Below are 57671 nucleotides of genomic sequence, written 5' to 3'. Positions count from 1 at the left end.
CGCGACAACTTGCGCCACTGGCACTGGCTTGTTTAGGAATATTAGTGCTACAGATTATACTCGGTGGCTGGACCTCCTCGAATTATGCAGCACTTGCTTGTACCTCTCTGCCTATCTGCGAAGGGGATTGGACCAATAATCTTAATTTAGTTCAAGCCTTTAACCCATTTCAGGGGGATCATGAGACCTATGAGTTTGGCGTTCTCGATTATCCCTCTCGCATGACCATACATGTTACCCACAGACTCGGTGCTATCGTGACAGCGGTTATGCTGATTTGGTTAGCTTATAAGCTCTTTACTCAATCTCAGTCTAGCTGCTTAAAGAGATCAGCAGTTGTGTTGAGCTTGCTGCTGGTACTACAGATATCGCTGGGGATCAGTAATGTCGTACTACATCTACCACTAGGTATTGCGGTATCACACAATGCTGGTGCGGCAATGCTGTTGCTCACTATGGTATTCATTAATTACGCCCTGTGGCGAAAAGCTTAAGACTAATCAAACAGATAATATAAAAACTATAATTTAAAGGCTTTAAGCCTAAGCGAGGGAACAGCATGGCAAAATCACTTTCCATTCCAGCCTCCAGTACCAAGGAGCAAAATAAGCCACTACAGTGGCGTGCATATTATGAGATGACTAAGCCCAAAGTAGTCGCACTCATGCTGTTAACAGTTCTGGTTGGTATGTGTTTAGCCGTGCCGGGAAGCGTGCCCTTGCAACCCTTGATTGTGGGGCTAATTGGTATTGGTATGATGGCGGGGGCAGCTGCTGCATTCAATCACCTCATCGATCGTAGAATCGATGGCCTGATGGCTCGCACCTATAACCGCCCCTTACCGAAAGGCCGAGTCTCTATTATCAAAGCCCTAATTTTTTCAGTAAGTTTGGCCACATTAGGTTTCGTACTTCTCTATACGCTAGTCAATGAACTCACAGCCTGGCTCACCTTTGCCAGTTTATTAGGCTATGCAGTGGTTTACACGGCTTACCTAAAACGTGCAACGCCACAAAATATAGTCGTCGGTGGGCTTGCGGGAGCTATGCCTCCATTACTTGGCTGGACATCAATAACTGGTGAGTTTCATGGTCATGCCCTGCTGCTTGTTATTATCATTTTCACCTGGACACCACCTCACTTCTGGGCATTAGCGATTCATAGGAAAGCAGAATATGCCAAAGTTGATATTCCTATGCTGCCAGTAACGCATGGTACTGAATTCACTAAAACCTGTATCTTGCTCTATACCGTTTTACTCGCCATCGCTTGCTTGCTTCCTGTTATTGTCGGTATGTGTGGCCCTATCTACCTTATTGGCTCAACACTGCTTAGCTGTGGATTTATCTATAAATCGTGGGAGCTTAAATACCAAGATAAACCAGGACTGGCAATGCAGGTCTTTCGATTCTCAATTTACCATTTGATGTTGTTATTTATCATATTACTTGTTGATCACTACCTTTGGGTTTAGCCCTAGATAGATAATTCATCATACATAGGAATTTAAGATGACCAAGCCTATAACACTTGTGGTAACTATCTTAATGGGGCTAGTCATCTTAGGTTTAGGTGGCTTCACTGCCATTCAACTTAAGCAGGCTAAGCAAGACACCATAATAAGCAAGCAGGATCATACGCTATCACTGTCCACCAGCTTTATCTTTCCAAAAGCAAAGCCACTTGCCCCATTTTCACTAACGGATCAACATGGGAACCAGTTCACCAACGCTCAATTAGCCAACAAGTGGAGTCTGTTTTTTATCGGCTATACATCTTGCCCCGATGTGTGTCCGACCACTATGGGCAAGCTAACATCAGCCTACCCTGAACTGCAAAATCACTCAGAAGTGCAAGTTATCTTTCTCTCTGTTGACCCTCAAAGAGATACTCAAGATAAGCTTCTGAGCTATATGAATTTTTTTAACCCTCAATTTACTGCAGTTACAGGTGATCATGCACAGCTCTTTCCTCTCACTAGAGATCTTGGTTTTGTCTATGCCATGATTGGTGACGGTGAGGACTATCAAGTCGATCATAGTGCTGCAATGGCGCTGATATCCCCTTCAGGCCAGAAGGTAGCAATTATAAAGCCTAAATCATCATCACCCGGTAAGCTTCCACAAATCACAAACAACAACCTCATCGCTGACGTCAATAAAATTATTAGCTATTACCAGTAGTTAAACGCCCTCGTAAATGACTTAATTTATGAGGGCTGTTATAAACACTTACATCAATTACGCTAGCAAAACAAACAATCTGTAACATAGAAATCAATAAGCCTCTCCTCATCTATCACCCTCTCAGCAACAAACTAAATTTCCCATTAAAAACAGATGCATGCACTGGGATTTGACAAAAAGGAAGATTCTAACTAAATAGCTAGCCTTGTTTATACTGGCTGGATACTAGTCCTATTAATTAATCAAAAAAAAGTAACAGGAAAAGAGGAAATACTGCTATTTGCCGACTATCTTTTGATCTTGCAGGGATGAGGAAAGCTATCCAAAGGAAAATTAAATGTCGGAACAAACAATTAAATTGGATTCGGAACTAACCATTCGAAATATTCAACCTATATTCACGCAACTTTCAGAACTACTCACTCATGATGAGCAGTTACATATTGATGCGAGCCAACTCACTCGAGTCGACACCGCCGGGGCACAGCTCCTTTATCTATTTTCCCAAACATGCAAAGCCCGTTCTCTCAACGTTGACTGGCTAGACTGCCAGCCAGAACTTAGAACTGATTTAGAAAACCTGGGGATCACAATTTCTGAACTCGCAACCCCAGAGTTACAAGCCGATCTCAATGAGGAGGTAATCCTATGAAAAAAATACTTGCGGTCGATGACTCTGCTTCTATGCGCCAAATGGTCGGATTCACTTTGAAAACGGCGGGCTTCGATGTAACAGAAGCCTCCAACGGTGACGAGGCACTAAAGGTTGCTCAAAAGGGCGAGTATGACTTGGTTATCTCAGATGTGAACATGCCAATCATGGACGGATTAACCCTTATTCGTAACTTGCGCACCCTACCAAGCTACAAATTCACCCCTTTGCTAATGCTAACAACAGAGTCTGGCACAGAAAAAAAACAGGAGGGCCGCTCCGCGGGAGCTACAGGCTGGATAGTAAAGCCATTCAATCCAGACCAATTACTAGCAACCGTACGTAAGGTGCTTGGTTAAGACAATCTAAATCATCAGATGGATCTAACGGATATTTAATATGGAAATCGATCTCAGCCAATTTAGTCAGGTGTTCTTTGAGGAGAGTCTAGAGGGTTTAGACGCTATGGAATCTGAACTCCTGAACCTAGACGTCAAAACTCCCGACGATGAAGCAATCAACACCATTTTCCGTGCTGCTCATTCCATCAAGGGAGGCAGTGCAACGTTTGGTTTCACTCAAGTAGCAAACTACACCCACCTACTCGAAACACTACTCGATGAGATCCGTGACGGCCGCCGGCAGATGACCAGTGCTCATCAAGATATGTTGCTGCTCTCAGTCGATCTACTTCGCAATATGTTCGATGCCTTAATGCGAAAAGTAGACTTTGACGATCCGCAATTAGCTCATCTTGAAAAGCAATTTAATGCCGCGCTTGAAGCGGGCAATCAAGATTCAGAGCAGAGTGAAGCTGATGTAGCAGCCGAGACACCAGAAGAGGCTACGCCAAGTCAGCTATGTTGGACAATCGATTTTCAAGCAGGGTCAGATATTCTTCGTTGCGGTAATGATCCTTATCTAATGTTTAATGAGCTCAGACAAATAGGCGAGCTTGATGTCAAATTATGTGAGAATGAGTCGCCAGATTTTGAGGATATGGACCCCGAGGCTTGCTATCTCAATTGGCAACTCACATTAGTCACTGATCAAGCGTTACCCCGTCTTAAAGAGGTATTTGAATGGGTTGAAGATGAGTGCACCATCAATTACTCATCTGAAGAGGTTAGCCCTCAGCCTGTGAGTAGTGATGACAATGAGAGCTCAGCACCAAGCTCACTTGATGAAACTGAAAACCAAACAGCTCAAGCCACAACTGCAGACAATGATGCATTAGCCGCAGTTAGCACAAACTCAAATAACGAGCTCGCAAAACCTAAAGCCGTCCCGCAAACAAAATCGCCAGAAAGTAGCTCGATTCGCGTCAGCATAGACAAGATAGATCTACTGATAAACATGGTTGGTGAGTTGGTCATCACCCAAGCTATGTTAGGTCAGATAGGCCAGCAAGAGGAGATAAATGAAGAGTCCCTTATCTCACTAAAGCAAGGCTTAGAGCAACTCGCCACACACACCCGAGATCTTCAAGAAAGTGTTATGCAGATCCGTATGCTACCTATCAGCTTTGCCTTTAACCGTTTTCCAAGACTGGTCAGAGATATTGGTCAACAGCTCGATAAGAAAGTTAACCTTGTCCTAAAAGGAGAAGATACAGAGCTAGACAAAACAGTCATGGAAAAGATTGTTGACCCTATGGTGCACTTGGTGCGCAACTCGTTAGATCATGGCCTTGAAACTCCAGATATTCGTCTAGCTAAGGGGAAATCTGAAGAGGGCACTATCACACTTAACGCCTTCCATCAGGGGGGGAGTATCATCATAGAGATCATTGATGATGGTGCTGGATTAGATACAGATCGCATTCTCACTAAAGCAAAAGAGAAAGGACTGGTTACTGAAAATGAAGAACTCAGTGATGAAGCCATTCACCAGCTTATTTTCAAGCCAGGATTTTCAACTGCAGATGCCGTCTCAGACCTTTCCGGTCGCGGCGTAGGTATGGATGTGGTTAGACGAAATATCAATGAGCTAAACGGCACCATAGAGCTTAAATCTACCCAAGATAAAGGCAGTCGCTTCACTATTAGACTCCCGCTCACCTTAGCTATTTTAGATGGTCAACTCGTTAGAGTCGGTAATCATACTTATGTGGTGCCTTTGGTTTCAATCCACGAATCTCTGCAAGTCGAACCCGAGAGAATCAATCGTCTCAGCGATGGTCATGAGCTGATCAGGCTAAGAGATGAGTACCTGCCAGTGATTAAGGTCTTTAATGAATTTGGCCATAAAGCTGATGCCAGTGAGATCAAAGATGGCCTAGTGATGGTGGTCGATTCTAATAACGAGAAAGTAGGCCTGTTAGTCGATGAGCTTCTTTCTCAGCAGCAAGTGGTGATCAAGAGCCTTGAAGATAACTACAACAAGGTTCCCGGTGTGTCTGGCGCAACTATATTAGGAGATGGCACCGTTGCACTAATCATAGACATTACCGGTCTAGTGAGCCTTGCAGGCATCACCAATATGAAAGAACACGCCGCTTAATTAAACATAAATGCAGTAGATATCCGTGAGCACAACAGATTATGGAAGATGGAGCCTGACGAGATGACAGAGCAAATTCAAAATACACAGCCCCAGCATGAACAGGGAATTAAACAAGTAAATGATGAGGACGGACAGCAATATCTCACCTTCATCATGGCCAACGAAGAGTATGGCGTCGATATACTTTCAGTGCAGGAGATACGTGGTTGGGAGTCGACCACAGTGATCCCTAACTCGCCAAGCCATGTCAAAGGCGTAATAAATCTAAGAGGCACCATAGTTCCTATCATAGATCTACGCCAACGCTTCGGTATTGAAACCTTAGATTACGGTGCTACCACAGTAGTCATAGTCGTTAAAGTCGCTTTCGAAAACGAGCATAAAGTCATCGGCATAGTAGTTGATGCCGTCTCAGATGTATTTAGCGTCAATCATGATGACGTACGTGATGCACCAGACTTTGGCAAAGAAACAGACCTCACCTTTATTAAAGGCTTGACCAATGTGGGCGAGAAGATGGTCATCTTGCTCGATATCAACAAGTTACTCGGCAGTGAAGTGTTACCTGAAGCCGAACAACTTTCAAACTTAATCAATACGCTTGATGCTCCGCAGCAAGCCGTTAATGCATAAACGGGTAAAACGAGGACACACGAATGGAAGCACAACACTCCAACTCATCTAATGTAAACAGCTTACCAGTTGCCGGATTGGTGGTTAGCGTAATTGCATTGGGGTTAACATTTTCAGGACAATCGGGAAGCTGGATAGCAGCGACCCAAATTCTCGCTATCGTACTCTTCGCTGCAGGCGTTGTGAAATTCAATCAAATCAACAAACTGTTTAACCAAGCCCTTAGCGAAATCAGCAATGCCTTGGTTAAGAATGAAGCCCCTAGCTTCTCAAACCTATCTTTACCAGGCTGGGAGTTACTCACGAGCCGATTAGATGAGCTTTATCAAAAGCGTCAACAGGATGAAACCTCTCTAAAAGCATTAGATATCTGTAATGCCAATGTCATGATGGCTGATGCTGAGCACAATATCACTTACCTTAACGACTCAGTTAACGAGATGCTGACCAATAATGAGCAAGCATTGAAAACTGCTCTAGTCAGCTTCGACGTGAAGAAACTAGTTGGGCAGAACATTGATATATTCCATAAAAATCCATCACATCAGCGACGCATGCTGGAAGGGTTGACGAGTACATATGAGACGACTATAGAAGTTGCAGGACTTAACTTTAGCCTAATTGCTAACCCTATTTTTAACGAAGGTGTACGCACCGGCACTGTTGTTGAGTGGGAAGATATTACCGAGAAGCTTTCTAAGGCACAGGATGACAAACAACAAGCCGCAGAGACAGGTCGTATCAAGCAAGCACTTGATGTCTGTAAGGCTAATGTGATGATGGCGGATGCTGATTACAACATCATCTATTTCAATGAGTCACTCAATGAAATGCTCACAGAGAATGAACGCACCTTGCAGCAAAATCTGAGTAAATTCGATATGAGCACGCTAATGGGCAGCAATATCGATATCTTCCATAAAAATCCTGCACATCAAAGAGGCATGTTAGATAAGCTTACTAGCACCTATGCAACCAGCATTGAAGTATCAGGGTTAACCTTCGATCTTATCGCGACCCCTGTATTTGAAAATGGTCAGCGCACAGGTACTGTGGTCGAGTGGCAAGACGTTACAGCTAAGCTTGCTCGTGAGAAAGAGGAGCAGCTGCAAGCCGCCGAAACGGGCCGTATCAAGCAGGCTTTAGATGTGTGTAAGGCTAATGTGATGATGGCTGACGCTGATTACAACATCATTTATCTCAATGAGTCACTCGATGAGATGCTTAGCGAGAATGAGAAAACGCTGCAACAAAGTTTATCAAAATTTGATATGAAGACCTTAATGGGTAGCAATATCGATATATTCCATAAAAACCCAGCGCATCAAAGGGGCATGTTAGATAAACTCACTAGCACCTATGAAACTAACATTGAGGTCTCAGGGTTAACCTTTGACCTTATCGCAACACCTGTATTTGATAACGGCCAGCGCACAGGTACTGTGGTCGAATGGCAAGATGTCACCGCTAAACTTGCTCGTGAGAAAGAGGAGAAGCAGCAAGCCGCTGACACAGGTCGCATCAAGCAAGCTTTAGATGTGTGTATGGCTAATGTGATGATGGCTGACGCTGATTACAACATCATCTACCTCAATGACTCGCTCAATACCATGCTAAGCGAGAACGAGAAGACATTGCAGCAGAGCCTCAGTCGCTTCGATGTGAAGAGTCTGATTGGCACTAATATCGATATTTTCCATAAAAAACCGTCTCATCAACGTAATATGCTCGACCAATTAACCACCACTTATGAAACCAGTATTGAAGTATCAGGCTTGACCTTCAATCTCATTGCCACCCCAGTATTTGATAGTGGTGAGCGCACAGGTACTGTAGTTGAATGGCAAGATGTCACTGCAAAACTGGCCAAAGAGCGCGAAGAGCTCCGCCTCTCCTCTGAGAACTCCCGCATCAAGCAGGCACTGGATAATGTCTCAGCCAATACCATGGTGGCAGATAACGATCTCAATATTATCTACATGAATAGCGCGGTTAATGACATGTTCAGAACCGCCCAATCTGACATAGTGAAAGATCTACCAAACTTCGATGCTAATAATCTTATCGGGGTGAATATTGATGACTTCCATAAAAATCCGGCCCACCAGCGTGGACTGCTTAAATCTCTGTCATCGACATACTCTAGTCAGTTATCCGTCGGTGGTCGCACCTTTAAGGTTGTAGCCAACCCAATTAATGATGATAACGGCGAGCGTATAGGTACAGTTGTTGAGTGGACAGATCGCACAGCTGAGGTCGCTATCGAACATGAGATTGATACCATCATCTCTGCTGCAGCGGCTGGTGATTTGAGTAATCGTATTGAAGTACAAAATAAAGAGGGCTTCTTCCTCAACCTATCTAACGGCCTTAACCGCTTAGTGGGCATTGCTGATAACGTAATCTCAGATGTGGTCAACATGTTCGATGGCTTAGCTAAGGGCGACCTTACTCGTCAAATTAATGGTGAATATGAGGGACAATTTGGCAAACTACAAACAGATGCCAATGCAACCGTTACTAAGCTAACCGACGTACTCGGCGGCATTAATGAATCAGCCAACACTGTGACCTCTGGAGCTGAAGAGATTGCTCAAGGTAATGCTGATCTCAGTCAACGCACCGAAGAGCAAGCAGCATCGCTAGAAGAGACGGCATCTAGCATGGAAGAGATGACAGCCACTGTGACTCAAAGCGCTCAAAATGCCACACTCGCCAACGAGCTTGCTCAAGAAGCGAATACCAAGGCTGAACATGGTGGCAAGGTGGTTGAACAAGCAGTTACCGCCATGGAAGCGATCAATGACTCCAGTAAGCGAATTTCTGACATCATAGGTGTGATTGATGAAATTGCTTTCCAAACAAACCTGTTAGCACTCAATGCCGCAGTAGAAGCAGCAAGAGCAGGCGAACAAGGTCGAGGCTTTGCGGTCGTAGCGGGTGAAGTACGTAATCTTGCTCAGCGAAGTGCGGGCGCAGCGAAGGAGATTAAGGAGCTGATTCGCGACAGTGTTGGCAAGGTAACCGACGGTACCGAGCTGGTAAATCAGTCAGGTTCAACCTTAGAAGATATCGTACAAGCCGTTACTAAAGTGGCCGATATGATTAGTCAGATTAGCGTAGCCTCCGATCAACAGTCCTCAGGTATTCAAGAGGTTAATAAGGCCATCTCACAGATGGATGAGATGACTCAACAAAATGCAGCTCTGGTAGAGGAGGTCTCAGCCGCAGGTGAGGCGATGGCAGATCAAGCGAGAAATATGAAGACCCAGTTAGGTTTCTTCCAAGCTAATGAGCAACAGAGCTCAGGCATGGAATCTGCACCTCTTGCATTAGTTTCCGGCGACAGTCATGGCAACCTAAGCATCAGCAAAGAGGAGTGGAATGAGTTTTAACAGCGAGCCGATAATCAGCATCTGATTTTTGAATAATGAAACAAGACCGTGAGGGGCCAATATATTGAAAATAATCAATACTTGGCCCATGTACCAACTCACAGATGAGGATTATACCGTCATACTTTGTGTGGAATATCAATCAAGCTTAAGGAGTAGAGATTGGAGATCATAGATGAAAAGGAGTTTTCTATGACACAAGCAGACTTTGATTTTATTCAAAGTCTTGCTTATGAGGAGACCGGAATTGTTCTTCCCGCAAGAAAAAAACATATGGTCTATTCCAGGTTAAGCAGACGTCTGCGACAACTGGGTTTAAAAAGTTTTTCTCAATATTGCCAAAGAGTTAAGAGTGAACCTAGCGAGTTAATGAATTTTGTTAATGCATTAACCACTAATCTAACTGCTTTTTTTAGAGAAGAGCATCACTTTGATTACCTTGAGAAGCAAGTTACACCTCTTTGGAGAAGAAGACGAGATAAGCGCTTACGTGTATGGTCCTCTGCTTGTTCAACTGGCGAAGAGCCTTACAGTATTGCTATGACTTTAGCTGACCACTTTGCGGGGGCCGAGTGGGACTTAAAAATATTAGCGACAGATCTTGATACTAATGTTCTCAATAAAGCATCAAAGGGCTGCTACTCAGAGGAGAGTATTACCGGCCTACCACAGCGTTACAGGGACAAATATATCAAAACGACTGAATCAGGTATTCAGATGAAGCAGAGCATCCAAAAGATGATCCACTTCAAACAGTTAAATTTGCTACAACACTGGCCAATGACTGGACAATTCGATCTTATCTTTTGCCGTAATGTCTTAATCTATTTTGATAATGAAACCAAAGCAAAAATTATCGCCAGATTCCGACAATTACTAGCCCCTGATGGCCTACTATTTATTGGCCACAGTGAAACTCTGACCAATATATCCGATGAGTTCGAGCTTATAGGACAAACTATGTATCAACCTCTACGGGGTAATCACAATAAGTTACACACAGAGAGGAACAAGGCAGCCCTCTGTTAACCAGTTAATACGCTTAAGCTTTTAAAAATATGATTAAGCTAGATAGACAAACAAGGACGAAACTATGATTAGCGTATTAGTGATCGATGATTCACCTTTGGTAAGGCAACTGCTTAGCCACCTATTAAATGACGCCGACGATATAAAAGTCGTCGCCACAGCCGAAGATCCCTATGAAGCACGAGATTTAATCAAGAAACTTAATCCAGATGTTTTAACCTTAGATATCGAAATGCCAAAAATGGACGGTATCGCATTTTTAAGAAACATCATGAAACTCAGGCCTATGCCAGTCGTTATGGTATCCACACTGACTGAAAAAGGCGCAGCTGTAACTTTGGAGGCTCTCTCGATTGGTGCTGTCGATTTTATATCTAAACCAAAATCAGATCTAACCAATCAACTTATGGGTTATAAACAAGAGCTTATTGATAAGGTTAGGCTGGCATACAAGAGCAAGGTTCGACCAAGATCAACAGCAGCACCGATAGCAGCTAAACCCCCTTTAACCGGTGAGATGTTCAGTAACAGGTTGATCGCTATCGGTGCCTCTACCGGAGGCACAGAAGCCATCCAAAGTGTGCTCACCCAACTACCTGCTAATACGCCTCCAATTGTGATCGCGCAACATATTCCAGCGGCCTTTAGCGCCTCTTTCGCGAAACGATTAAATAGCAATTGTGCGATGGAAGTCATCGAGGCTCAGGGAGGTGAGCGACTTAAAGCTGGTACAGCCTATCTAGCCCCAGGAAGTGCGCATATGATTATCGAGCGCAAAGGAAGTAATCTCTTTACCAAGCTGTTAGATACCGAACCTGTCAATCGGCATAAGCCCTCTGTCGATGTACTTTTCAATAGTGTGGTCGAATGCGCCGCTAAATCAACCATAGGTGTGATTCTCACTGGCATGGGTAAAGATGGTGCTAAAGGCTTACTCAATATGAAGAACAAAGGTTCGTATACCTTAGCGCAAGATGAGGCAAGCTCAGTTGTTTGGGGAATGCCAGGTGCTGCTGTTGAGCTTAATGCCCACCATGAACAGATGCACTTAGATAAGATCCCCCAAAAGCTGCTCTTTCTGTTAAAAACAGAGAATAGTAAAGCCAGCTAACTTCTTATTGCTTAGAACCTAGAACCTAGAACCTCAATTCTAGGTTCTATTCTTTTATCCAACTGCCATCATTTTTAGGTCGTACCCACGCCTGCGAAAACCAGTAGTAGCCAGACTGCGTCTTACTAGGCGCAGTACAGTTATAACGAGAACGCCCCGCAGGCAGATCTAATTCTGCTCTCACAGAAAACTCATTCTCACTCAACCAAAGGGGCTTCTTTGCCCCCTGCCCTTGAATAAAACACATCATCTGATGCGGGTAGATATCACTCATATCCAATGTAACTTTAAGCTCTGGGCGCCAGTTACCATCTTTTAATTCAGGGTTCTTTGGCGTCATTGATAACACAGGCATATTTAAACTATGCATCTTCACTTTTAAGCTAGAAAGCTCGGCATAAACACCCGCGACAGGAAAACGGGGCAAGGCTGTTAAAGGGGAGTGCAGACCAGCGGCTCCAGATTGCTGACCTAGGCCAACAAAACCATGTTGCTGCAACATCAGCTCGATATCTTGGTTGTATTCACCGTAAGGGTAAGCCAACATCTTGTGATTTTGTCCTGTGGCCTCGGCAATCGCTGCCTCGGTATTTAGGATATTAGCTTCAATTCGAGTCAACCACTGGGCTTTTGTCTCACCATCCAATCTGCGAATTAAATGTTCATGGTCCCAACTGTGGTTGGCAATTTCAGCTCCCTCTTTAGAGAGGTTGATTAACTCACTCCAGCTCATCATCTCGCTATACTTAGCTTTAATAGGCTCAACAGAAACAAATAGTGTGTAGGGAAAACCATATTCCTTTAAGATCGGGTGCGCTGTTCTTGCAATACTCTTATAGCCATCGTCAAAAGTGATCACTATCGTATTCTCTGCAATCGGGCGCTTGTCTCTTATTGCTTCAACAAGCTGAGACAGAGGTGTAACTACAAAATCATTATCGGCGATATACTGCATCTGCTCTTTAAACTGAGCTGGAGTCACACTTGTGATAGCAGGTGTATCTTCAGAAACATGGTGATACTGTAAAATCACTGCGGCTTGGGCATGTAAAGGCCAGACAATAAAAGTAAATAATATAAGCGCGATAAGCGATACATTCTTAAGCATAAATTTAACCTCTGAGATGATATGACCCCTGTCGAATTAATCCGAAACAAACAGAAAAATAGACAGTTACTTGCACTTGCTTTACCTATGATATTGTCAAATATCACCGTGCCTTTACTTGGTCTGGTAGACACTGCAGTAGTTGGGCATTTAAGCAATGCCTACTACCTAGGTGGGGTAGCGGTAGGGTCAACGCTTATCACCCTAATTCTATGGATGCTTGGGTTTCTTCGTATGGCGACCACAGGGCTTGTAGCCCAATCCTATGGCGCTGGAGATACCCAAGCACAGTATAAATTGCTATTACAAGCAGGTAGTTTAGCGGTTATTTTAGGGTTAAGCGCAGTCATTCTGCAACTGCCAATACTCAATCTCGCCCTCTCGCTTACCGATGCGAGCCATGAAGTACAGCAATATACTCGTGAATATTTTCAAATTAGGATCTGGTCAACCCCCTTTGCATTACTTAACTTAGCGCTATTAGGTTGGCTTCTGGGTAGACAACAGCCCAAAGCAGCAATGTGGCAATTAATCGTAGCCAATTTAGCCAATATCGCCTTAGATCTGCTGTTTGTACTCGGATTAGGCTGGGGTGTTAAGGGCGCTGCATTAGCCTCTGTATTTGCCGATATATCCGGATTTATCGTCGCACTGACCATGGTTTATATCCAAGTGAAAAAGGTGGGGGACTTTAACTTTCAAAAATTGCGTCAAAGCCTGAGCTTAAATAGCTATCGCAAATTATTGAGTTTAAATGCAGACATATTCATCCGAAGCTTATGCTTACAACTCTGTTTCGTATTTATGACCTTTCATGGTGCGAGTCTTGGTGATAATACTGTTGCGGCAAACGCCGTGCTGCTCAACCTACTGCTACTCATCAGCTACGCGCTAGATGGTATCGCCTATTATGCAGAAGCTGAGGTAGGTAGAGCATACGGGCAGAAGAATAAAGCCTTGATGCGGGATACGGTAATGCTAGCCTGGCTCTGGTCTGCCATATCGGCAATCTTATTCACTCTGATTTTTGCTTTCGCAGGTAACAGTATTATTGAGATGCTAACTAATATTGAAGAGGTAAGAGCCGTTGCTGGGAGCTACCTGTTTTGGATTGTTTTACTTCCGCTCCTTTCTTTCGGTTCTTACCTTTTTGATGGTGTCTATATTGGTGCAGCCAAAGGAAAAGTTATGCGTAATAGTATGATAATTTCCACCTTTGGCATATTTTTCCCAGTATGGTTTGTTTTTCAAAGCAGTGGCAATCATGCACTTTGGGCTGCGATGAGCGCTTTTATGCTGGCAAGAAGCTTGACCTTGACTCTACATTACCGATACAAGCTAAGAGATGAGGCATTTTAAGCATAAAAAAAAGCGAGTAGGCTAATAACCAACTCGCTTTTTCTTAATCTAACATCCGATCATCTAAGGTGTTTAGCCCCGGAATCTAGAAGCACCAATTACTGGTATGAATGCTCACCCGCTTGGTGCTCGGTAATATCTTTCACACCTGTTAATTCACCTGGGAACATCTCAAGTAATTGCTTTTCAATACCGTCTTTTAGCGTTACATCAACCATAGAACAACCGTTACAACCACCACCAAACTGTAGCACTGCAATGCCAGCGGCATCGATCTCTACGAGCATGATGTTACCACCGTGGCTTGCTAGCTGTGGGTTGATCTCTGATTGAATCACATACTCAATTCGTTCTGCCAGAGGCGCATCTTTTGATACTTTTCTCATTTTGGCATTTGGCGCTTTAAGCGTCAGCTGTGAACCAAGTTGATCTGTAACATAATCAATCGTTGCATCCTCTAAAAAGGGAACGCTTTTCTCATCGACCATGGCACTAAAACCATTAAATGGCAATTCAGTATCATCGGCTTCTACTGCATCTGGTGGACAGTAAGAAACACCACACTCAGCCGTAGCTGTGCCAGGGCTAATTACAAATACACGGATATGAGTTCCTTCAGGCTGGTCTGCTAACAAGGTTACAAAATGCGCCTGAGCTGCATCGGAAATGGTGATCATTAAGACTTGCTCCGTCTGGAAAACTTGACTAGTTTAGTGAGATATTGGCTTATGATACTCCTACTAGGGGTAGCTTTGTAGTCCCTTTGTAAATTGCTTTGAAATTTTTAGATTCACCATATCAATTATAGAGCCGAAAAAGATCCATTCACCCAGCCGATTTGTCTATCTAAAAACAATGGCTATAATGGGTTACAGCTGCTAATTTAACCTTATATTACAAGAATAAAGAACACTATTTATGTTGCGTATTTGCTTGCTTGTTACTGCTATTGTCAGTTCGAACCTCCTCTTTATGTCCCAGGTGGCAGCAAAAACACAAACAGTGAGCTGGATCTCAAATTCAAACCTAGACATTGAGATCACCTCCCCAGAAGCATTTTTAGGTTACCCCTTAGGTCAGTGGCACTTGAGACATGATCAAGTAAATTACTATCTCAAACACCTTGATTCACAGAGCAGCAAAGTTAGCCTTGAAATGAGTGGCCAAAGCCATGAATCAAGACAACAGCTTACAGCTATCATCACCTCACCTAGCAACCAAGCTAACCTTGCTACACTCCTGTCACAGCGACAAAAGGTTAAATCAGGAAAAGATCAAACTGGGCCACTAATCATTTGGTTGGCTTATTCAATTCATGGTGATGAGGCCAGTGGAGCCCATGCAGCCTTGGCATTAAGCTACTACCTAAGTAGCAGTAAAGAGCCTTGGGTTGAGACTCTACTTAATGAAGCTGTGGTACTGATCACGCCGAGCCAGAACCCTGATGGCCTAGATAGATTCTCTACTTGGACCAATAATTACCGCGGCCACACAGAGGTTAATGATAGTAATCACCTAGAACACAGGCAAAACTGGCCCAATGGCAGAACCAATCATTATTTTGCCGATCTCAATCGAGACTGGCTCTTCTTAAGGCACCCAGAATCCCGAGGCAGAGTGGCACTCTTTCACCGTTGGCAACCTCATTATGTGGGTGACTTTCACGAAATGGGGCGGGACCAAAGTTACTTCTTTCAGCCTGGGGTACCATCTCGAACCAACCCTGCAACCCCACAAGCCAATCAAGAGCTAACCGAAAAATTAGCTCAGTTTCACCGCCAAGCTTTAGATGAAACTAAACAGAGTTACTTCAGTCGTGAATTGTTTGATGACTTTTATTATGGCAAAGGCTCAACTTACCCTGATATCAATGGCTCTGTGGGTGTTCTTTTTGAGCAAGCAAGCACTAGAGGCCAAGTGCAGATGACCAAAAACGGGGAGATAAGGTTCAGCGATTCTATTATTAATCAGTTTAATACCTCAATCTCAAGCCTAAAAGGGAGCCTAGCGCTTAAAAAAGAGCTTATTGAATATCAGACTGACTTTTATCAGCAGAGAGACAAGAGCCTTAAGCGTGGCCGTCAAACAGGTTACCTGCTTGGTGCTTCAGGAAACTTAGGCCGTATGCAAGATCTCAGTAAACTGCTTAAGCAGCATCAGATAACGTTTTATTATCTGACTAAAGATGTACGCCAGAGCGATACGGATTTTCACGCCAACAGCAGTCTATTTATCCCGTTAAATCAACCGCAAAAAAGCCTATTGATGGCAATGTTTGATAACAGCACTGAGTTTACCGACCCCACTTTTTATGATGTATCTAGCTGGAACTTAGAGCATGCTTATAACCTGAACATGATCAGAAACAGTAAACTCGATATCGATGTGTTATCTCTTCAAGCCCCTAAAAATCCTAAGTTTACTCCAAACAAAGATGCCGTAGCCATTGTCATCGACTGGCAACAAGATATGGCTGCACCTGTATTACAGGCATTACTCCAATCTGGTATTAGGGTCAAATTTTCCGATAAATCCTTTGCAAGTATGATTCAAGATGAAACGATATATTTTCCCGCAGGAAGCTTACAGATCCCACTAAAGCAAGCAGGACACTCCCCTAGCGATGTCATGGATAGAGTCTCTGAGCTTGCCAAACAATATCCACTCAGTATGCACTCCGTCTTCACGAGCGCATCCGTTAAGGGCATCGACCTCGGCAGCCCTAGTTTTCATACTATAAAACCGATAAAACCATTACTCATTACAGGTAGAGGCACTGATGCTTCAGAAGTCGGTGAGCTATGGTACTACTTAGACCGTAAACTAAAGATACCAACCACGCTTATCGATACTGGCCACCTCGCTCGGGTCAAGCTTGCTCAATATACTCATGTAATAATGGCTGATGGCAGCTACTCCCCTCTAGATGAGAAGTTTGCGAGAAAGTTAGGGCAATTTACTAGTGATGGCGGCACCATTATTGCTCAAAAAGGGGCGTTAATTTGGCTAAATAAGAATAATGTCCTTAAGAGTGACATCAAGGGATCACGCTTTTATAAACAACTTTTCGATACCACAGGCTTAAGTTATGGGGATAAAGATAAACTCGCGGCACGACAATCAATTGGTGGTGCAATTGTTGAGCTTACACTTGATGAAACTAGCCCAGTTAACTTCGGCTTAGCTGGAAACAGGCTAGCTATATTAAAAAATAAAGCCCTTGGCTTAACCACTAGCTCAACCCCATTCACCGTGGCGGCAAAATATGCCGATGAACCTTTGCTCAGTGGTTACCTCGCGAAAGAATACCAACGCAGCTTCTCCAATAGCCCAGCAATCGCCTTGGAGCGTAGAGGTAAAGGTGCCATTGTCGCACTGACTGATAACCTGATGTTCCGTAACATATGGATAGGTTCAGAAAAGGTATACGCTAATGCACTCTACTTCGTACCTGCAATGGACTAACTGATGAACTCCGAGGTGCTAGAACCTAGCACCTCGGCGCTCTACAATCTAATCCAATAAACCTGGCGCCTCGGCTCTGGCTAAACACCAGACTTGAACATGAACATGTTTCGCTTCAAACAGAGATGCGATCTCAGTTGCTGTCGTGCCAGTTGTAACAACATCATCGATGAGTGCAATACGCTGATAAGCTAACTCCCCCTCTAGCGTAAAGGCATTACTTAGATTACTTCTGCGCTGCTTTCCCGTTAGCTCGGCTTGAGGCTTAGTATCTACACACCTCTCTAAACCTAAACTTGATACAGGAATATTAAGCTGCTTACCTATCGCAACGGCAATTAGCCAAGCTTGGTTAAAACCACGCTTTCTAAGCCGTTTGCTATGGAGGGGGACAGGCACTAACACTTGTGGTAATACTAATATCCCTGCAGATTCCAACTCCCAAACTCGCTCAATAAGCGCCCTTGAAAGCACCTCTAAACCAGCCAACTGCCCCTGATATTTGATTGCCCCAACCCATCGTCCTAAACCTTGATGGTAACTACAAGGAGCAATGACCAACAGAGGGCTTTTAGTTACACATGAGCCACAATACCTTGCTTGAACCTGCATCCCCCTACCACAACCTAAACAAACAGCTTGTTGATAAATAGTCGATGATAAACAGGCTGGGCATATACCTGAATCTGGTAACAGCATGCTTTGATGGCACATCAAACAGCGATTAGGTAAACTTGTCCCCACTAAACTGATAACACTAGTTACTGCCCCCTTGGCCCACAAGGTTAGCGTTTTTTTAAGTTGCGTTAACAGTGTTGCCTTCATCTATTGTCCATTAGAGGTTTTACCTTGAGTCAGTTACAACTAGCTATTGAGTCTATCGGGCCTTTAGGTGCTCAAGAGATTGTCATGCTTCATGGTTGGGGAATGAATAGTGCAGTTTTTACCCCGCTGCACACAGCTCTATCTGAGTATAGGGTCCACTACGTAGACCTGCCCGGATTCGGTAACAGCCCTGCAGCCGATGGCAATATTGATAGCTGGCTTGAGTTACTACTTTCTCAGCTACCCGATGGCGCAATTTGGGTCGGATGGTCACTGGGCGGGTTATTGGCAACCAAAGCTGCCCTTCAACAGCCTCTGAAGCTAAAAGGACTTGTCACTATCGCTTCATCTCCCTGCTTTATGGCTAGAGAAGCGGAGAAATGGCCAGGGATCCCACCACAGGTACTGGCTCAATTTGGCCAATCTCTAGATAAAGATTTAGCCCAAACCATAGAGCGATTTCTTGCTATTCAGGCTATGGGGAGTGTTACGGCCAAAGAGGATATTAAGCGCTTAAGAAACTTAGTGCTTGCTAAGCCACTTCCAGATTCTAATGCCTTAATACAAGGACTAAAGATGCTCGAAGAGGTGGATCTTAGAGATGAGATAGTCAACATTGAGCAGCCATGGCTGAGAATTTGGGGGCGCTTAGATGGGCTCGTCCCCCGCCGCGTCCCGCCTTTAATGCCTAAGCGAGAGCAACTCTATCAAGACACCTTGCTAGCAAAGGCTTCCCATGCGCCATTTTTCTCTCACCAAGAGGAGTTTTTAGCTGCTTTTGTGACCTGGATAGAAGAAATCACTAGTTAACCATTTCATTAACTAACATAGCTTTATCTTTGAGCTGTTTTTGTTTATTATTTAACCATAACAGTTAAGGATCTGCCTATGTTAGTGGTGACCAACTATCCGCAAGTACCTATAGCGACGACTAACGCCGCTACTGATGCTGCGCGTGTAGAAAGTCAGCAACGACCTCCTGTTATTCCCCCTCAAGAGTCCACTAAAGGACATGAAGAGCGAGCTTTTAACCCGCAACATGAGCGCACAGCTGAACAGGCTGAGAATCAAGCTAAACTCAATGAACGCCTGCAAGGTAAACAGCAAGGTCATGGTCAACAGCAACAGGAAGATAGACAGCAAAAGGAATCAGAAAAGCCACAGCAACTTGTCGTTGCTAGAGACCCCCTAAGAGGCCAGCCAGCACTCAATAGACGCGATATTCGCGTTGTGATGCAAGCCATTAATAGCAAACAGCCAGTAGAGTCTGACAACGTATTAAACAATCAGCCAGCTGAGTTTTACCACGCGGTTTCATTGCATATTAATAGTTACTACCAACATCAATCTCAACCTCAAGCTCAGCCGGCCATCTCAGCCTACATCTAAAGCCGCAAAGGTGTTACGGCCTCAACAGGTAAGTTAATAGCATCCTCTTGAGCAAGTTGCTGCTCAATATCTTTATCCCTGTTTATAGCAAGCATCTCCTCTGAAGATAGCGAGCGAAAACTTCCTTTTTGATATGCCATACTTCCCCAAAGTGCCCAAGCTAATGCAGCTTGTTTCATCTCATCATCTTGAGGTTTAGCGGTTAGTGTCTCAGAGGTGAAATCATATTTAAAACCTGCAGCCTCACGCTCAGGTTGCAGAACAACAACATCATCCCCGCGCATATAAGCCATGTTCTTGTCATACTGCATTAAGGCACGTCCAGGCCAATCATCACTCACTTGAGTTAAATCTTGCCCTAACATTGGATAGTAATCAGATACACCAATCATAGACAATAAAGTTGGCGCCATATCGATTTGACTCACAACACGCTCATCTGTTTTTGGCTCAACTCCGCCACCTAAGATAATGCCAGGGATCCTAAATCGAGAGATAGGTACTAGGCTGGCGCCCCCAACACGGCTGTCATGGTCGGCAACAATAAGAAATAGGGTATCATCCCAGTAGCTAGAGTTTTTAGCCAATTTAAAGAACTCTCCAACGGCGTAATCTGCATACTTGACTGCATTATTTACGGTCTGCTTTGGCTGCTCATAAAGCTCAACTTTATCATCGGGAAATTCATAAGGGTCGTGATTACTGGAGCTAAACACTAAGCTAAAAAACGGTTTCGCCTCTTGATTAAACTGCTCAAACTCCTGATGAGCACGGCGCAACAAGTCTTCATCAGACACACCCCATGAAGCTGTAAAGGATGGGTCCTTATAATCATTTTCATCAACAATATTACTGAAGCCATTACCAAGGAAAAAGCTTTTCATATTGTCGAAGTGGCTCTCACCGCCATAGACAAACTGAGTCTCATAACCATGACTCTTTAATAGCTCAGCAATCGTAAAGAACCCATGCTGACTCTTACCCAGTTTTACCACAGAGCGTGCGGGAGTCGGTGTAAATCCAGTGGTTATCGCTTCGATACCTCTAACCGAACGTGTGCCCGTTGCGTACAGATTTTCAAACGACCAGCCCTCTTTAGATAACTCATCAATATTTGGGGTTAGCGGTAAACCGCCCAAGCCACCTACAAATCGCGCCCCTAAACTTTCTTGTAAAATTATCACTAAGTTTTTAGGCTTACCTTGGTAACTTGCCGCATTAAACGAAACACTTGGCGCTTGTTCAGATAAGAAGGCTTCAGGGCTACGGCCACTCTCTTTACGTATGGTATCAATGATTAACTGCTCATCCATGCGGCCATAAATTTTAGCCGCATTAGCCTCGCCTCCCATCTGCTTAATCGCAAAAAACAGTGAGTATGATGAGTTAACAACGAGAGAGTTAACTAATGGATCATCGGTAAAAGCCACTAAAGCGGGGTTAAGAGGACGATGCCCTAAACTCGATCTAGCGCCGCCTAAAGTAACAACTATCACCAACACTGCAATAGCAGGTCGCCAGTACCATCTAGGGTAGATTAAATCCCGTAGCAAGTAGCCACTGAGCTTCCAGCCACCAAAGAGTGTCGCGGCGCTGACCACTAAACCCAGTATCACCTCAAGTTTTCGGCCTCCCCACAGCATAGATAGCACTTCTTTAGGATAGATAAGATATTCGATATAGAGACGATTTGGACGGATGCCATATTCTTCGATGAAAGAGGGGGATGAGACCTCTAAAAATACAATTAACCACAGACCTAAGGTCAGCCAGACACGTAGCAGTTTATTCCAACTTCTGCCAATAGGATGATCACCAGAAAACAACGCAGTGCCTAATGCGGCGACGCCCCACAACCAACAAAGAGACGCTATGTCGACTCTTAGTCCTTGTAGCAACAAGTGAGACCAACCATCAACGGCTACAACACGATCAGCTTGCCATATACCTAAACCGATTCGGCTGACAGTGACTAGAGTTAACGCAATTAAACAGAAAAATAAAATGGATCTAAAGGGACCCAAAAAATAGAAACGAGAAGCCATATGGCACCTAAATTTTACAAGAAATTTAAATCCATAATGTTATCCAGAGGCAGCTTGCTTAGATGTATGGAGTGGTCCATGCGCTATGACGCTCATTTCAGCAAATTACATCGCTGATTAAAAAGAGTCTCCTTTAGCTTTCACTCTCTATGGAGCTTTAGCTACAAGATAGGACAAGGAGCAAACAAACAAGTTCACCTTTAATTCACAAAACTTAAACGCAAATGCAATAAGTGTAACTCCCCCAACGATAGGGTATAACTCACAGGGTAAAAAAAATGTCGAAAGAGATAGCTCTTCCGACATTTAATCCAAGGCTAAAAGCCAATATCTACACTATTATTTTTTCAATTTTGCGAATGCATCAGCAAAGGCATTACCCATAGCCGCATTTGCAGTCTGCTTGGGTTGAGACTTATGTTGTGGTTTCCTCTGCTGATTTGGCTTACCAGCTGAGTGTGAATTCGGCTTAGTTCTTGGTGCGGGTTTATCACCAGCTTTTTCATCGAGGCGCATAGAGAGACCAATACGCTTACGCTCAACATCGACCTCCATCACCTTCACTTTAACCACATCACCCGCCTTGACGACGGTATGCGGATCGCTAACAAACTTATCAGTTAATGAGGAGATATGGACTAAGCCATCTTGATGTACACCAACATCGACAAATGCACCGAAGTTAGTCACATTGGTGACGACACCCTCGAGAATCATATCGGCTTTAAGGTCACTAACCTTTTCGACTCCCTCTTTAAACTTAGCGGTCTTAAACTCACCACGTGGGTCACGACCAGGCTTATCGAGTTCGCTCAAGATATCAGTCACGGTAGGCAAACCAAATTTATCAGTGATAAATTCAGCCGCCGTTAAACTCGCGAGTAAATCACTGTTACCCAGTAATGCCTCAACCGTCTCACCTTTGGCTTTAGCAATCGACTCAACCAATGTATACGCTTCAGGGTGAACAGAGGATGCATCGAGAGGATTATCGCCATTAAGAATACGCAGGAAACCAGCGGCTTGCTCGTAAGCTTTTGGCCCAAGGCGAGCAACCTTTAATAGCTGTTTACGTTGAGTAAACTGACCATTTTCGTCACGATAATTAACGATATTACGTGCCAGCGTCTTATTCAGTCCAGCCACTTGAGCTAACAAGGGAGCCGATGCCATGTTTAGATCGACACCCACACCATTCACACAGTCCTCAATGACCCCTTCGAGGGATAAGGTCAATTGACTCTGACTCACATCATGTTGATATTGCCCTACACCAATTGACTTAGGCTCAATCTTGACGAGTTCTGCAAGCGGGTCCTGTAGACGGCGTGCAATAGATACTGCGCCACGAATGGAAACATCAAGATCTGGGAATTCACTAGCAGCAAGCTCTGAAGCTGAATACACTGATGCTCCTGCCTCACTCACCATGATCTTAGTTAAGCTAGGCAGTTCAGCTTTGACGCTCGCAATTAACTCCCCAGCTAATTTATCAGTCTCTCTTGAAGCTGTCCCATTACCAACAGCCACTAGCTCAACCTTGTGCATTTTGGCAAGATTAGCCAGAGTACGAACCGACTTATCCCACTGATTTTGTGGAGCATGTGGGAATATAGTCGTGTGAGCCACCAGCTTGCCAGTGTTATTGACAATCGCAACCTTAACACCGCTTCTTAAACCTGGATCTAAGCCTAGCGTGGCTTTAGCACCTGCTGGAGGCGCCATAAGCAGATCCCCAAGATTACGTGCAAAGACATTAATTGCTTCAGACTCTGCATGCTCACGCATCTTGGCAACAAACTCAGTCTCCATCTGCAATGCGATCTTGATTCGCCAAGTTGCTGTTACCACAGTTTTAAGCCACTGATCGACTTCACTGCTGCTAAACTTAAACTTCAGGTGATCAGCGATGATGACTTCACAGTAGCTACCTAGCTTAGATTCATTATCAGGATCAGCATTCATACTCAGCGTTAACATGCCCTCATTGCGGCCTCTAAGCATGGCAAGCGCACGATGTGAGGGAACGTTAGCGAGCTTTTCAGTGTGCTCAAAGTAGTCTCGAAACTTTGCGCCCTCTTTCTCTTTCCCTTTAGCCACGCGACTTTCTAATACTGAGCTCTGACTTAAATGCTGTCTGATCTTTTGCAATAACGCAGCATCTTCAGCAAAGCGCTCCATCAAGATAAAGCGCGCGCCGTCGAGCACAAGTTTTGTATCGGTGTAAACTGAATCAGCCTTAACATACTTGCCAGCTTCCAATTCAATATCGGCATCACGATGAGCCAGTAGATAATCAGCTAATGGCTCAAGGCCTGCCTCTATAGCAATCTGTCCCTTAGTCCGACGCTTTGGCTTATAGGGAAGATATAGATCTTCTAAAAGTGTTTTGCTATCAGCATCAAATAAGGCGCGCTCTAGCTCAGGCGTTAACTTACCTTGAGTCTTAATGCTAGAGACAATCACATCTCGCCTATCATTCAAATCACGCAAATAGCTCAGTCTGCTGTTTAATGTACGCAGCTGAGAGTCATCTAAACCGCCTGTCGCCTCTTTACGGTAGCGAGCAACAAAGGGGACGGTTGCACCATCATCGAGTAATGAGATAGTTGAACTTACTTGCTGCTCACGAACATTGAGTTCTTGAGCAATAATCTGGGCAATATTGTGCGTCATTTGCATAAAAGTAGTGTCGCGCCGAAATGAAAGAATCTTGTGAGGGTCAAGATAACACAGGCAAAGGTGTGCTTGCATGTGAAAGCTGCACAGTTTAATCAAGCCGTCGGAGTGTTCCGACGACATTTAAGCGATCTATCACTTACTTGAGGCTGTTAAACTGTCAGCGCTCCCGAAGGTTGAATATTAAACAGCCTAGAACTGCACTATTTTCCACAGAGAATGTGCCAGCGATCTGTCGCTTCGGGATCACCATTTCTAAACCCTATGTAGCAATTTAACTTTTTAGTGATTTCGCTCTGAAATTGTGGCTCGGTAGAGGTAGGCACCTCTATCAAATGCAGCCCGCCTCTCTGGGCACATTCAACTAAGCTATCCATAAGCTGCCCTGTCGTTTCACAAAGGTGTCCATGCCCGCCATAGGCTTTAATCAATAACCGTGGTTCAAAACCTGTGTCATTACAGGCATAGATAGGCGCATCTCCAGCTTTACCTAAATGGAAGATATTGTTGCGCATATAGATAATCGTCACGTTGGCAGCTTGCTTTTGAAGGTTAATTAACTCATTAGCTTGAAAGTTAAACCCACCATCCCCCGTCAATACTAAAATCGGCTGCTCACTTTTCACCTCAGCGAGTTGATCGGCAATCGCTCTAGCATAGGGTAAGCACGTCCCCATGGCCGCATACCACGGGTTTGCTAGGTAACTTCGATTGATATCACTCGCAAAGGTATCTAGCTCAAAGCTCGCAAATAGCGCACTACCTACCTCAGGAACAAAAATATAGGGCTGAGCTAACTGGTGTTGAGCACAGTTAATGCTTGAGGCTAAATTATGATACCCGAGCATCACACTCGTCATATCTAGATTGCTTTCATTATGGGAAGTCTCTGATAATTTGTTTTTAGGCTTAGCCGCTAACGTAAGTAAGCTATCGACAACCACAGAGATATCCAGCTCGCATTTAGCCGTTCCTTTGAGCATCGTTTTATTAGGATGACTATCGACAAGGTGTGTCTGGCTACTAAAGGCATTATTGGTATCACTTGGCGATATGGCTGTACCTAGCTCTAATACATAATCAGCAACCGACTCGATGTAAGTTTTCCCATCAAGTTCACTGAAAGCGCCGTTATAGCTGCCTAAACAGAGGGGGTCACTCTCATCTAACATCCCCTTACCGAACCAGCTGGTCGCATAAGGGAGCTGTTGCTTGCGGCACATATTAAGAATCTTTTCTAGCAGAGGCTGATTAAGCCTTAGCTTCTCCCCAATAAAGACCAGCGGCGCCGTGGAAGCGGCAAGTTTAGATTTAATATCGCTAGCAATTAACTCTGCCCCGCTCAGGTTCAACTGCTGGCCTTGAGTAAGCTGAGCCAAGCTCGTTGGCAGGCTAAGAGATTGGGTAGGCTGACTTATCAGATCTCTAGGGATCTCAATGAATACTGGTTGTCGATTAAGGTATGCATATGTCAGTAGGTCTAAACATTGCTCTGCAGCAACATTAGGTTGACCACTATGACGCTGGCCTTGTAATCGCTCAGCTCTTACTCCAAGGGCACGAAACGAGTTTAACGCGGCATCGAGATCGGTATTCCACGCAGTATGGGGATGAACACTGTGATGCAGTGCATGACTATTAATCTCATTCTCTCCAGGCGCGCCAGAGATAAATACCACTGGAAGCCCTTCTGTTCTCGCTAATGCCGCGGCGCTAACACAGGGTAAGCTCCCCACTGTATAGGTTGTCATGCATACACCGAGTGGATTGAGTTCAGCTTGAGCACAGGCACTAAAACCCGCATGCATCTCATTACTCGATGGCAATACTTCAAGATGACCCTCTAATGAATTTATAAGGTTAGCAACGAAGTCACCACCCACGCCATAGGTTCTTTTTACCCCAAAGAAAGCTAACAACTCACCAAGGCTGTCTCCCAGTAGCGGCAGACGACTATAGTACTCATTACCAAAATTATCTTTAATCGATTTAGCCACAACCCAACCCTTTTCTTAACATTATTGAACGCAGCCTAGAGGGGATCAGCTTTTGGCATCTTGATCGAGATCATTTTCAATAAAATGGCAGTAAGGCCGCAAATGGAAAGCTAGATTTACGCTAGTGAACATTGGCGTGATAGTTCCAGCCCTAGAGTCATACAGGCTGGAGAAAAGAGTTTACAGTCAGCTCAGTTGCTTATATTTTTCGAGCTAATAGGGTGTGCTCTGGCATCCCTCTATGATTACTTAACACTTCAAAACCATGCCGACTTAATAAGTCGGGAATATTCTGCTTATGCCAAGCAGGTACAAATGGCTCATAAACATGATTAGCCAACCATTTAAAATAGATCCCTGCAAATTGATACTGGTTAAACATCTCTATCCAGCGACCTTTAAACTGAATCAATGAGGGCTCACAGATTGCGAGTAGACCATCATCAGCTAACACACGGTGGCACTCTTTCAGGGCCATATCGATATATTTTGGGGGGATCTCATGAAACACAAAGCTGGCTGTAATGCCATCGAAGCGTTTATCGCTAAATTGCATCTGCTCAGATAAACCCTGCACAAATTTAATGTCAGGATATGCGTGCGCCGCATGTTTGAGTAAATAGGGTGAAGGGTCTAGCCCCCATACATCATCAACACCAACAGCTTTGACTGCAGCGGCCATCTGCCCACCAGCACAGCCAATATCCAAAACACTATCGCACTCGGTAAACCAAGAGGCGATTCCCTTTCTCACCGACTTCATTTTACCAAGCATAGTGGCATCGAACGCACTGATGTAGCCACGTGTAATGGTATTGGAAAAATTACCATTTGGTATGCCATGAAACTCTTGTTGCAGGTATTTAGGCAGCTCATTTTTCCCTAAAAGAGAAGATGGGAACCGCTCAGGAACCTCAGCTCTGCCATTGCCTTTCTTAAAAATTGAACGCCTTAGCCTGCCTACATTAGTCCAAGTTTTAAAATTGATCTCATCAGCCCAAGTTGCAGGCAACTCAATACTTTCCCAATCAATGACTTGAGGGTCTCTCACTTGTTCATCTAAGCTTACTTTGCTCAATTCACTCATCATTAAACGCTTTATATTGAATCTTATTCACATACCACTCCTTGGCACCCGAAGGGGTTTTTACCACAACTTCATCATCAACTTGTTTGCCGATAAGCGCGCGAGCCATGGGCGAGTCGATAGTGATATAGCCTAACTTGGTATCCAGCTCATCTTTACCTACGATACGATATTGAACAACTTCACCGGCTTCATTTTCAAGCTCAATCCAAGCGCCAAAGAAAACCTTACCCTCTTGCTGAGGCGAATAGTCGACAATCTGCAACTCTTCCACACGCTTGACGAGATAACGCACTCGGCCATCAATCTGACGTAATAAGCGCTTGTTATAGGTGTAATCCGCATTTTCAGAGCGATCCCCTTGTGCTGCAGCTTCCTGCACCTTCTTAGTGATCTGGGGACGATACTCCTTCCAAAGATATTTCAGTTCTTTATCTAGGGCCTGCCAGCCCTTACGAGTGATTAACATGGCTTTCATTGTCGATGGAGATCCAAAAAAAGTGTGTAAAAGGGTGAGTGATAATACTGAGTCTAATTCTATTTAACTTTTAACTCATCTACTTTACTAGTTTCAAATGGATATAAGCCTGTAATTTTCCATTTTACTTTGCTCGTATCAATTTGGTTACAATTTCAAAAAGCACTCTAAAATCACATTATTTGCATACAATACAAACACTTATTTACCCCTACTGCTATATTAACTATATAAGAGGGATAATCTCACCTACAATCCTCTAGTCATAGGACGTTTAAAGCGGCTATATTAGCCTAAATAAAGAATATCAATATCAGCCAGTTGGCTACCGAATAGTATCGGGTTCCGAGAAAAAGGATAATAAATATGGGACAGGAAACCTCTAAAATTCTCGTCGTCGATGATGATATGAGACTCAGATCCTTACTCGAACGCTATCTTATGGAGCAAGGCTATCAGGTTCGTAGTGCCGCTAACGCAGAGCAGATGGATAGACTACTTGAGCGTGAAAACTTCCACCTTATCGTATTAGATCTGATGCTTCCTGGCGAAGACGGACTCTCTATTTGCCGTCGACTACGCCAAACTGGTAGTACTATCCCTATTGTGATGCTTACCGCTAAAGGTGATGAGGTCGACCGCATCATAGGACTTGAGCTCGGCGCCGATGATTACCTGCCTAAGCCATTCAACCCTCGTGAGCTATTAGCGCGCATCAAAGCTGTGATGCGTAGACAGAGCCCAGATGTACCAGGCGCACCAACTCAGCAAGAAGAAGAGATCACCTTTGGCGAGTTTGCCCTTAATCTTGCGACTCGCGAGATGTATCATAATGATGAAGCAATCTCCTTGACCAGTGGTGAATTTGCCGTACTTAAAGTGCTTGTCAGCCACCCGCGGGAGCCCCTCTCTCGAGACAAACTGATGAACTTAGCTCGTGGACGTGATTACTCAGCACTAGAGCGTTCTATCGATGTGCAAGTATCCCGTTTAAGACGCCTCATTGAGAAAGACCCTGCTAACCCGAGATATATTCAGACGGTATGGGGACTCGGTTACGTATTTGTGCCTGATGGCGCATCGCGTCGATAACAGCTGATATCGGAACTCGCTTTACATGCCAAACTTAAGGGGTAGACCAGTTACATGAAGTGGCTGAAAAAGTTATTACCCCGCAGTGCGTTTAGCCAAACAGTGATGCTGATTGGCAGCTTACTGCTGATCAATCAGCTCGTTTCCTACCTCTCTGTCGCAGCCTATTTCATCCAGCCAACCTACCAACAGATTAACCAGTTAATTGCACGTCAAGTGAAGCTACTTTTTGTTGATGGTGTCGATGTCGGTCGTGAGCACCTGACTATGGTAGATGCGCTGAATGCCAAAGTTCGCGATGATGGCATGCATGTTTACAATCAAAAACAAGCTCGAGAAGCCGGCATAGAGCAAGCGACCTATTACACCTTACTCTCATCGCAGATGTCAGAACACTTAGGTGGCAAAGCGGAAGTCAGAATCGCACAGGGCGAAGATTTCGAGATCTGGATTAGACCTCCTCAAGCCCCATCGATTTGGATAAAAGTCCCACTCACAGGCTTCAATGAATATGACTTATCTCCCCTCACTCTTTATTTAATGGTGATCGGCGCCTTGAGTGTGGCTGGCGGTTGGTGGTTCGCACGGCAGCAAAATAGGCCGTTACGGCGACTGCAGAAGGCGGCAATCTCAGTCTCTATGGGCGACTACCCAGAGCCTCTTCCCTCTAGCGGTTCAACAGAGATCGTTGAGGTGACGAATGCCTTTAACCAGATGTCACATGGCATGAAGCAGTTAGAGCAAGACAGAGCACTACTTATGGCAGGGATCTCCCACGATCTGCGTACTCCCTTAACTCGTATCCGCTTAGCGTCAGAGATGATGGTGGCTGAAGATGAATACCTTAAAGAGGGTATCGTCCATGATATCGAAGATATGGATGCCATCATCAATCAGTTTATCGCCTACATACGTCAAGATCAGGAGAGTATTCGCGAGCAGGAGCAGATCAATTACCTGATTGAAGATGTCGCGCAAGCTGAATCAAATCGTGATGGAGAGATAGAGGTCGTCCTTAACGAGTGCCCCCTAATTCCAATACAAAGCATTGCCATTAAGCGGATCTTGAGTAACTTGGTCGAAAACGCCTTTCGTTATGGCAATGGCTGGGTCAGGCTTAGCTCTCACTTTGATGGGCAGCGAGTAGGCTTCAGCGTTGAAGATAATGGCCCTGGAATACCTGAATCTGAGATACCAAATCTATTCCAGCCATTCACCCAGGGCGACTCAGCTCGAGGCAGTGTCGGCTCAGGCTTAGGACTCGCCATCATTAAGCGAATTGTTGACCGACATCAGGGTGAAGTCATACTGACCAACCGGGTTGCTGGCGGCTTGCAGGCACAGGTTTGGTTGCCACTTGAGTAGTAGCTAGCTCACCCTAATCAAAGGTTACTCAATTTAAAAGCTGTCATATTAGCGTCACACTAACGTCATAACACATTAATCTAAACGCCATATCCTTGCGGTAAATAATGTGTCTGTGTGATATCTATGAAAATATCAACTCTCTCTCTTTCTGCGTCGGCTACCCTATTGCTGCTTGCGGGAATACTTGCTGCGGTAGTGATCTGGAGCAATAATCAACGCCAAGAGATCGAATCTCAAACCGCTGAACTGCAGACACTACAGCAAACATTCCTTGTTGAGATAAGGCGAGAGCTAGATAGCTATCTCACGAGCGGAGATGCCAGTAAGCTAGAGATAGCTAAAGGTAAGCTCGAACAGATTGAAGCTCAGCTTACCCAAGCTGAAGAGTTTGACTCAGCCGAGCTTCAACAACTATTAAATACCTTTATTTACCGACTAGACACAGATTACCGTGCGGCAGGGAAACTGGCAGGTAACCCTAGGCAACTACTTGCTCATGCAGAATCCGAGATGCTCGACAATAACCGTCGGCTGGCTGACTATGCCGAACAAGGTCAAGCAGAGAACGGCTCACTGGCCAACACTTACCTAAGGCTTACACGTCAACTACCCCCTATGGTGTATCAACTTTCTCAGTTAACCCAAGGTTATCTCATAGGTAAAGATCAGCGGCTACAAGCATTTCTCGAGTCAACACTAATCGAGCTAGCTGATTGGCATAACCAACTCGACGCGCTGCCACTTATCGGGATATACCAAGTCGTAGAGGAGGATGAGTTTGCCCTTGGCGGTGCAGAAGAGGAGGTACTCGAACTGGGCGAAAACTATCGCTCTGAGCTACTGAGTCTCAGCCAAAGATACAGCAGAGAAATTACCAACACCCATGCATTGTTAAAAGAAAACCAATCCATTCAGGATGACCTGCAGCAATCTATCGCTGAAGTTGAATTAGCCCTACTCACATTAAATACCACCCAAGCAGATAAGAATCAGTTGCTCAAGCAAGAGTTACAACTTGCACTCTATACCGTTGTATCTGTACTCGCCCTATTTGCAGTCATCTACCTATTGTTACAGCAACAAAGAGTGGTATCTCCTCTAAAGCGCTTAAATCATGCTTTTCAGAAGCTCAGTGAATCCAATAATCGTGAGCAACTTGAAATTCAAAGGCGCTGTGAAACTGGCCAGATAGCAGGTCATTTCAACCAGCTGCTACTTAGATTTGAAGAGGAAGATGAAGCGCAGCGCCAGCAGATCACTCAAGTATCTAATTCTCTCTCTATGCTCGTTAGCAGAATATCTGAGATAACCCAAAGCACAGAGGAAACTCAAACTGTAGCCAGTAAAGCCCAGTCACAAACATCTGAAATTAGAAATTTAGCCCATGAAGTTAGCAGCACATCCGCGCTTGTCGAGAAAAGTGCTGAGCAAACCATGTTGCAGATGCAATCTAGCCAAGTAGAAGCGGAAGCGGTACTCACTGCCACTGAGGAAACTCGACAAGCCGTCATCCAATCACATCACTCTCTTTCTAGCCTGACAACCTCAGTTGCAGATGTATCAAAGATCATTGATGTCATCGGTAATATTGCAGAGCAGACTAACCTACTAGCACTCAATGCCGCGATTGAGGCTGCCAGAGCGGGAGAACAGGGACGAGGCTTTGCTGTTGTCGCAGATGAGGTGAGAAGCTTATCTCACCGCACACAAGCATCTCTTAAAGAGATCATGGAGATCCTGACTCAATTAACCCAAGCTAATTCGGCCCTAGAAGTGAGTATGACAGGGATAGAGCAAGCAACAGAAACCCAAAAGCAACGGGCCCATAGCCTTTCTCAGGTTGCGCTGTCTGTGCAAGCTCAAGCCAGTGATATGGCTGTAACGGCTAAGCAAGGGTCTGTCAATGCGCTACAGCAAGTGAACCACCTCGATGAATTTGTCCAAGCTATGGTACAGCTAAAAGACCAAGCTCAATCGACTTCAATGCAGAGCGAGGTTATCGGCGAAGAGGTTCAGCAAAGCGTTAGAGACATAGAGGCAAGTTTAGGGATCTCAACAGTACAAGGTAAGTTGCCACAAGCCGCGTAGTTTTTCCCCTGTGAAAAATGTTAATATCTCGAGCATAAACATACCTCAGATTAACATTTTCAGGGCCGAAATGAATATAAAGCGAAACCTAGTCACGCTAGTCGTTGCAGCAGCGTGTCTACCTGTTGCGACTCAAGCTCTTGCTAACACCCAGCAAGGCCCTTTTGCACTCTCTGTTTTAGCAGGATTAGAGTCTTACCCTGATTCAGAGTCTAGTGCCATGTCGCGAGGTGGAGGCCTCTCCTTTATCTGGGATGATCTGCGTTACAACAATACTTACCAGTTAGACAAAAACTACTTTAGAGCACGCGGTACTTACTATTATGAGCGCGACTCTGAAATGTATGATGAAGATAGGTATCGAGATTCTGCCGATCTCAAAATCAACTATCAGCGCCCTTTTGCCAGTTTTGGTGATACTCAAGAGTACCTAATCAGCTTCCATGGTCGCTATGAAGGCCACTATAACAGCCAACAGCTTGAAGAGTTTGAGCAACTAGCTGTAGCAGGGCTAAGTTTAAACAGTCGCTTTACAGACACCAATCATTACGATCTCGGCCTCACTTTAGGCTTAGCATATAGCGAAGAGGAGAAGGATGATGATTGGCCTAGAGAAGAGATGGGGCACGGTGAAGATGTGCTAAATCGTGCAGGCCTCGGTTACTTTGTTGAGTGGAGTAACGCCTATACCTTCGCACATAGCGGTGTACAGTTAACGGCTAAAGTCAGTCGCTTCGATGGACTATGGGCCTATGATGAGGGGCAGTTCTATACGGTAGACCGTCTTACCTTCGGCGTCGTTACCCCTCTGGCAGATGAAAACAATCTACTGCACTTTATGACACAATATATCAGCCGAGATTATGAGCTGGATCTTATTGGATTTGACGATACCCTCTATCGAGTAGCGGTTGAGTACATACACTATTTTTAAGTCACTTTATCTAGCAGCGATATTGAGCTGAGGTGATGTAATTTTAACTTGTAAAACTTACACTTCCCCTCTCAGAGAGTTCTAAATTCTGATCACAAAGCAGGGCTGTAATTCAGCCCTGTTTAATAGTCATACCGTAGAATATATTCAGTAGGTTAGAGCACTAACCTGCCCCTTTTTCAAATCATCTAGGAGGGACAATCAATGCTGATATTTAACTTCATTCTTATGGTGACCTTTTCACTGCTTCTCGTTGCCGTCGTAGGTCTGTTCCGGCCCTAATATAGGCACTACAGCGATTGTTATTGCTTGCGACACCATAGAAAATCTAGCTGATCATTGACGCTTTAACATATACATCAAAACGATTTTTCTTGGTTGCAATGACCATGCTTGGTTTTACGCCGTCTAAGTCTTCAGTGTCGTTAACTGAGGGCGCTTTACGCCTAGCCGCATAAGCTTTAACTCGTCATTGACGCTTTAACGTAAACATCAAAACGGTTTTTCTTGGTTGCAATGACCATAGAAGGTTTTACGCCGTCAAGATCTTCAGCATAATCAGGGCGCTTTACCACCACACGCTTAGTGGCCAAAGCCATGGCTGGCGCAAGCAGTCCGTCGGCATCAAGATCGGCACCGACTAACGTCTGAAATACCCGCATCTCTTTCTTTACCAATGCTGATTTAGATTTGTGTGGATACATAGGATCGAGATAGACCACATCGGCCTCTTCACCAAGCTCAGCAACAGCGTCTAAACTCGAGCCGTGGACGAGCTGCATACGCTCGCGCATCCAATCGCCTATCTCTTCACTTTCATAGGCACGGCGCAAGCCATCTTCAAGTAGTGCAGCAACCACAGGGTGACGCTCCACCATTGTGACTTTACAACCAAGGCTTGCTAGCACAAAAGCATCACGACCAAGACCAGCAGTACCATCGACCACTGTGGGGTTCACACCTTGCTTAAGACCCACCGCCTTGGCTATTGACTGGCCACGTCCACCACCAAATTTACGTCGATGAGCGACAGCACCGGAAATAAAATCCACACTGATGCCTTTTAACTTAGGTTCATCACGTTTATTCAAAGTCAGGGTATTGTTTTCAAAAACCAGCTCAAATACCGCCTCTTTATCAAAGGTCAGCTCCCAGCGCTCACAGATAGCTTCTAATGTTGGATATTGAGAGTTGAAAAAAATGGCTGTCACGGCTTTGAGTTCTATTGAGGACTAATGGGCTTATTATGCCCTATGGGGTCATAGCCTGACCACTAGCTTACTTCATTTGTCCTCAATCGTAGTCATCATGGCGAGCTAAAGCGAGTAACTGGGATGATACCCAATGCTGAAAATCCCTGATTTTTTCTAAAAAGTCCCCTAAAAAAGCTAAAACAAGCTCAATTAGAGCGCAGCTCACATCGCTATTTAGCGCCTTAATGCACCATCAGGCCGCAACAAAAACAATTAGCCTCAAACCAATTGAGATAACAAAGATGATGAGCATAAAACCCAATAGTGCACGTAGATTTAGCTACCTTGCACTATCAGCTGCTATAGCGCTAACCACCTTAGGTTGTAGCGATGGCAAAGATGGAACTGACGGACAACCTGGTGAGCCGGGAGAGATTGTCACAACTAAAGCAGAAGTATTAACCCTCAATATCACTCATAGTAAGATTGCTAACGCGCAGTTATCAATAGACTTTACCGCCTACAATGAAGCTCAACTTCCCGTGGTAAAGATTGCAGCTATCAAACTCGATACGGCGCAGTTATTACCTGAGTTTGAGGGTGAACGCTCCCAATGGCAGGCACTCTCTAGCGAATATTGCACTCCAGAGAAGGGCTGTGACGGTGTTCTGGTCGACAATATGGATGGTAGCTACCGCTATACCATGAGTGGGCCACTCATCGGTGAAGGGGTTGAATTTGACAGTGAGCTAACACAACGTGTCACCTTACGAGTCGAAAAGTCTGATCAAGTACCACAAACTTACAGCCATAATGATTATAATATTGATGGCTCAGAGGTCACTAATAATCGCGCCATCATAGATCAAACCACTTGTTTGAAATGTCATGATAGCATCGACAGCATTAAGCATGGCGGAGACCAACTTGAAAACTGTGCTAGCTGCCATACCAGCAATAAGATGTCTGATCCCAATAAAGTATGGCCTGTTCTTGCACACACAGTGCATATTGGTGTCACCTCTGAGCCGATAGGTAACTGTGCTAGCTGTCATGAAAAACTAGAATCAGATTCACTTAAACAGGCACTCAATTGGAACCAGATACCAACGAGAGAAACCTGTTCAAGTTGTCATGATATGACGACCAATGAAGTTTATGATCACTCAGGCCAAGAGAACAATGGCCAGTGCTTGACTTGTCATGCTCCTGAACAGACCTACGATGATCACCTTAGCAAATATGAGAAAGCCGTCGATGAGCAGCAACGCGGCATTGTCACTGTCGATGTACGCGATGCGAAACTGGTTGAGCAAACTATTGATGGTCAAACCGAGCAGTTTGCTGAGATAAGCTTTGCCCTACTCAATAAACAAGGGGAGCGTATTGCCATTGCCAATAACAACCCTGCCGATGCTGAGTGGATCAAGAACCTGCAAATGTATGTTAACTGGGGCACCTCGGTAGACTTTACTAGCAGCCGTGGTTACACCATCTATGTGAAGAGTAACAAGAAAGATATCACTCAAGATGGGAGTGATGGTATTACCCCTATCGGCGAACGAGCTCGCACGCCGCTACATAGCTCACAAGATAATGTGTTCACCTATTTGATGGGCCCTATCGTCACTCAAGACTCGCTTTCTGGCGATCTTATCGATGATGCAGGTTTTATCTCTAACCGTCTGATCTACTGTTTCGATCCTGCTCAAAATCTCGTGAGTTGTGATGAAGCTGGCCATGCTAAAAATGCATCGAGAAATGATCGTTGGTTCTTTAACAAAACAGGTTTAACACAAGATCCAGCTCAAGCTCGCCCTGTGATTGTTAGTAACGAGAAGTGTGGCTCTTGCCACGGCTTTGATGAGTTTAGTCAAAATACTGAGCTGGCTTGCCGTAGTTGTCATAGCCGTAAAACAGAGATTAATAAAAAACATGCCGATACCACCTGTTTCTCAGGGCATGACCACGATGAGCTAGGTAACCATATTCAGCCTCATGCTGAGCGCGCTATGCTACCTACAGGTAAATCTGGCTTTATCAGCTCAACAGCCGATATTGTCGACCCATGTCTAGCCTGTCATAACCCCAACACGCCACCGACTCAGGCTATCAGAGAGATGCACACTAAACCTAGCGACTGGGACTATGTTGAGCAACTGACTGTTACCCACCCAGATCACAAGGTATGGATGCACTCACTGCACACTAACCAACGTGCGACGCAAGACACTGTTAATGGTGTTCGTAATATCGATTACCCTGCCGACAAAGCTAACTGTTACCGCTGTCATGAGGGGGATACCTTTGGTGTTGAGCGCCTGACTTCACAGGGGCGCCCACTGGCATTAGATCTAGATTACGACCCTGACTCAACTGCACATCCTGCAACAGATATCAGTGTTGATGCTTATACCTCTCCAGTTTCTGCGACCTGTTATGCCTGTCATGCTAAACAGGAAAATGCTGAAGGAGAGTTAGTGATCAACAAAGCCGTTCGTGCTCATATGGAGCAAAATGGTGGCCGATTTGGTGTCACTGAAAACGAACTGCAAGTGGAATCATGCGCCGTTTGTCACTCAGTCGAAAACCTAAAGCAGGTTCATAACCTGTAACAGCTTTCCCTGCAATGAGAGCATTGCCGCCTAGGCTTAGCTTGCTAGGCGGTAAATCATCTAATCTGTGAACAAGAATGAATGCTAGATCATACTTTGCGGTGATAAGGTTTGCGGCGTTAAAAAATCCCACAATATAATATTGAAAAATTAACTTATTCAGTTCATTTCACGATAAAGCGAGACTCCCTTGCAACTCACGCAGCAATTGAAACTAGATACCGCTAAAAAGTTATTAATCTCAGCAAACAATACTGAGCTTGATAGTCCTGAGGTTGAGCTTAGCTACGCTGAAACTGCCGTATTGGAATGTCTCATTCTCCATCGTGATAACTTAGTGAGCAAAGAGCAACTGATGCAAGTAGGCTGGCCAGATCGTATTGTTGCTCAGTCATCGCTACAACAATGTATCAGCTTATTAAGACGAAAACTCGCCTCAAGCCCTGAGATAGAACTCAAAACCGTGCCACGTCATGGCTACGTGCTACACCTCCCCATTATTGCCCCCCCCCGTAAACATCGAAAGCCCTTGATGGCAGGCGTAGCGGCACTCATCTTTCTTGCACACCTTATTGGTATTACTTGGTGGTCGCCTTGGGTCGAAGCGATTTCAGATCCCGCTGCCCCCTACCAGCAACAGCAGCAGACGATAGCCCTTGATAATCTACATGGTCATGTTGAGGTGTTCACGCCTGAAACAGAAACGAGCCAACCAACACAGTCGCGATTAACCCAGCGTTTTAATCAGCAGATAATCAACGAAGATAAGTGGCAACCACCATTCAATACCTTTCATAGTTTTGCTGCTGTGACCTCAAGCGCTGATAGTTTTGCCATCTGCCCCAACTACAGTAATGGTCAGTGTCCAGGTAAGCAGCTGATCAATATCACAGGCGACCCAAGCCAAGGTGCAGAACTGGCCTTATCGGACTTTCTTAGCACTAAAATCCGTATGGAGCAGAAGACCTATAATAAGTTGTTACTGCCTGAACTCGAAGAGCACAGAGGCGATCTGCAGGAAGATGTTTACCATGGCGATCTCTACTTTGGCGCTAAAGGTAGCTTATTGGTTCGTAGCGACTTTCGAATATCTCTTGTTAATCTTGGTGATGATCAGGGACTCATCTATTTTGCTGCCTGCATCACCGATGAGAACTGCCACACCAGCCCAATGCGATATGTGATTCGCGGTGATTTTACTCAGAGCACTCATGATTGGCAGGGTAAGAAAGTAGAGCAGTTTGATGTCATCATCACTAAAACAGAATTAGCCTCCCCCAATTCACTCTCTGAGACGGCAAAAAAGCTCTATCTGAAGCTCAGAAAGCAGCACTTAACTCAAACAGAGTTACGCTTCTACCGCTTATATCAAGATGATGGTACAGCGGTTTGGTTGGTGCCTATGGGAGAGCATAAAATGGTTTGGATGCAGAAGCTGACACTTTTTCTGTAAACCAGCTCCTCATCTTGAGATATAATCAGCGTATTGGCCAACGCCACCCATTTTCTCCAGATTAGGAATATCGATGCTAAGCTACCGTCACGGCTACCATGCCGGAAATTATGCCGACGTATTAAAGCACTCAGTTCTGCTGCAAGTGCTAAAACTCATGCATAAAAAGCCCACCCCTTTTGTCTACATCGATACCCATGCTGGCGCTGGCGGTTATGCGCTAAGCGATGAATTCGCTCAAAAAACCGGTGAATATTTAGACGGTGTCGCTAAGCTATGGGACAAAGATGATCTGCCTGAGCCATTAGCTGAATATATTTCCGATGTGACTCACTTTAACCAAGGCAAATCTGAGCTCTCTTTCTACCCAGGCTCACCTGCTTTTGTCGATATGAACAGTTACGAAAAAGAGCGCATGGTGTTACATGAGCTACATGGCGCCGATCACGCCCAACTTGAAGAGCAGTTTTCTGGTGACCGATATATTCGTATCGTTAAAGACGATGGCTTAAAAGGGCTAATCGCAGCGGTGCCGCCTCGCGAGCGACGCGGGGTTATCTTGGTGGATCCAAGTTATGAGATGAAAACCGATTATCAGGATGTGCCTAATGCCATCATCAAGGCCCATAAAAAATTCGCCACTGGCGTTTATATGCTGTGGTACCCAGTAGTTAACCGCGCTCAAACCGAAGGCATGTTAAAAATCCTTGCTCAAAGTGGCATTAAAAATCAGCTACGTATCGAACAAGCCATCAAGGCTGACAGTGATGAGTTTGGTATGACAGCGGCTGGATTATGGATCATCAACCCGCCTTGGCAGCTCGACACTAAAGCCGATGAGATCTTAGCCTACCTATCACCTTTGCTAAACCAAGGTGGCGGTAAAGTGACTTTGAAGGTTGAAGTTCCAGAGTAATAGTGACAATTAAAGCGAGCACAAGTCAAAGCCGCTTCGTTGCGGCTTTTTTATTACTTAGTTGATGACTGAGTTTATGACTGAGGTTATGGCTGAGTTTAGCGCTTAGCTCATCTCACTGGCTGCCTTCCACCAGCTAACTTGAGTCTCTTCATGTAGCTCCTTAACGGTCTCAGGCACTATCTCTGTGTCGAACAAGCCTAAGGCCATGGCGACCCAAATTGCATACTCACCACTGCTATAGCCCCACTCTATGTTAGCACCACAGTCAGCACAGAATTTTCGCTGCACATTATCTGATGATTGATATACAGCCAGACTGGCTTCGCCGGATAGGTAGTTCACTTGGCTCCGCTTAAATCTCGCATAGGTCGCAAAAGCAGCCCCATGTTGCTTCTGGCACATATTACAGTGGCAGTTTGAGACCGCGACTGGCTCAGACTCAATTTGAAATCTAATCTTGCCACATAGGCAACTTCCCTGATGCATCTCTCTTTCCTTTTGACCTGCTGATATTAAATTGTCAAAACCTTAAAAAGGTTCACAAGGCGTACCTTGATGAAAAATCATCTGCCACTCGTCTAACTCTTCATTGTACTTCCACAATGAACTTCTCAATGAGTAACGCGTATTGAACTCGTCGTGCTTCTTCATCGTGGCTCGGTACAATAGCTGAGCAAGGTCTTTCGATATCAATCTCAATTCAAAACTAGTCGCACAAAAATTAGGGCATTTCTCTTTGGGTAGCCTCTCCAATACTTCGCGCTTACCAAAGCTCGTCCCCGATGCACCAAACTCATGAAAGTCTTCATGAATAAGTAGATCTAACTCATCAGAAGACGACCGAACATCGGACTTTAGCAGGTAGAGTTCTAATTCAACGAGTTTTTGCTTCAAATTAGTTAGCATGCAATCCCCCTTCTCTCTGCATTGACTAGCAGTTTAATTCGGTGACAATTACCAAGTTAAAGCATCAAAAATCAATAAGTTTCCTGCTTAAACATGGACTCTATTTCAATAAAGATCCACTCCATAACGGGTCCATAGGCTTTATCTCTACGGTTAACGACCCCTATTTCAACTAATAATGGATCGGGAATATACTCTGTAGACAGCTCAACAATATCGCCACTATACCAATTAGACTTAGCGACATGCTCAGGCACTAAGGCCCAACCGACACCGCGGATCACTAGCGCAGTCATATAGAAATAGCTATCAATATACCAATGGTTTGCCGACAGTGCTTTCTCTTGACTGCCCCCCAGTTTATCTCGAATAACCAGCTGCCGGTGTTGCCTCAAGTCAGCAATTTTGGGTGAAGGACAAGCTGCAAGAGAGTGATTATAGGCAACAATAAGTGACTGTTTAAACTGACCAATAGACATAAATTCTAGAGAACTTGGTAACTGACCAACATGAAATAGTATACCCATATCGGCTTTCCCCTCATCGACCCAGGCACTGATATCATCACGTGAGCCATTGATGATTGTCAGCTTCAGCAAGGGAAACTCCAGTGCAACACGCTCAAATAGCAATTCAAACGCATTAACTGGCACCGCCTCCTCCATAGCGACTGTGAGTGCTATCTCTTGACCGGTATTAAGCGTCATCGCTCTTGACTGTAATCGCTGACATTGCTCGAGCACTGCTTGAGCACTGCTTGAGCTTCAATATACATATCCTCGCCCAGCTTAGTTAACACAGGCAGCTTTGCACTACGGTCGAATAACTCAAAGCCGAGATCGATCTCTAAGTTAGCGATGGCGGTACTCACCCTTGATTGCGCCCTGCCCAGCTTTCTTGCAGCAGCAGAAAATGAGCCATGCTTTACCGAGAGCACAAAAGCCTCGAGTTGATACAGTGTCCAGTTCATCTAATCTCACCTAATCACTAAGTTCGTCTATCTACTCTAACATGTACCTATACGATTTTCGGATACTAACTGACTTAATCAATCCAAATTTAGCAGGTAAACTCGCCCCTCCTAGAAATTGCAGCCCGTGCCCCTTAGTTATTGGAATTGCTATTATGCAAGCAGAAGACCTTAAATTAGCCTCAACACAGTCAAGCTCCAATATAAACCGTACATTCTGGCGGTATGCGATCCCTTCGATTGCTGCCATGCTGGTCAACGGTCTATATCAAATTGTTGATGGAATTTTTATTGGTCAGTACATTGGCCACGAAGGTTTAGCAGGCATTAACATGGCCTGGCCAATCATCTATATTTTTGCAGGTATCGGCCTAATGATCGGCATGGGGTCGGGAAGCCTGCTATCAATAAATCGTGGTAAAGATGAGTTAACGCCAGCTGACAAGCAGTTACAGGGTAGCTGTAACTTAGCCATTATCAGCCGAACGTTAGCGACAGCTTTGATGCTGATAGTGGGCTTTGGCTTATTTGGCTCTTGGTTTTTATCCAATTACGGTACCGACCTTCTGCTTATGCAAGGAGGCATCGATAACTCACTCGCTCATGCGGATCAATATATCACCCCTTTTATCTGGAGCGTCAGCTTCACCATTTTAGCGGCTGCGATCCCCATTTTAATTCGTAATGATGAAAGCCCAAACATTGCAACTGGCTTGATGGTGATGGGAGCTTGTCTAAATATCTTACTCGATTATATCTTTATCGTGCGTTTAGATATGGGACTGCACGGCGCAGCGATTGCTACAGTCGCAGCACAGGTGAGCGTGGCTACATGCGGCTTGATCTACTTTATCTCCTCAATGACACAATTTAAGATCGGCAAGTTAACCATAAAAGCGGCCAACTTTAGATTTGATACTCAGCTTGCAAAACAGATCATGCTTTTAGGCGCTTCAAGCTTTGTTATGTACCTCTATACCAGCTTTGTATTCGCGCTACATAACCGTCTTTTCATGGAGTATGGCAACTCGATCACTGTTGGCGCTTTTGCAATAGTTGGCTACTTGATGGTGCTGTACTACTTTATCGCCGAAGGACTCGGTGAAGGTATGCAGCCACCTGTCAGCTACTTTTTTGGTGCTAACCAACCCCAAAATATTAAGAAGATGGTCATTCTTGCAACTAAGGTCACCATTAGTGCAGGTATCGCATGGGTCGCTATCTTGAACCTGTTTCCAAACACCATCATAGAGTTATTTAATAGTGACGACTCCCTGTTACTCCAGGAAACGATCACAGGAATTCAACTGCATCTATTTGCTATGTTTCTTGATGGCTTTATTGTCTTGGCAATCATGTATTTTATGGCTGTTAATCAAGGTGGTAGGTCCCTTGGTATATCGATAGGTAATATGATGATCCAGTTACCTTTCCTTTATATTCTTCCTAAGTTTCTTGGACTCAGCGGCGTCTGGCTTGCGATGCCAATATCTAATGTAGTGATGTTTTTGATTGTTGCTCCTATGGTTTGGCACCATATCAATGCAACTAAGAAGGGCGAAACGGTAGAGCTGCTAGGGTCTAGGGTCTAGGGAGTTTTAAGACTTTTGATAGCGTTTAAGTAAGATCTTCACTCGCTTAACGTATGCTCGGGTTTCGGGGTAAGGAGGGATACCATTATAGTTATCAACTGTGGTTGGCCCTGCATTGTAGGCTGCACAGGCAAGCTCAACGTCGCCATTAAAACGATTTAGCATTTTGGCTAAATACTTAGCTCCGCCATCGATGTTTTGCTCAGGGCGAAAGGCATTCTTAACGCCTAGCTCTTTTGCTGTATCTGGCATTAACTGCATTAGCCCCATAGCTCCGGTCCGAGATAAGGCAAATACATTAAACGCTGACTCAGCATGAATGACGGCTCTGATTAAGGCTGGATCTATACTGTGTTTCTTAGCCGCCTCGCCAATCAAGTCATCATAGTCCTGAGAGAAAAGTGGCATCTTGTTCCAATCAAGATCTGACTCTGGTCGACATGCATAGCAATCATAAAGCAAAACTTGATACTCACTCATGCCAGGCGCATGATCTGAAAAAGCGACAACGCCATTAGCTTGTTTATATTGATATACTTTAAGTTGTTCACTGGATGTGGCACTCGTCTCACCATGCTCTAGAAAGCTGTTATTATCGAGTACCGTGCTATCTATCGCTTGGCTATCGACACCTTGCTCGGTGGCAATGTCACTCAGTCCATTTTTCGAATAACTGGCCTTGTAGTGTGGCTTATCTTTAGCGAAGGCTTGTGAATGAGCCATAAGAGCACAGAAGCTACACATTAGCCAAAATCGATAACTTGCTCGCCTTGCCAGCTGTCGAGTGCTCATTTACAGTCCTGTATACTCATCAAGTTTAAGTACTTCAATCATAGCAAACAGCTGCTGCATCTCTCTGTTTATTTGGCTAAATTCATACTCGAATGTTGCACCATTAAAGATAGAACCAAGCTCAAACCGGTTTTCACGGCTAGCCAACATAATCAGTAATTTGTCTTCATAAAAAGCGCACTGTATCTTACCTGTAAAGCAACTCGCCAACTCCTGAAGACGTTCCATAAAGCTAACGGTCAGTAAATACCTCGCTTCGACTTGATCTGAAGAGAACACATCAAACTGCTTTTCAAAAATTGGATCTTCAAGCTTCACTCTCGAGAGTCGCTTAAAGGAGTCCGACAGAAAGTTAACCAGCCCACCTCGACTACGCACCACAACGGTATGTCCGCTGAACTTCTTGTGGCTGCTGAGTTGCACCATCACGCCTTTAAACGTTGTCACATTTTCAGTTCGCTTATCTCGCTTCACCTTTTTTGTCAGTTCTAACTCATTAATCGCGATCTCCACCCCTTTATGTGTTCCCTGCACATAATCTTCAAATCGAGCATTATCATAATATGGGAGTAGTTTAGAGCGCTTAAGCTCAGGCAAGCTCATGCTATGGGAAGAGCTAAAGATAAAGTCACTACCAAAATAGCTAAATATCTTGGGAAAAACCCTCGCCTTAACATCGCTTTGATAACGTTTCACGGGACGAGATGACCACCAAAACAGCGGGAGTGCAGGAATTAGGTAGAGAAACCAAGGAATACCCAAACGTTCACGAGTATCAAAGAGATAGATAACAAAGGCTATAATCGCAAAAATGATAAAGCTGAAATAGATACGTTGCCTAAGGGTTTTAAGAGAAGATACCCGCCGATTTTCAAACTTTCTGGTCAGTGGCTCTATATGCTGATCATAATGCGCTTGCAGCGAGGCAATATCGCCATCGGGGGCAACAAGCTGTTGAGATTGTCGCTTAGCCTTGATAGGCGCCCCGAGAATAAAACTAACTATATTCATTTTATATCAGGCTATTAGATTCAAAGAAGATCATTCGGTCGCTGTGTAAATTCATCTACTTCAAAAAGTCGGCGGCATCGACAGGTGCTTTCGACGCTTCATCAGCTTCGTAGAAAGGCATGACCTTAATGCTTGCCATAGAAGCAATGATTGACCCAGGAAAAATCTCCACAGCATTATTAAGCTCAGAGACTGAAGCATTATAAAAACGTCGCGCAGCTGAGATATGCGCTTCAACTTCATTGTAGGTCTGCATCGCCTGCAGCATAGTATTATCAGATTTTAGCTCAGGGTAAGCTTCTACATTTACCATCAGCTGCCCCATCTTACTGTTTAACTGTTCGGCGACAACAAGGTGCTCCTTGATAGCCTCTGCATCATTGTTGTCGTAAGCTTTACTCGTTTGAGCTCGTAGCTCTGTGATATCTGTTAATAGTGCCTTTTCATGCTCCATAAATTTTTGGGCAATTTTTAAAATATTGGGCACTAAATTTGAGCGTTTCTTTATCTGAACATCGATACCGGATAGCGCTTCACGACCTGCATTGCGCTTTTTAATTAAGCTCACATACCAGAGGTAGGCAATTATCACCAACAACCCAAGAGCCAACAACAATCCTTCCATCACACGTCCTTATTTATGCTAATTTTTGACTATTTACTCAATTTTTATATTTAGCTTTAACCCTCTACTCTTACCTATTTTTTCTCATATTTCCATATATTTATCTACACACTAGCGCTTAATAAAAAGGGGGTTTATTGCACTTATTTCAAACAGAATTGTTATTTATGTCGCTTTTATCTAAGTAAAGACATTTAAACAGAAAGCAGGGCGCTATATTGGTTGCTGTGGTAGGAAAAACGGAATAAAAAAAAATACATATACAGCAAGATACAAAAAACACTGGCATTTCAGTGACAAGCAACTGTGTTTCTAGTAGGCAATAAATGAACAGGAGTACAATAACTTTAGGGGAAGTTGGCAATAAATGCAGTGCTTAACTCCAGATAACACTTGTTAAAGACAGGTTTTCACTGCAAGCCAGTCAATCATGACATTTTCTAACCATTTAAGATGATTCTCCGACAAAGACGACTTAGATCCAGAGCTGAATGCCGTCCACTCGATGAACTCAATTCAAATCTTCACTAATGAACATAAATTCTCCGTACACCATTCAGGATTGATTCAGGGATAGATTGATATAGTTATCACACGGAAATTGACTCATCTCATTATCTGTAACCATAGTTCCACATCCCTTTTAGGCTCTAGATTGAGCCTATTTTTTTGCCTGAAATTTGGCAGACAAAATAGGTCAGCTTGCAGTCATACCAATTACATTAAAAGTTTGACCACTCAGCGGCAGGTCAAAGCGCTGTAAGCAAGGCGAGGGGATGAAGCTAATAGTTATTCTATATCGAAAACCCTCAACGAAGCTTAAAGTGCTTTGAGACCCGCACTACGTGAGCGTCTCAAACTCTCCACTTCTGCTTTACATTGATTTAAAAGGGAGTGGCCATTTCTTCATCAATGCGCCTTGAATTGAAAAGTTTGAGATGCTCTGAGTTGGCCAAATACTTAATACAATTGGTATTGTACCATTCAGTTTTCATACAGTAATACTTTGCTAAATTAGTTATTAAGCAAACAGTTAGAACGTTAACCCCATAGTTTTTCCTGTTTGCTTGGTAATTTTCATTGTTAGTGCAAATCAAATAACCCTTTAGGACCCATTTTTGGGTCCATTTTTTTGGCTGAAATGTAAGATTAATTGAGGGTAAACATTAAGGTATCGACCAAATCATCCTTAATATCTTGCTCAGTGAACACCACTGGTCGCCACTCCCCTTTAGAAAATAAGCGAGTTTGATCAACAAAGTGCTCCGACTCCGGATCATGGGACTGGCCATAGGTCAAAAACGCATCAGCTTTAGGCCCACTGTCAGTAAATTCTAGCGCCATCAGCCAACTTGCTCCGTGATATACGGGATACCCATAGCTTGGCACCTTAGCGCTGCTGCTGGTATTGATATTAAAGACCCCATCGATGGTTCCACCACCAGGGATCGACAGCATCTCCTCATTTTTCATATGATATTGAATCGCGCCTAAAGGCGCTGCTAAAGGGATGTTGACGCTAGCTAGATGCTGTACAGTACTTGCTAATGCCTGTAATGCAGGATCACTATTGGCGGTGCCGGTATGAATGGCCAAATCAGCAGGAGTCGCCACAGGTTTATTAGCATCAAATTCAGTGGCAAACAAACTATCACTCAACGCCTGCTCTCCACCCACATCGAACACCTTTAAAAACTCTCTGAATAGGTGAGCGCCTTGACTACTGGTCTTATAGAGACCATCCCAATTCGCTAATGTTGTACACGCCGCAGAGATATCAATAACCTCCTGACTTTCAAGGGTAATACTAGCGACACCAGTACAGCGTTCAACAAGCTGTTCTTTAAGTAATTCTGAAAGTTGAGCACGCTGGCTCATGACAACATTTTTTAGTTCATCAAGGTTAAACTTGCCATCCTCTCCCGATATTCCTTGGGCAGACTTCTCCTGTAGCATAGTGGCATTCATCCGAGTTCGAGGGCTACGTATCGTTTGCTCAGGGCCATAGACAATCGAGTAGCCTTCCAACGGCTGCTCTACATGATTCAGCCAATGGCTACTATTGGCATTGAACACATAATCGCTACGTAAGGCTTTAGGCGCTCTTTCGAAAGGAACGACACCAGCGATAGGCGTGTTACCTGTATCAACCCATTCAAATAGAGACATACTACCGTCAAGCACTAGTTGCCCTCTGCCGCCTTGCCACAAAGCTTTTCCAACAGGATCATTATTGACAAAGTCTTTCACAAGAATGGCCGCAAACGCATTTAAATTTGGTGCCCTTGAGCCATCGATAAAGAAGGCGTTACCCTTATTATCGGTCGCCATAGTATTGACCCAAGGTATCCCTTGGTATGTCTTAAATGCCGCTTCAAACTCTTCAATTGTTTTGGCTCTGTCCATGGCTAACCATTGACTCACCATGTTGCCGTTATTCACATTCGCGTCTCGATAACTCACCGCCGTTCCATCAGGGTACCAGCCAATCATGGGACCATAATGAGACGAGTAGAGTGTCTTAGTTATCTGCTCGTTGGTGCCATCATCGTTTCTCACCTCAACAGAAAACTCTTGGCTCAGCATCTGCCTATACTCACCCTCATAGAGATATCGCGTGCTATCTTGGGGATCTAACGTCAAACGATAGGTGGTAAACCGCTTAGATTGAGAAACGGTATGCGTCCAGGCAATATTCTCATTGAAACCAATAAGTACACCGGGCACCCCAACGAAAGAAACACCTGTGACATTCATCTCCCCTGGGATCTGCAGGTGATTCTCAACAAATCTAAGACTCCCTACCCAAGGAAAATGGGGATTTGACAGTAACATGCCACTGCCCGATTCAGTTTTATCTCGGCCTAGCGCCCAACCATTACTGCCTAAGCCCTCATTTTTACTGGCCACCTCAGTAAACATCTTTTGCAGACTCTTATCTGAAGTTACCGGCGATGCTGTGGCTATTTGAGTCGATAAGGCGCCACCACTGGCAAATAAGGCCAACTTTAGATGGTAAGCGTGCAGATCTGTCACTGTCAGTTCAGGGATCCAATCAGCACCTCTACAGGGTGATGGATAGTTTTGCGAACCTGCTTTATCCACAACAGCTTGATTAAAGCCTTCAGCATAGCCGGTGAGTAAATCACTCTGCTCCTGAGTCATACCTTCAACCGCAGCTTCCGCATCTTGATAAATATTCAGCGCTAAAGTGCCAAAATCCGTCAGGACATTAGCACTTCCGTTACCTGCACCGAAGGTGGCAGCTTTTTGGCCTCTAACCTCAATAATTTGCTCAGCTAAAGTACACATGTTTTCCTGAGCATGAGCATACGCTTGGCCATAACCCAAAGCGCGATAATCGGTCGCTGTGATATGGGGCACGCCATAGGAGGTGTACTCAATTTTTACGGTACTTGGCAGTACTTCAGGCTCGTTAGCGTCATCATCGCTTCCGCCACAGCCAGATAACCCCAATGTCATGGCCAACGCAATTGGTGTAAGGCACCTTTTATATTTATTATTTTCCATTTCGGCTAATCCCTTTTGAGTCGCAGCCTTATTCGGCCATGCCACCCAGTGTGCTATTTAAAATAAGTTTATGATTTGCTAATCATTTGTTACTTTAATTCACTAAAGGCGAACAACTCGACCGTCCCGACCCGTTCGGACTTTTTTATTCTCCCTAACAATCAGGTATTTAAACGTTTGTTTGATTATTTTTGATTCATTGCGGGGATTTTTATAATCGTTGTACCGGCATGCTTACCATGCAAATACAAAGTAAGGATTGATATAGGCCATGCAGTTGATGACCATTTTGTTGTTAATCTCAGTGGGTTTGAGCTTCTTTATGATGGGTTATGTGGCCACAACACCTTATCAGAATCGTAAGGCGAGACTCTGCTTTGCTATGATGTTGATTGGTCTTATCAGCCTAATGCTAGAGCTCGCCATTTTTGAGGAGGGTGCCAGCTTCCTATACATAATATCGTTATCAGGCCCTCTCTCTGTTTCTGTACCTATTTTTTTCTATCTGTACTTTAAAGCTAGCATGCGACTCAATGATAAATTCCAATGGCGAAGTGGCATACATTTAATATTCCCTTTGCTCTACCTGTTAACAATGATGCCCTACAACCTTCTCGACGAAGCAGGTAAGCAGTGGTTTTTTGCTAGCATTTACACTAATGAGCCTATTCCGTGGCAACTATCATTTATGCCAATCCGCTTTACCAGACTGTTGTTAATCAGCGGATTAGGCTCTGTTTACCTTTATTTGAGTTGGCGAGAGCTACACATTGAGATCAATAACAAGAAAAGTGATGTATTAAGAGAGATAGGCCGCCTCAAGGGGGGATTTATCGCTATCAGCATCAGTTTTGCAATCGTATTTTCTTTCTTCATTTTTAGGTTGCCACACCAGTTTACCTGGATGATATCTAGCATTGTTTTGGTCGTAACAGCCATCAGTTCGATGATTTTTTACTACCTGCCCGTGCTTGGAAAGAAGATCACTATCCAAGATAGAACAGTAGAGGGTCCACAGCAGAAAACCGAGAGGCCAGCGGCTCCACAGCTGCAAACGCACAAACCAACCGATAAACAATACCGCTCATCGGTTACCGCTAGCCAAGCAGAACAAGTGATCGACAACCTGCTTAGGCTCATGGAGAGTGGTATCTACAAGGATTCAAAGCTCTCACTTGGAAAGCTTGCATCGCAACTACAGGTCAGTACTCACCATCTATCTCAGATCATCAATCAGCAGACCCAAGGTAACTACTTTGATCTGCTCAATGAATACCGTATAGAAAGCGCCAAGCAGTTACTGATTGACGGCAAACTTAGCGTCATCGATATCGCCTATGAGGTGGGCTACAACAGTAAGTCCTCCTTCTATAGTGAATTTAAACGCCGAACCGATATGACCCCTAATAAATTCAAAAAATCACAGCTAAGCTAATACATTAGACTTTCAGCTTGAAGTGAACATTTTTCATACAAAACCACCTCAAATTTAAGTTTCAATTAAAACTTCTAAGACATGATGCTCGGTCATCTCGGAAAAACCGAGTTTGAGCTAGATAAAATCAGCATAAAAATGGCACATAGAGGCCAAAAATGAAGGATGTGGTATGGGTAAAAATAAAGATGAGAGCATGAAAATGCCTCTCAACTCTTCGGGTGCGCCTGAAGAGCAACAAAGTGGTGCATTTGTCCGCTTTCTCAACATCGTTGAACGATTAGGTAATCTACTTCCTCATCCAATTACACTTTTTGCCATGTTCTGTATGGCAGTTATTGTTATCAGTGGTATCGCAGGCTACTTTGAACTTACTGTTGTAGACCCAAGACCCGTAGGTGCATCAGGCCGTAGTGAAGATGGGCTTATTCACGTTGTAAGCTTAATGAATGGCGAAGGCTTGAGAATGATAGTCTCAAACCTAGTGACTAACTTTACCGGATTTACACCGCTTGGTACTGTGTTGGTTGCTCTGCTAGGTGTCGGTATTGCTGAACGTTCAGGCATGCTATCTGCAGCTATGCGCTCTCTAGTCATGGGGGCTTCTAAAAGGCTGGTCACACTAACCATCGTTTTCGCCGGTATCGTGTCTAACACAGCCTCTGAGCTAGGTTATGTCGTACTAATTCCTATGGCAGCCATGATATTCCATTCACTAGGCCGTCACCCTCTCGCAGGACTCGCAGCAGCCTTTGCTGGTGTATCTGGGGGCTATAGTGCCAACTTGCTACTCGGTACTGTCGATCCTCTTTTATCAGGTATCACTGAGGCTGCAGCTCAAATGATCGATCCTGAGTATACAGTTGGCCCAGAGGTAAACTGGTACTTCATGTTTGTTTCAACTTTCCTTATCACCACGCTCGGTGCGCTGGTAACAGAGAAAATTGTTGAACCTAAGCTTGGAAAATATGATGCAGATGAAGCTGCGACCGACCTTTCAAATCAGAAGATGGATGAGGTTACAGCCGATGAAAAGCGTGGCCTAAAAGCAGCGGGGATTTCGATTGTTATTCTAGGGGCGCTGGTCGCATTAACAGTTGTACCTGAGAGTGGTCCGCTGAGAAACCCTGAAACTGGCTTAGTTGCAGGTTCACCTTTCCTTAAGGGAATTGTTGCCTTTATCTTTATCTGTTTTGCGATTCCTGGTTTAGTCTACGGTAAAGTCGTTGGTACGATGAAGCGTGATAAAGATGTTATCGATGCCATGTCACACAGCATGAGCTCAATGGGCATGTATATCGTACTGGTTTTCTTCGCCTCTCAATTTGTCGCTTTCTTTAAGTGGACTAACTTAGGCGCTGTATTAGCGGTTTCTGGCGCCGATGCCTTAAGTGCCATAGGGCTCACCGGCCCACTGGTGTTTGTGCTGTTTATTATGATGTGTGGCTTTATCAACCTGATGCTAGGTAGTGCTTCTGCGCAATGGGCTGTTACAGCACCTATCTTTGTTCCTATGCTTATGCTGGTTGGTTATGCACCTGAGACCATTCAAGCTGCCTACCGAATTGGTGACTCAGTCACTAACCTGATCACACCTATGATGAGCTATTTCGGACTGATTTTAGCCGTGGCATCGCAATATAAGAAAAACCTAGGCATAGGCACCTTAATCGCGACTATGTTGCCATACTCAATCGTCTTCTTTATCGGTTGGACTATCTTCTTCTTCCTATGGGTATTTGTGCTTGGCCTGCCTGTAGGTCCTGGCGCTGCAACCTATTACACCCCTTAAAAAAGTGAGTAAATAGGTTCTAGAGACTAGGGAACACAAACAGGAAGCCGCACTCTTTTGAGAGTACGGCTTCGTCGTTTATAACAGGTTAGAAACTATTCCTGTCGCTCGTGATTAAACTCGCCATGATTCAAAAAATAGATAACCTCAGCGATCACCGCATCATTTTTCATCATATGCGAATGGATCGTTGGCAGGGCAATAAAGTCATTCATCCCCTCAGCTTTGGTGGCAGCTACAGACACTTTGCCATCATCTGGGTTAGGTAGCATGCTAGACATAAGCAAGTTGATGGATTGCGTGCCAGCTATGACACCTAAATCAAAGTTAACTGGACCTAGTCGCCTGGGAACACTGTTTATATCTGTACCTAATTGAGTTCCAGCCTCCCCAGTAATAAGCTCATACCCAGGTATTGAACCAAGCTTATCAACAAGCTCGCTCCCTTGATTTGGCGGGCCTAACATCACGACACGATTAATCGAATCTGCACTATGTTGGCTATAATATTGTCTTACCAGTATTCCACCAAGAGAGTGTGTCACGAAATTCACCTGTTTCGTGTTGAGCAATTCACATTGCTCCAGCCCCTCAGTCACCGCAACATTAGCAAGGGATTCAATTGGCATTTTTCGAGATGGGTAATTGATATTAGCAACGATATAGCCATTTTCGGTAAGTATCTCTTCCAGCTTTTCCATTGAGGATGCACTTCTACCTAAGCCATGGAGCAATACGACACACTCCTTTGCAACGGACTCAATTGGCAACAAACTCAACAATAACGCTGTAATAAAAAGAGATCTCAGCATCTATCATCCCTCACGATCTGACTACCACTGTTCTCGCTAACTTATCATGCCAGCCCTTATTAACTCGATTCATGACAAGGTATATCAGCCAAATGGATAAAAACAGTTAACTAATGTTTATCTGTAGCGTAACTCACTTACTGTAATCCAATAAAAAGCCCAGCAGATGCTGGGCTTTTTAGATTATTCAATGCGCAGATTAGTCAGCCTTTGGTAACTCAGCCTTAGCACCTTTCTTCTCTCGCTTGCTGAAGATACGCTCAACAACAACGAAGAAGATTGGGATAAAGAAAATACCTAAGAAGGTAGAACTCATCATGCCACCTAATACACCGGTACCAATCGCGTTTTGGCTACCAGAACCTACACCAGAACTGATTGCTAGCGGTACAACCCCTAGACCGAAGGCCAGTGAGGTCATGATGATCGGACGCAGACGTACACGCACAGCGTGCAGGGTTGCATCGACTAAGTTAGCCCCTTTCTCGTAGTACTCTTTAGCGAATTCTACAATCAAGATAGCATTCTTCGTCGCCAGACCGACTGTTGCCAGTAAGCTCACCTGGAAGAATACATCATTGGGCAAACCACGGGCATTCATCGCTAATAAGGAGCCGATAATACCTAAAGGCACAACCAAGACCACAGCGAACGGTACCGACCAACTCTCATAAAGAGCCGCAAGTACTAAGAAAACCACAATAATCGACAAGGCATAAAGCATAGGAGCTTGGTTACCCGAGAGGCGTTCCTCATAGGAGAGACCATTCCACTCTACACCAAATCCTGGTGGTAGCTTTTTAACCATAGCCTCGATATCAGCCATTGCAGCACCAGTACTGTAACCTTGAGCTGTACCACCCTGAATATTTACCGCAGGCAGGCCGTTGAAACGCTCTAAACGCGGCGAAGCATATTCCCATGTACCCGTTGCGAAAGCAGAGAAAGGCACCATCTCACCTTGGGTATTACGGACATACCAAGTATCAAGATCTTCAGGCTGCATACGATACTGGGCATCACCCTGCACATATACCTTCTTCACTCGGCCACGATCGATAAAGTCATTCACATATGAGCCACCCCATGCCGTACCCAGTACACTGTTTACTGAGTTAATATCGACACTTAAGGCTCTTATTTTCGCCTGATCTATCTGGATCTGATACTGAGGCGCATCTTCCTGACCATTAGGACGAACACCGACAAGGTTAGGGTTCTGCGATGCCATGCCGAGTAGCATATTACGTGCTTCGACAAGCTTTTCATGCCCCTGACCATTTCTATCTTGTAGATACAGATCAAAGCCGTTAGCCGTTCCCAACTCGATGACTGCAGGAGGAACAAAGGCAAACACAAAGGCCTCTTTCATCTGCATAAACATGCCCATGGCACGACCCGCAACTGATTGCACGTCTTGACCTGGGTTAGTTCGTTCAGCCCAGTCCTTCAAGCCAACAAACGCAATACCCATGTTTTGACCGTTACCCGCAAAGCTAAAGCCTGAAACGCTAAATACAGATTTAACATTATCGCCCTCAGCATTAAGGTAGAAGTCTGACACTTCATCTAAGACATCCTGCGTAGCCTCTTGGGTCGAGTTCACAGGCAAAATAGCCTGAGTAAACAAGATCCCTTGATCTTCATCTGGTAGGAATGCCGTTGGCATACGCATGAATATCCAACCCACAGCAACTGCAATGGCTAAATACACCATCATAGTGCGGCCTGTACGCTTAATCATGGCTGCCACACTGGCTTCATAACGCGAGGTCAGGTTGTCAAACTTACGGTTAAACCAACCAAAGAAGCCTGTTTTTGCATGGCTTTCGCCCTTCTTAATCGGCTTAAGCATAGTGGCACAAAGTGCAGGTGTCAGGATAATCGCAACCATCACAGACAGCGCCATTGCCGAAACAATAGTCACAGAGAACTGACGATAGATCACACCCGTAGAACCTGACATAAATGCCATAGGGACAAATACGGCGGACAGAGTCAAACCAATACCGACAAGGGCACCAGTGATCTGATCCATCGACTTCTTGGTGGCCTCTATGGGACTGAGTCCCTCCTCCTGCATCACACGTTCGACGTTTTCTACCACAACGATGGCATCATCAACCAACAGACCAATCGCTAACACCATAGCAAACATGGTTAAGGTGTTAATCGAGAAGCCCAGTGCAGACAAGATGGCAAAGGTACCTAAGAGTACAACCGGAATCGCAATAGTTGGGATCAGTGTTGCCCGGAAGTTCTGTAAAAATAGGAACATAATACAGAAAACCAGTACGACTGCTTCAAGTAGGGTGTGAACAACACCTTCAATCGATTTTTCAACAAACGGGGTGGTATCGTAGGGGTAAACCACTTCTAACCCTTGAGGAAAGAAAGGCTTCATCTCTTCGATTTTTTCACGCACAAGCTTAGCTGTCGCTAAAGCATTTGCGCCCGTTGCTAACTGAATACCGATACCTGCAGCAGGCTTACCGTTGTAGAAAGACTCTACTGCATAACTCTCTGCACCTAGCTCAACTCTGGCTACATCTTCGAGATAAACATTCGCGCCCGAAGAGTCAGATTTAATAATGATATTTTTAAACTGCTCCGCCGTCTGTAGTCGGCTCTGAGCTGATACCGTCGCATTTAACTGCTGACCAGGCAATGATGGCGAACCACCCAATTGACCTGCCGAAACCTGAGCATTCTGCTCACGAATCGAAGCCATAATGTCGATACTGGTGAGGTTATATTGAGTCAGTTTTAGCGGATCTAACCAGATACGCATCGCGTACTGAGCGCCAAATAACTGAATAGTACCCACACCGGCTACACGGCTCATAGGATCTTGAATATTCGATCCCACGTAATCAGAGATATCATTCTTATCCAAAGAGCCATCTTGGGATACGAAACCAACAACCATCAAAAAGCCAGCGCTAGACTTAGCTACGTTAACCCCTTGTGCCTGAACCTCCTGCGGCAGCAGTGGCATCGCAAGCTGGAGCTTGTTTTGCACCTGTACCTGGGCGATATCGGGATCAGCCTCTGCATTAAACGTCAGAGTGATCTGCGCATTACCAAAGCTATCACTGGTTGACGATATATAGCGCAGATGATCAAGACCTGTCATACGCTGCTCGATAACCTGAGTTACCGAGTCTTCCATCGTTTTCGCCGATGCTCCTGGATAAACAGCACTGATCACCACTGAAGGTGGTGCGATGTTAGGATACTGAGATACCGGAAGGCTCGTAATCGAAAGCAGCCCGGCTAGCATCACTAGAATGGCGATCACCCACGCAAAAATAGGGCGATCGATAAAGAAACGTGCCATAACTCTTCCTTAACCCTATTGCTGACCAGCAGGCTTATTAGATGAAGCACCTTGCGAAGCTGGAACTGCCTTCACTGGTGCACCTGGACGAATTTTTTGTAGACCTTCTACAATCAGTTTGTCACCAATTGCAAGTCCATCTGTAATGCGCCACTGGTTATTAATTACTTCAGCAGTCGTTACCACACGTGACTCAACCATACCTTCTGCATTCACTAGCATGGCAACGGCTTGCCCTTTCGTATTACGAGTGATGGCTCTTTGCGGTACAAGAATCGCTTGTGGATCGGTTCCCGCATTTAGCACTGCTCGAACATACATACCCGGAAGTAGCACTCCGTCAGGGTTAGGAAATTCAGCTCTTAAAGTTACAGAGCCAGTGCCTTCGTCTACTGTCACTTCAGAAAACTGCAGAACACCAGTCTGACTATAAGTAGTACCATCTTCTAGAATAAGTTGAACGTTTGCGTTATCAGCTGCTTGTAATTTACCTTGCTTAAGCTTTGCTTTCAGGCGTAATAGCTGAGCACTAGACTGAGCGATATCAACATTAATAGGGTCTAGCTGCTGAATTTTAGCTAAAATATCAGCTTGGTTAGCGGTTACAAGCGCACCAGCTGTCACACTAGACTTACCAATACGACCAGAGATTGGCGCCTTAACTTCGGTATAAACTAGATTGATCTCTGCGGTATTGATTGCAGCTTTGGCAACAACAACGTTAGCTAATGCTTCTTTATATAGCGCATCAGCCTCATCAAAATCTTGCTGACTGATTGCGTTGGTTTTAACTAGCTCTTTAAAACGCTTTGCCTTAGCTTTTGCAGAAACAAGCCCTGCATTTGCACGCGCTAAATCGGCTTCAGCACTAATGAGCGCCGCTTTATAGGTCGCAGAGTCTATCTGATAAAGTGATTGCCCTTTTTCAACATCACGACCTTCGATAAAACTACGCTCAGTAATAATACCTGAAGCTTGTGGCCTTACCTCTGCCTCAAGGAAAGCTTTACTGCGCCCAGGCAACTCAACATTAATAGCCTGAGCTTGCACAGCAACTTCTATAATACCAACTTCCGTTTTACCTGGAGCCCCTTGGCCCTGACCTTCACTGCCTCCTTGCCCACAAGCTGTTAACCACAAAGCTAAACCTAATAAAGAGGCAACTTTCACTATTTGCCGCATGAGAACTCCTATAAAGCAACTGATCCAGACATTATGGCCAAACAGCATAAATCACTGTTAGGGCTATATTTGGAAGCA

General features: G+C 44.6%; 42 protein-coding genes and 1 pseudogene (1 of these 43 only partly in view). 24 read left to right on the top strand and 19 right to left on the bottom strand.

The window, feature by feature from the left end:
* The 10 genes from BM736_RS14260 to BM736_RS14215 all read left to right on the top strand — a co-directional run.
* A protein-coding gene (locus tag BM736_RS14260; protein WP_076413343.1) for a heme A synthase crosses the window boundary here: on the top strand, nt 1-494 show its 3' portion. 490 nt of this gene lie to the left of the window's left edge; 494 of the gene's 984 nt are visible here — the last part of the coding sequence; its start codon lies beyond the left edge, outside the window; the stop codon is at nt 492-494.
* Between the two features lie 65 nt (nt 495-559).
* Complete coding sequence (cyoE, locus tag BM736_RS14255; protein WP_076413341.1) at nt 560-1474, top strand: heme o synthase; 915 nt, start codon at nt 560-562, stop codon at nt 1472-1474.
* A gap of 37 nt (nt 1475-1511) precedes the next feature.
* Entirely contained in the window at nt 1512-2183 is a 672-nt protein-coding gene (locus tag BM736_RS14250) for an SCO family protein (RefSeq protein WP_076413339.1), read from the top strand.
* 340 nt (nt 2184-2523) lie between these two features.
* Nucleotides 2524-2838 (top strand): lipid asymmetry maintenance protein MlaB, encoded by a 315-nt coding sequence (locus BM736_RS14245; RefSeq protein WP_076413337.1) that lies wholly within the window; start codon nt 2524-2526, stop codon nt 2836-2838.
* Nucleotides 2835-3197, top strand: a complete 363-nt coding sequence (locus BM736_RS14240) for a response regulator (protein ID WP_076413335.1) — start codon at nt 2835-2837, stop codon at nt 3195-3197. The genes BM736_RS14245 and BM736_RS14240 overlap by 4 nt, the downstream gene beginning before the upstream one ends.
* 40 nt (nt 3198-3237) lie before the next feature.
* Nucleotides 3238-5340 (top strand): chemotaxis protein CheA, encoded by a 2103-nt coding sequence (locus tag BM736_RS14235; protein ID WP_076413333.1) that lies wholly within the window; start codon nt 3238-3240, stop codon nt 5338-5340.
* Nucleotides 5341-5403: 63 nt separating this feature from the next.
* On the top strand, nt 5404-5976 hold the full coding sequence (locus BM736_RS14230) for a chemotaxis protein CheW (RefSeq protein ID WP_076413530.1): 573 nt from the start codon (nt 5404-5406) through the stop codon (nt 5974-5976).
* Between the two features lie 206 nt (nt 5977-6182).
* Nucleotides 6183-9371 (top strand): methyl-accepting chemotaxis protein, encoded by a 3189-nt coding sequence (locus BM736_RS14225; RefSeq protein WP_083700204.1) that lies wholly within the window; start codon nt 6183-6185, stop codon nt 9369-9371.
* A gap of 192 nt (nt 9372-9563) precedes the next feature.
* Nucleotides 9564-10400 carry a protein-glutamate O-methyltransferase CheR gene (locus BM736_RS14220; RefSeq protein ID WP_076413528.1) on the top strand — a complete coding sequence of 279 codons (837 nt, stop codon included), beginning with the start codon at nt 9564-9566 and terminating at the stop codon, nt 10398-10400.
* A 64-nt stretch (nt 10401-10464) separates the two neighbouring features.
* Nucleotides 10465-11511, top strand: coding sequence for a chemotaxis response regulator protein-glutamate methylesterase (locus BM736_RS14215; RefSeq protein WP_076413329.1), 1047 nt, complete (start codon nt 10465-10467; stop codon nt 11509-11511).
* A 46-nt stretch (nt 11512-11557) separates the two neighbouring features.
* Here BM736_RS14215 and BM736_RS14210 read toward each other — a convergent pair whose 3' ends face one another.
* Nucleotides 11558-12619 (bottom strand): polysaccharide deacetylase family protein, encoded by a 1062-nt coding sequence (locus BM736_RS14210; RefSeq protein ID WP_076413327.1) that lies wholly within the window; start codon nt 12617-12619, stop codon nt 11558-11560.
* A gap of 21 nt (nt 12620-12640) precedes the next feature.
* Between BM736_RS14210 and BM736_RS14205 the strand changes: the two genes are divergently transcribed.
* A complete protein-coding gene (locus tag BM736_RS14205) occupies nt 12641-13978 on the top strand; it encodes an MATE family efflux transporter (RefSeq protein ID WP_076413325.1) in 1338 nt (445 codons plus the stop codon).
* A 98-nt stretch (nt 13979-14076) separates the two neighbouring features.
* Here BM736_RS14205 and nfuA read toward each other — a convergent pair whose 3' ends face one another.
* A complete protein-coding gene (gene nfuA, locus BM736_RS14200; protein WP_076413323.1) occupies nt 14077-14655 on the bottom strand; it encodes a Fe-S biogenesis protein NfuA in 579 nt (192 codons plus the stop codon).
* Between the two features lie 241 nt (nt 14656-14896).
* Between nfuA and BM736_RS14195 the strand changes: the two genes are divergently transcribed.
* On the top strand, nt 14897-17443 hold the full coding sequence (locus BM736_RS14195) for a M14 family zinc carboxypeptidase (RefSeq protein WP_076413321.1): 2547 nt from the start codon (nt 14897-14899) through the stop codon (nt 17441-17443).
* A 48-nt stretch (nt 17444-17491) separates the two neighbouring features.
* Here BM736_RS14195 and BM736_RS14190 read toward each other — a convergent pair whose 3' ends face one another.
* Nucleotides 17492-18268: a ComF family protein gene (locus BM736_RS14190; RefSeq protein ID WP_076413319.1), complete on the bottom strand. Its 777-nt coding sequence runs from the start codon at nt 18266-18268 to the stop codon at nt 17492-17494.
* 24 nt (nt 18269-18292) lie between these two features.
* Here BM736_RS14190 and bioH point away from each other — a divergent pair, with 24 nt between their 5' ends.
* On the top strand, nt 18293-19078 hold the full coding sequence (gene bioH / locus BM736_RS14185; RefSeq protein WP_076413317.1) for a pimeloyl-ACP methyl ester esterase BioH: 786 nt from the start codon (nt 18293-18295) through the stop codon (nt 19076-19078).
* A gap of 78 nt (nt 19079-19156) precedes the next feature.
* On the top strand, nt 19157-19657 hold the full coding sequence (locus BM736_RS14180) for a hypothetical protein (protein WP_076413315.1): 501 nt from the start codon (nt 19157-19159) through the stop codon (nt 19655-19657).
* On the opposite strand, the gene BM736_RS14175 is transcribed toward BM736_RS14180, so the two are convergent.
* The 5 genes from BM736_RS14175 to greB form a co-directional block, all read right to left on the bottom strand.
* On the bottom strand, nt 19654-21702 hold the full coding sequence (locus BM736_RS14175; protein ID WP_083700186.1) for an LTA synthase family protein: 2049 nt from the start codon (nt 21700-21702) through the stop codon (nt 19654-19656). The two genes, BM736_RS14180 and BM736_RS14175, sit on opposite strands and share 4 nt — an antisense overlap.
* A gap of 339 nt (nt 21703-22041) precedes the next feature.
* Nucleotides 22042-24384, bottom strand: coding sequence for a Tex family protein (locus tag BM736_RS14170; protein ID WP_076413314.1), 2343 nt, complete (start codon nt 24382-24384; stop codon nt 22042-22044).
* A gap of 200 nt (nt 24385-24584) precedes the next feature.
* The gene (locus BM736_RS14165; RefSeq protein WP_076413313.1) at nt 24585-26378 is read right to left on the bottom strand and encodes a thiamine pyrophosphate-dependent enzyme; all 1794 of its coding nucleotides are present in this window, start codon (nt 26376-26378) and stop codon (nt 24585-24587) included.
* A gap of 199 nt (nt 26379-26577) precedes the next feature.
* Nucleotides 26578-27468 carry a class I SAM-dependent methyltransferase gene (locus tag BM736_RS14160; protein ID WP_076413312.1) on the bottom strand — a complete coding sequence of 297 codons (891 nt, stop codon included), beginning with the start codon at nt 27466-27468 and terminating at the stop codon, nt 26578-26580.
* Nucleotides 27458-27943, bottom strand: coding sequence for a transcription elongation factor GreB (greB, locus tag BM736_RS14155; protein WP_076413311.1), 486 nt, complete (start codon nt 27941-27943; stop codon nt 27458-27460). Before greB ends, BM736_RS14160 begins: the two co-directional genes overlap by 11 nt.
* A gap of 366 nt (nt 27944-28309) precedes the next feature.
* On the opposite strand from greB, the gene ompR reads away from it, so the two are divergent.
* The 4 genes from ompR to BM736_RS14135 all read left to right on the top strand — a co-directional run bounded on the left by ompR (nt 28310) and on the right by BM736_RS14135 (nt 33425).
* Entirely contained in the window at nt 28310-29035 is a 726-nt protein-coding gene (gene ompR, locus BM736_RS14150; protein ID WP_076413309.1) for a two-component system response regulator OmpR, read from the top strand.
* Between the two features lie 54 nt (nt 29036-29089).
* A complete protein-coding gene (gene envZ, locus BM736_RS14145) occupies nt 29090-30400 on the top strand; it encodes a two-component system sensor histidine kinase EnvZ (protein WP_076413307.1) in 1311 nt (436 codons plus the stop codon).
* A gap of 126 nt (nt 30401-30526) precedes the next feature.
* Nucleotides 30527-32491 carry a methyl-accepting chemotaxis protein gene (locus BM736_RS14140; RefSeq protein WP_076413305.1) on the top strand — a complete coding sequence of 655 codons (1965 nt, stop codon included), beginning with the start codon at nt 30527-30529 and terminating at the stop codon, nt 32489-32491.
* A 70-nt stretch (nt 32492-32561) separates the two neighbouring features.
* The gene (locus BM736_RS14135) at nt 32562-33425 is read left to right on the top strand and encodes a hypothetical protein (protein ID WP_076413303.1); all 864 of its coding nucleotides are present in this window, start codon (nt 32562-32564) and stop codon (nt 33423-33425) included.
* A gap of 461 nt (nt 33426-33886) precedes the next feature.
* Here the strand turns inward: BM736_RS14135 and BM736_RS14130 are convergent, their stop codons facing one another.
* The gene (locus tag BM736_RS14130) at nt 33887-34636 is read right to left on the bottom strand and encodes a class I SAM-dependent methyltransferase (RefSeq protein ID WP_076413301.1); all 750 of its coding nucleotides are present in this window, start codon (nt 34634-34636) and stop codon (nt 33887-33889) included.
* Between the two features lie 284 nt (nt 34637-34920).
* Between BM736_RS14130 and BM736_RS14125 the strand changes: the two genes are divergently transcribed.
* From BM736_RS14125 to BM736_RS14115, 3 genes are all read left to right on the top strand, one after another.
* Complete coding sequence (locus BM736_RS14125) at nt 34921-37233, top strand: cytochrome c3 family protein (RefSeq protein WP_076413526.1); 2313 nt, start codon at nt 34921-34923, stop codon at nt 37231-37233.
* 190 nt (nt 37234-37423) lie between these two features.
* The gene (locus tag BM736_RS14120) at nt 37424-38686 is read left to right on the top strand and encodes a helix-turn-helix domain-containing protein (protein ID WP_076413298.1); all 1263 of its coding nucleotides are present in this window, start codon (nt 37424-37426) and stop codon (nt 38684-38686) included.
* Nucleotides 38687-38759: 73 nt separating this feature from the next.
* Nucleotides 38760-39602, top strand: coding sequence for a 23S rRNA (adenine(2030)-N(6))-methyltransferase RlmJ (locus BM736_RS14115; protein WP_076413296.1), 843 nt, complete (start codon nt 38760-38762; stop codon nt 39600-39602).
* A 105-nt stretch (nt 39603-39707) separates the two neighbouring features.
* On the opposite strand, the gene BM736_RS14110 is transcribed toward BM736_RS14115, so the two are convergent.
* The 3 genes and pseudogenes from BM736_RS14110 to BM736_RS14100 form a co-directional block, all read right to left on the bottom strand.
* Nucleotides 39708-40091 carry a GFA family protein gene (locus BM736_RS14110; protein ID WP_076413294.1) on the bottom strand — a complete coding sequence of 128 codons (384 nt, stop codon included), beginning with the start codon at nt 40089-40091 and terminating at the stop codon, nt 39708-39710.
* A gap of 42 nt (nt 40092-40133) precedes the next feature.
* Nucleotides 40134-40511 (bottom strand): DUF4440 domain-containing protein, encoded by a 378-nt coding sequence (locus BM736_RS14105; protein ID WP_076413292.1) that lies wholly within the window; start codon nt 40509-40511, stop codon nt 40134-40136.
* A 71-nt stretch (nt 40512-40582) separates the two neighbouring features.
* Nucleotides 40583-41481: pseudogene (locus BM736_RS14100) on the bottom strand (LysR family transcriptional regulator).
* A gap of 155 nt (nt 41482-41636) precedes the next feature.
* Here BM736_RS14100 and BM736_RS14095 point away from each other — a divergent pair.
* Nucleotides 41637-43073, top strand: a complete 1437-nt coding sequence (locus BM736_RS14095) for an MATE family efflux transporter (protein ID WP_076413290.1) — start codon at nt 41637-41639, stop codon at nt 43071-43073.
* A 6-nt stretch (nt 43074-43079) separates the two neighbouring features.
* On the opposite strand, the gene BM736_RS14090 is transcribed toward BM736_RS14095, so the two are convergent.
* From BM736_RS14090 to BM736_RS14075, 4 genes are all read right to left on the bottom strand, one after another.
* Nucleotides 43080-43865, bottom strand: a complete 786-nt coding sequence (locus BM736_RS14090) for a lytic transglycosylase domain-containing protein (protein WP_076413288.1) — start codon at nt 43863-43865, stop codon at nt 43080-43082.
* A complete protein-coding gene (locus BM736_RS14085) occupies nt 43866-44876 on the bottom strand; it encodes a DUF3137 domain-containing protein (protein WP_076413287.1) in 1011 nt (336 codons plus the stop codon).
* Between the two features lie 55 nt (nt 44877-44931).
* A complete protein-coding gene (locus BM736_RS14080) occupies nt 44932-45501 on the bottom strand; it encodes a LemA family protein (RefSeq protein ID WP_076413285.1) in 570 nt (189 codons plus the stop codon).
* A 1149-nt stretch (nt 45502-46650) separates the two neighbouring features.
* Nucleotides 46651-49032, bottom strand: coding sequence for a penicillin acylase family protein (locus BM736_RS14075; RefSeq protein ID WP_076413283.1), 2382 nt, complete (start codon nt 49030-49032; stop codon nt 46651-46653).
* A 271-nt stretch (nt 49033-49303) separates the two neighbouring features.
* On the opposite strand from BM736_RS14075, the gene BM736_RS14070 reads away from it, so the two are divergent.
* Both BM736_RS14070 and BM736_RS14065 read left to right on the top strand, forming a co-directional pair.
* Nucleotides 49304-50467 carry an AraC family transcriptional regulator gene (locus BM736_RS14070; protein ID WP_076413276.1) on the top strand — a complete coding sequence of 388 codons (1164 nt, stop codon included), beginning with the start codon at nt 49304-49306 and terminating at the stop codon, nt 50465-50467.
* Between the two features lie 196 nt (nt 50468-50663).
* Nucleotides 50664-52259: an AbgT family transporter gene (locus BM736_RS14065; RefSeq protein ID WP_372828702.1), complete on the top strand. Its 1596-nt coding sequence runs from the start codon at nt 50664-50666 to the stop codon at nt 52257-52259.
* Between the two features lie 95 nt (nt 52260-52354).
* Here BM736_RS14065 and BM736_RS14060 read toward each other — a convergent pair whose 3' ends face one another.
* The 3 genes from BM736_RS14060 to BM736_RS14050 form a co-directional block, all read right to left on the bottom strand.
* Nucleotides 52355-53071 carry a triacylglycerol lipase gene (locus BM736_RS14060; RefSeq protein ID WP_076413273.1) on the bottom strand — a complete coding sequence of 239 codons (717 nt, stop codon included), beginning with the start codon at nt 53069-53071 and terminating at the stop codon, nt 52355-52357.
* 199 nt (nt 53072-53270) lie between these two features.
* Entirely contained in the window at nt 53271-56411 is a 3141-nt protein-coding gene (locus BM736_RS14055; protein ID WP_076413271.1) for an efflux RND transporter permease subunit, read from the bottom strand.
* A gap of 15 nt (nt 56412-56426) precedes the next feature.
* Nucleotides 56427-57593, bottom strand: coding sequence for an efflux RND transporter periplasmic adaptor subunit (locus BM736_RS14050; RefSeq protein WP_076413269.1), 1167 nt, complete (start codon nt 57591-57593; stop codon nt 56427-56429).
* Nucleotides 57594-57671: the final 78 nt, after the last annotated feature.

The sequence above is a fragment of the Shewanella sp. UCD-KL12 genome, assembly GCF_001957125.1.
GTDB lineage: Bacteria > Pseudomonadota > Gammaproteobacteria > Enterobacterales > Shewanellaceae > Shewanella.
This window is presented reverse-complemented; position numbering and strand designations above follow the sequence as displayed.

Coding starts and splice junctions, on each gene's coding strand:
- cyoE (WP_076413341.1), top strand. CDS start 560: ATGGCAAAATCACTTTCCATTCCAGCCTCCAGTACCAAGGAGCAAAAT.
- BM736_RS14250 (WP_076413339.1), top strand. CDS start 1,512: ATGACCAAGCCTATAACACTTGTGGTAACTATCTTAATGGGGCTAGTC.
- BM736_RS14245 (WP_076413337.1), top strand. CDS start 2,524: ATGTCGGAACAAACAATTAAATTGGATTCGGAACTAACCATTCGAAAT.
- BM736_RS14240 (WP_076413335.1), top strand. CDS start 2,835: ATGAAAAAAATACTTGCGGTCGATGACTCTGCTTCTATGCGCCAAATG.
- BM736_RS14235 (WP_076413333.1), top strand. CDS start 3,238: ATGGAAATCGATCTCAGCCAATTTAGTCAGGTGTTCTTTGAGGAGAGT.
- BM736_RS14230 (WP_076413530.1), top strand. CDS start 5,404: ATGACAGAGCAAATTCAAAATACACAGCCCCAGCATGAACAGGGAATT.
- BM736_RS14220 (WP_076413528.1), top strand. CDS start 9,564: ATGACACAAGCAGACTTTGATTTTATTCAAAGTCTTGCTTATGAGGAG.
- BM736_RS14215 (WP_076413329.1), top strand. CDS start 10,465: ATGATTAGCGTATTAGTGATCGATGATTCACCTTTGGTAAGGCAACTG.
- BM736_RS14210 (WP_076413327.1), bottom strand. CDS start 12,619: ATGCTTAAGAATGTATCGCTTATCGCGCTTATATTATTTACTTTTATT.
- BM736_RS14205 (WP_076413325.1), top strand. CDS start 12,641: ATGACCCCTGTCGAATTAATCCGAAACAAACAGAAAAATAGACAGTTA.
- nfuA (WP_076413323.1), bottom strand. CDS start 14,655: ATGATCACCATTTCCGATGCAGCTCAGGCGCATTTTGTAACCTTGTTA.
- BM736_RS14195 (WP_076413321.1), top strand. CDS start 14,897: ATGTTGCGTATTTGCTTGCTTGTTACTGCTATTGTCAGTTCGAACCTC.
- BM736_RS14190 (WP_076413319.1), bottom strand. CDS start 18,268: ATGAAGGCAACACTGTTAACGCAACTTAAAAAAACGCTAACCTTGTGG.
- BM736_RS14180 (WP_076413315.1), top strand. CDS start 19,157: ATGTTAGTGGTGACCAACTATCCGCAAGTACCTATAGCGACGACTAAC.
- BM736_RS14175 (WP_083700186.1), bottom strand. CDS start 21,702: ATGGCTTCTCGTTTCTATTTTTTGGGTCCCTTTAGATCCATTTTATTT.
- BM736_RS14170 (WP_076413314.1), bottom strand. CDS start 24,384: ATGCAAATGACGCACAATATTGCCCAGATTATTGCTCAAGAACTCAAT.
- BM736_RS14160 (WP_076413312.1), bottom strand. CDS start 27,468: ATGATGAGTGAATTGAGCAAAGTAAGCTTAGATGAACAAGTGAGAGAC.
- greB (WP_076413311.1), bottom strand. CDS start 27,943: ATGAAAGCCATGTTAATCACTCGTAAGGGCTGGCAGGCCCTAGATAAA.
- ompR (WP_076413309.1), top strand. CDS start 28,310: ATGGGACAGGAAACCTCTAAAATTCTCGTCGTCGATGATGATATGAGA.
- envZ (WP_076413307.1), top strand. CDS start 29,090: ATGAAGTGGCTGAAAAAGTTATTACCCCGCAGTGCGTTTAGCCAAACA.
- BM736_RS14140 (WP_076413305.1), top strand. CDS start 30,527: ATGAAAATATCAACTCTCTCTCTTTCTGCGTCGGCTACCCTATTGCTG.
- BM736_RS14135 (WP_076413303.1), top strand. CDS start 32,562: ATGAATATAAAGCGAAACCTAGTCACGCTAGTCGTTGCAGCAGCGTGT.
- BM736_RS14125 (WP_076413526.1), top strand. CDS start 34,921: ATGATGAGCATAAAACCCAATAGTGCACGTAGATTTAGCTACCTTGCA.
- BM736_RS14115 (WP_076413296.1), top strand. CDS start 38,760: ATGCTAAGCTACCGTCACGGCTACCATGCCGGAAATTATGCCGACGTA.
- BM736_RS14110 (WP_076413294.1), bottom strand. CDS start 40,091: ATGCATCAGGGAAGTTGCCTATGTGGCAAGATTAGATTTCAAATTGAG.
- BM736_RS14105 (WP_076413292.1), bottom strand. CDS start 40,511: ATGCTAACTAATTTGAAGCAAAAACTCGTTGAATTAGAACTCTACCTG.
- BM736_RS14095 (WP_076413290.1), top strand. CDS start 41,637: ATGCAAGCAGAAGACCTTAAATTAGCCTCAACACAGTCAAGCTCCAAT.
- BM736_RS14090 (WP_076413288.1), bottom strand. CDS start 43,865: ATGAGCACTCGACAGCTGGCAAGGCGAGCAAGTTATCGATTTTGGCTA.
- BM736_RS14085 (WP_076413287.1), bottom strand. CDS start 44,876: ATGAATATAGTTAGTTTTATTCTCGGGGCGCCTATCAAGGCTAAGCGA.
- BM736_RS14080 (WP_076413285.1), bottom strand. CDS start 45,501: ATGGAAGGATTGTTGTTGGCTCTTGGGTTGTTGGTGATAATTGCCTAC.
- BM736_RS14075 (WP_076413283.1), bottom strand. CDS start 49,032: ATGGAAAATAATAAATATAAAAGGTGCCTTACACCAATTGCGTTGGCC.
- BM736_RS14070 (WP_076413276.1), top strand. CDS start 49,304: ATGCAGTTGATGACCATTTTGTTGTTAATCTCAGTGGGTTTGAGCTTC.
- BM736_RS14065 (WP_372828702.1), top strand. CDS start 50,664: ATGAAAATGCCTCTCAACTCTTCGGGTGCGCCTGAAGAGCAACAAAGT.
- BM736_RS14060 (WP_076413273.1), bottom strand. CDS start 53,071: ATGCTGAGATCTCTTTTTATTACAGCGTTATTGTTGAGTTTGTTGCCA.
- BM736_RS14055 (WP_076413271.1), bottom strand. CDS start 56,411: ATGGCACGTTTCTTTATCGATCGCCCTATTTTTGCGTGGGTGATCGCC.
- BM736_RS14050 (WP_076413269.1), bottom strand. CDS start 57,593: ATGCGGCAAATAGTGAAAGTTGCCTCTTTATTAGGTTTAGCTTTGTGG.